The following is a 55565-nucleotide window of genomic DNA, read 5'->3' on the forward strand; positions in this document are numbered from 1 at the left end:
ACAACGAATGGATGCCGAAATGACCGGGAACCGCCAGCGTCACAACAGCTCCCACCCACAACAACGCAAACACGACCTGCGCGGCCGGCCAGGCCACCAACACCCAACGAGCATCGATACGGCCCTGCACCCGAACCATCCATCGAGGCCACAGCCAGCCCAGCACACCTGCGGCAACAACTAACACCACCGCTGCACTCATGGATGCTCACCCATCGTTCGCCTCGATCCTCGACGGCCGCCGTCGTGCTCGCTGAGACCCACGCTCAATACACCTTCCCGGCGGTCCGCCACCTGCACCACCAGCCAGTATGCCCCAGGGGCTCGTCCGTGACGCCGCAACTCCAGCACCCACCGCGCCGCCAATTACTAGGCCCTATAGTAGTTAGATGACGCGGGTTGACCCAGCCTGCGCGTACTAGTTCGAGGGATGCGCTGTGACCGAGAACCCGAGGGGGACGCACTCGCCCCCGGACGACCACCGTCGTCAGTATCTGCATGCCATGCGCGACGTCTACCGGGCACCCACGCCATACTCGGCCCACCAGTTCTTCCACCGCGCCCATCACTTCAGCGTCACCTCGAACCGACGCCGCCACCTCGCCGCACACATCGGTCTCGTCCGCCACCTCGCTGCGATCGGCGACCTCGCCGGGGCGCGTCACCACCTCGGTACCGTCCTTGCCTCCCTCGTCCTCCAAAGACATTGCGGCCAACAACCTTCGCAGGCTTCCATCCCCATCCAGAAGTCGTGACCACGACCACGACGCCCCAGAGGGCCAGGGTGGCTCTCTACCGACCCTCGATCCCGGTCTCGCCGCCACACCGAGCACACCATCCAGCGCCGCCACCACCGAACACGGCCCTATCCACACGAAAGTCCTAGCCGCTTGCCTGTCTCGAGCCTGTCCATCCGCACTGTTGCGGTCGTAGTCATCGCCACGCTGACTGTGCTGAGCGGTTGTGCCACCCAGGAACAACCCACATCCCCACCCCCGCCGGCAACCTCACCAGAGATAGTCGCAACACTGACCCCAGAACTCGACCACCTCCACGCCCTACACATCCGCGCCGACGGCACCATCCTCGCCGGAACTCACACCGGCGTAGTCGCCCTCACCGCAGACGGAACCACCAGCCGGGTCGGCGCCTCCGACGACGACTTCATGGGACTGACCGGGGTACCCGGCTCTGACCGGCTCTTCGCCTCCGGCCATCCCAGCCCGCGGAGCTCGGCACCCAACCCGCTGGGACTCGTCGCCAGCGAAGATGGCGGGCAGACATGGACACCGAGATCGGTGGCCGGCCAAATCGACTTCCACGCGCTCGCCACCAACGGACAACTACTCGTAGGCTTCGACGGAATCAACCGCCTGCTCGTATCGACCGACGACGGGACAAGCTGGAACACCGGCGCGTCCCTGGCCGCAGCAGCACTCACGATCACCGACCACGGCGTCTGGGCGACCACCCCCGCAGGGCTGCAACACAGCACCGACGACGCCCAGACCTTCACAATCGTCCCCGATGCGCCGGCCCTAGCCCTCCTGGCGGCCGCACCCGATGGCACGCTCTGGGGCATTGACACCGCCAACACCGTCTGGCGCAGCCCAGACGGCACACACTGGGAACAACGCAGCACCATCAGCAGTGTCACCGCGCTGGTCGCCAGAGACGCCGAAACTGCATACGCCGCAAACGGGCAATCGCTATACACGCTCAGCTAACGGACTCGTGGGGAGCAACGAAGGAAGGAGGCGACTGAGATCCGGAAGAGCGTTTAGATCTCGCCCACTCCTCGCGAGAACCGCCTAGGTCGCCCGGGCACCCCCCTCTGTCAGATCGCCTTGGGCGGGGACGGCCATCGAAGGCCCCGCCAATCGGCTGTCCTGGTAGCTGCAGTGATGACATAACGTAAAATCGGCGATGAACAAGGACGAGTGAAAACAGATGCGAGTCAGCACCTTTGGGTTCTGACCGTTCCCCCGATGCTAAGCAAAGATCACTACCCTGGGTTGGAGTGGCGCCACGTCAGTGGTTGCCGCCTGGCTCCCGAGTCCGTTGTCAGCTGGAACTCACACTGGGCGGGTTCTAGTCCGTAACGTACGGACTGAGCCTGTCTAGGCCCGCCCCCTGTTACTCGTCATACTTCAACACGTCTCGCTACCGGCTGAATGACGCAGGGGGAGAACACCTCTCACGGTGATGTGACATAAGTGTTGCCACTCACGTACCCCTAACCGTTGAAGGGTGGAAGGCCGAAATGTCGAAGCGCAATGAGGGTTGCGATGATCTCCACGATGGCGATGAGAAGCGCCGAGATCGCAATGCCAGCGCCGCGTTCGTACGGCCGTCTTTGGACTTCGGAGAACGCAATGAACGCGAACACAACAGTGACCGGGATCAGGCCCAGGAGCGCGGCGAACAGTGCGAGGCAGGCACAAAGGTTCGTCGTTTCTTCAGGTTTGGGCAAGTGGACTGGGTCCGCGGTGAGGGTGACGCGCGAGCCTTCGCGACGAGTTACGGGCACGCTACTGAGCCGTCCAATCGCCAAACGGCAGACCAACACTGAATAGCAACACGACCACAACCGCTATCTCAACGACAGCGATGACGATGGCAGCGACGGCTAAGCCGAAGCCTTGCTCGTGCGGTCGTCGTGCTGTCTCGCGGATCGCAATCCACGCGAGAACGATCGCGGCCGGCACAATTCCCGCGAGTGCCGCGAATAGTGCTGCGATGGCGCAACCGTTCGTCGTTTCATCAGGGTGATGGCCGTACGGGGTCACCTGCGTGCGTCCACGCGTCAGAGTGCTGCTCATGCGTATGCCGTCAGTGCAGCCGAAGTAGTTCGTCGTGGCGTTGTCATCGACACATAAAAGGGCACGTCTGAGTGTAGGTGCACCGCGCTGAGCCGCAGTACGTCGGATATACAACTCCTCGGCGTGCCGGTGCTTCTCGGCGTACATCGAACAGTTCTAGTTGGGACTGTGTCAGCTGGAGTGGTGGACGAATACCCTCCTGACTTCAGTGTGCCAAGGTCGTACCCCGTCCGACCATCCGCGCCTGGCTTGCCGGTGTCGGCATTCACCACCAGCGCTGCGAGGGAAGGCTCCCCCGCGTGATTGCACTCATCCGACAACGCGTCGAGGACGCGCGGCAACCTATTGCGTAGCTCGACTCCACTCATGCCGATCGCCGTTCCGAGCTCTTTATAAGTCAGCAACGTTCTACGCATTGCCGCGACAGTAAGCGCAGCTCGTGCTCGCGCGACCTCATCTTTCCAGTCTTTAGCCATTCCCCCAATGTAGGGCTGCGGCTAGCTGTGTGTACCGCGTCGGCGACGTCATCCAATGATCCGTGTCCCACCACGGCCCGGCCGGACCTTACACGACCGGTCGCGCGCGGGGCTAAGTTACTCGCCCTACATCAACACGTCCCGTTACCAATTAAGCAGCCAAGGTGCCGGACCTCCGCTGAACCTCGAAGCTGCGACGCGACCCATGTCGTCGTCCGACGAACGCATCGGCAACGACCTTGCCTCACGTTCCGATGAGTTCCTACTTTTACAGCGCAGCGGGCCGGCGTGATGAACATCCAGACGTCTCGTGCGCCGTCCAGTCGGCCGACAGGCGTGACGAACAATTTGGCGTCTTGTCCGCCGAACCCGACGCTAGCCGCTCTTAGGCCGATTCCTTGCCTATGTCGTCAACATGACCGCATGTTGTCTTTCGTCACGTGTGACGAAACGCATGTGTGGCCGCGCGTTGCGGCGAACCACCCGACAGGCTTTGTCGGAGTACAGCATCCGGAGTCTGTCGAGCGATGTGACAGTCGGCGACCAGGATGACCTACCATGCCTGTGGTCGGTCTGGTTCACCGTTCGCCCCGTCCGCCGGGCGTGTGCCCGCACACGAACCCGAATTCCGTTGAAATCAAACGACTGCTGCCGTCAGCAGTCGCCAACGCCACCGGTTCCGACGGTGAGTTTTCGCTGCCGAACCCACAGGGAGGGTAATTCCTATGCCGCACAATGAGTCACGGTCCGACCGGTCGTCGGTGGCGGACAGGGTCGCCCAGACCACCGGGGAAGCCATCCGCGCGGCGCGCGCCCACGACTCCGAGGCGTTCGGTGCCGCGACCGACCTTCTCGCGTTGCACCCCGAGTCACGGGAGGTGCATGCGCTCATGCTGCGCGAACTCCTCGAGACCGTGTTCCCCGATGGTCTGACCGGCGATGATGTGTCCGAGGTGATGACCAGCACCAGCCGTGCCGCCGCCTCATGGACTTCCGCCGTCAGTCCCACAGCGGTAGCCCTCGTGCTGACCGGCGCGTTGGGAGTGGGCGACACCGCCGACCCCGATGCGCTGCCGTCTGCCGGCCTACTGGACGCCGAGACCACCGCCGCTGCCCTGGTGGTCATCACCGACCTCACGGCACGTGCCGATGTCGACCCGATGGAGTACGTGACCCGCGCTGTGGACGAGATTCGTCGCGCCCAGACGATGGAGATGCCCTGATCGGTGGGTCACACGGTGACCGCGAGCCGCCCGTCGTATTGGACGACAACCTCTGCGCGGGACCGACTGCGAGCGCCCGGCGGGGACGAACGCACCTGCGTGCAGAGGCGAACCTCGACTAGATCTCCCCTGCGGTCATTCGCTTGCGACGCGTATGACGACCTTGCCGCGCACGTGACCGGACTGGCTCCGCTCATGCGCGTCGGAAGCATCAGCGAGATCGAACACCTCCGCGATCTCCGGCGTGAGATCGCCTGCGTCGGCGAGTCGGGCGAGTTCGGCAAGGTCCGCGGCGTCGGGACGCACCCAGACGTAGTGGCCGCCGAACTCCTCGCGCGCCCGCGCGTCGGTGATCGAGGCGACCGTGCCGCCGGCGCGCAACACGTCCTCGACCGAGTCGAGTGCGTCGCCGCCCACGTAGTCGAGGATGACGTCGACACCCTGCGGCTCGAGTGCCAGTACCCGGTCGGCGAGGCCCTCGCCATACGTCGTGGGCTCGGCGCCCAGACTGCGGAGATAGTCGTGGTTCGACTCCGAGGCCGTCCCGATCACGCGTGCGCCCAGGGACCGGGCGATCTGCACGGCGAACGATCCGACTCCGCCCGCGGCGGCGTGAACCAGCACGGTGTTTCCGGACTTAACTCCTGCCCGGCGGATGGTCTGCAGAGCGGTGAGACCGGCCAGCGGGAGCGCCGCAGCCTCTTCGAAGGACCAGTTCGACGGCTTGTGTGCCAGGGTGCGCACAGGGGCGGCGACGAACTCGGCGAACGTCCCGCCCGCCACTTCCCCACCGACGACGTCCTTACGGACGTAACCGAACACTTCGTCGCCGACCTGGAACTCAGGTGTGTCCAGGCCGACCTGCTCGACCACTCCCGCGACGTCCCAGCCCGGGACCACCGGGAAGACGGTGTCCATGATCTCGGCGAGATAGCCCTCGCGAACCTTCCAGTCCACGGGATTCACACTGGAGGCGCGGACGCGCACCAGCACGGAGTCGGGTCCGACTTTGGGCGTGGGCAGGTCGGTCAGTTCCAGGACGTCGGGACCGCCGAAGCGGTCATAAGTGATTGCTCGCATGGTGGCACCAACGGGACGCTCGTCGGAATGATTCCAACAGCTCGGCGATGTCTGCCGACGTCCCATCGTCGTGATGTGTACCGAATGCGCCCGTTATCCGGCAGGCCGGGACGTGGTCCATCGCGGGGACAACCAGCGCGATCCCGGCCCGAGCCTGCTGGACGAAGCCCGGTCGCAGCATGAAAAACATTGTGCCGTAGTGTTTTCACCCGTGAATTTCGCTGCTGCCGATGCCATCGTGACCGACTCCACTACCCACGCCTGCGTGTGGTGCTCATCCAGCGACGACATCGCAGAACTCCGCGGCGAACCGCGGTGCGGGCGCTGCCGCGAGGCAGAACAAACTATCGCGGCGGCCCGCGAGTTCGTCGGTTTCTATGGGCTACGACCTTTGGGCGCGTCGATGACGTCCGACGACGAAGAGGAACGCGAACACCGGGTGGCGGCCCGTGACGCCTGGGCAGTGCTGAATCGGACCCGCACACAGCCCCCACCGCGCGTCCGGTCCGGCCAGCGCGGTGTCACACGATCCGCGTCCACCACCACAAACAAGGACGGCAGCACAACGGCTCGCAAAGCCAAGAACGTCGGGGCCGGAAGCGCCCGCCCTGCGGACGTCTCCCGACCCGACCATGAGGAGCTCATGAGCCGCGCGCAGTCCTTGCTGGCGCAGCTCGCCGAGATCGAGCAACGGCTGGCAGTCGCGCAGGCGGACCCCGGCCTGAGCGGCAAGGCCAAGGCGAGCGACTTGACCGCCAAGCGCGATTCGGTGCTGCGTACGCTCGCCGCTCTGGAAAAGGCCAAGCGGGCCCTGGAGCCGGCCTGAGTTCTCACGTGCCAGGACGGTTGTGATCCGAAGGGCGATGAACCGTCACCCGATCCTCCTCACGGAGTAGCGAACGGGGATTGTGCGGTCCACAGCGATTCCACTGTCACCGCCACAGCGACACGATCAGGACGAGGATGAGCAGCTTCAGGGCCCAATCCCCGAGGTGTACAGCTGCCGCGGACAGGGCCGTTCCCTCGTGGAAGACCGCGCCCGCGAACAGTACCAACGGGATGAGGAACAGCCCCGCGGCGAGCAGAAGTGCACCGGTGGCATCCGGATCGAGTTGCGCGACCAGACCGGCGACGAGGAGTACGAGCATTGCGTTGCGGATGAGTTCGACAACCGGCGTCGCCCAGGCCGGTCGGTGTACTTCCGCCGCGGCGGGTGCACCCACGACGCCGTAGTACACACCGCTCACCAGGAACGCGGCGACCGCTGCGGCCACGCACGCCAGTACGTTCACGCTGCCCAATGTCTCATCCGATCGGTGGTAGGTGCAGGGTCTGACACCACCCCGATACAAAACTCATCGGTGGTAGAAGTGTTGATCCGACCCAAAGCACACGCGTGCGTCGGCTTCTCAGTCGGCACCGACTCCGGAGAAGAACGTCCGGACGGCGACATCGGCGGCGCGGCGACGCGACATCACCCCGCCGGCGATCGAGACCGCACCGACAAAACAGAGTGAATAGAACACCCCGGCCAGCCATCTCGTTTCGAGATCATCGGCGATGGCACCGTCTTTCTGCGCCCGAGAAAGGATCTCCGGAAGCATCTGGTCCTCTTCCTCAGCCCACTCCGGGTGGCCGTCGAACCGGTGTGGGTCGGCGAACAGGAACACGATGACGTCGTCGATGCCGATGATCACCCGCATCAGCGATTCGAGTGCTGTGCGAGCCGATTCGCACCCGTCGACCGCTTCGCTCGCCTGCCGCTCGAGAACGCCCCTCGCCTCGACGAGCGCCGCATCGACGAGAGACTGACGGTCGGGGAAGTGGCGGTGCAAGGTGCTCCGGCTGACGTCCGCCCGGTCGGCGATGTCGCCCAGGGACGTCGAGAAATCAGTTGCCCACGCCGCGATGGCGGCTGACACTATGGCCTGTCGGGTGCGCAGGCGCACGCCCGAGACGGCAGCCGGTTCCGGCGCATCGTTCACCTGGCCGAGACTATCCACCACACTCGGGTATCTGCAACACACTTGATTTAAAATGGGACACCAATGTGTCATTGTAGAGCTTGCATGTTCCGCTCGGGAGGGCTCACACCATGACGACTTCGACAACCGCGGCCGATCCCGGGCAGACCCCGGATATGCCCATGCGCGCCAAACTCGTGATCCTCTGGGACTACATACGCCCCTACCGGGGCGTCCTTGCCGTGGGCGTCGTCCTCGGGTTGCTCGGCACCGCTGCCGAACTCGCGACCCCGCTGGTCACGAAGTGGGTGCTCGACGGTCTTGCCGTGTCGGAATCTCTGGCGGCGCCGATCACCGTGTTGGCCGTGTTGCTCGTCGCCGGGTCGGTGATCGGTCTGATCCAGACGATCATGCTGGGGACCCTGGCCGAACGCATCATCCTCGCCACCCGCACCGGACTGATCGGTCACCTGCTCCGCGTCGAGGTCCCCGAGCTCGCCCGTAGGTCGAGCGGCGAGATGGTCGCGCGCGTCACGTCCGACACCCTGCTGATCCGCGAAGCGACGACGTCGAGCATCGTCAACGGTGTCAACGGTTTCGTCGGTATGGTCGGCGCGCTGGTACTCATGGCGTTTCTGGACCTCCCGCTGTTCGCGACCACGATGGTCGTCGTGGTCATGGTGGGGATCGCCGCCGCCGTACTGATGCCGGGGCTGGCGAAAGCGCAGCAGGACGCGCAGGCCGAGATCGGTTTCCTGGGTGGCCGGTTGGAGGGGATCCTTCGATCGATCCGCACCGTCAAGGCGAGTCGGGCCGAGGCGCGGGAAGCCGACCGGATCGGCGAGTTCGCGCACCGGTCGGCGAGCAAGGGAATCCGGGCCGTGCGTATCGAAGCATGGGCCTGGACGATCACCGGGTCCGGGATCAATCTGGCGGTGATGGTCGTCCTGGCGTTCGGGGCCTGGCGCGTCGCCGACGGTTCGATGGCCGTCAGTACTCTGATCGCTTTCCTGCTCTACGGATTCCAACTGATGATGCCTGTCTCGCTGCTCACCCAGAGTGTCACGGCCTTACAGTCGGGATTGGCCGCGGCTGCGCGGATCTCCGAGATCTCCGATCTGCGAACCGAATCCGACGACGAGGTGGTGGCGAATCGCACGTCGGCTCGTGTCGACCGGACCGCGTCCGCATTCGAACTGCGCGACGTGTTGTACCGGTACACACCAGACTCCCCCGCTGCGCTCAACGGCATCGACCTGACGATCCCGCGCCGCGGACACACTGCCATCGTCGGACCGTCGGGTGCCGGGAAGACGACCATCTTCTCCCTCTTCCTGAAGTTCCTACGACCGGATCGCGGCGAGATCGTGCTCGACGGCCGGCCGCTTGACCACTGGACACTCCACGACCTGCGAGCACGCATCGCCTACGTGGAGCAGGACACCCCTCTGGTCCCCGGAACGGTCCGCGACAACCTCGTCTACGCGGCGCCCGAGGCGACAGACGACGAGGTGTGGCGTGCCCTGTCGGCCGTACGGATGGATGAGCGTGTCCGTTCCATGCCCGACGGCCTACTCACCGACGTGACCACGTCAACGCTGTCGGGCGGGGAACGGCAACGCATCGCGCTCGCCCGCGCGCTGGTCGTCGACCCAGAACTCCTCCTGCTCGACGAGGTGACCGCGCAACTCGACGGGTTGACCGAGGCGGCTGTGGCCGAGGGCATCCGTCGACAGGCCACTCGCGGAGCCGTCGTCACCATCGCGCATCGGCTCTCGACGATCATGGACGCCGACCAGATCGTCGTCCTCGAAGCCGGTCGGGTGCGGGCGGTCGGCAACCATCGGAGCCTGCTAGCCACCGATGAGCTCTATCGAGAACTGGTGGCCGCCATGCGTATCGACACCGACGTGGATGCTGCCGAGCTGAATTGATCCGACACCCGCCCACCCGGCACAGGCCGGGTGGGCGGGTGTCGGGCCGGCGGGTCGGGTCAGAACCGCCCGACGACCACGTTGGTGGTCTGGACCCGTGCCCGGCAGTCGCCGTCGGTGAAACGGACCCGGGTGAACACCTCGTCGGCACCGTCCCGGTCCTCGTTGAGAACCGAGCTCGGAACGACGAACTCCCGGAGATACTCGAGCCCGCGGTCGGAAGCCCGGAGGAACCCTTCGGTCCCGACCGAGGTGCCCGGGAAGTTCCGGTCGTAGAGGTACTGCTCCCGGCCGTCGTCGCCCAGCACGATGTAGTGCATTCCACCGCAACCCCGATCGTTGAGGTGGGTGACGAATCCGACCGCGTCCGCTCGTGTCATCGGATACAGGCCCTGGATGATGATGCGGTTCTTGCCGGCACCGGTGATGTTCTGGTCGACGATCGTCAGCGTCGCGCCCGGTGTGCGCGCGGGTGCTGCCGAAGCCGTCGTCGCAAGCGGCGCGGCGACGCCGATGGCCGCGGCGATCGACAGGGTCGCGCCGAGACGAGCGATGGCCTTGCCACGACTCCGGGGCGCGCTCATGACCGCACCGCCTCGATGACGCGGTACTCCCAGTCGATGGAGATCCCGCCGGGGACCGGTTGCTGCCGAGACTCGGCGAGGGAGATCAGATCGGCACGCAGTGCGTGCTTGCCGCCCTCGTCGAGCTTCGACGCCGCGGAGAACGTCGGACCGTAGTAGCCGAGGAACAGGTCCGCGAAAGCGGCGGCGTCGACGAACCGAACGGTCAGTACGGCGGTGTGCGAATCGACCGAGTGCACACGATCGCCGAACAGCGATGCGACGTACTGCTGATCGCCCCACCGGGTGGCGGGACGCGCGCCCGGCGGCGGCGTCACGTGGCGGCCGACCGCGGCGAGCATTCCACCGACGAAACCGTCTGCGGTCCAACTCGTGACCACGATCCTTCCGCCTGGGCGGACGACTCGGGTCAATTCGCGCGCGGCCTGCTCGTGATCGGCGGCGAACATGATGCCGATCGACGAGATACCGGTGTCGAACGCGGCGTTGCCGAACGGCAGGACCTCGGCCGGGGCTTCCACGAAATCGACGTCGAGATGTTCTGCGGCTGCCCGACCCCGGGCGATGTCGAGTAGTGCCGGCACGTAGTCGATCGCGGTGACGTCGCCACCCTGGCGGGCAGCGGCGAGCGCGGAGTGGCCGGTGCCGGTCGCGACGTCGAGAACGCGTTCGCCGGGGATGACCGATGCCGCGACCACGGTCGCTTCGTTGACCGGCACGGTCAGCGCGGCGATACGGTTGTAATCGCCGCTGCTCCAAACCTTCTGCTGCTTCTCCCGCAGCGATACCAGGTCTGGTGAGAGAGATGTCGTCATCGGATTGTCCATTTCTGTGTGGTGGGACGACTGGCCGCCGGTGACCGTTTGTCGGTACCGGCGCACCACAACAGTCGGTCACCGGGCATACGGACGGCATCGGTGAGGACCTCCCATCTTTCGCCGAACGTCCTTCCCATGAATGGGTAGACCCACCTATTCGAGCGTCGGGCGGCCTACACTCGGACGGTGCGATTGTTGGAGAGAACCGAGCAGTTGTCGCAGATCAGCGCGGCATTTGACCGGTTGCCGGTGGGTTCGGCCTTCTCCGTCGCCGGCGAGAGCGGTGCAGGCAAGACGACGCTGATCGCGCAGGTGTGTGCGACCGCCCGGGACGTGCGTGTGCTGCGGGTGGCGTGCGATCCGCTCGACACACCACGTCCACTGGGTCCCGTCAAAGACCTGGGCATCGGTCTGCAACCGATGATGCTCGCCGACGTCTGCGAAGCCGCGTTCGCTCATCTGAGGGCTGCACCGACGCTTCTCGTGGTCGAGGATCTGCACTGGGTCGACGCCGCGTCGACCGATGTGCTGAGGTTCCTGTGTCGACGCATCGAGTCGATGCCGCTCGTCCTGCTCCTGACGCATCGAGAGCTCGAGCCCCAGGCGGCGGCGCGTGCCCTGCTCGCCGAGGGCGTGTTCCGGATCGAGCTGCCGCCGCTCAGTGTCGCGGCGATCGCGGAACTGGTCGAGGGTACGGGTCTCGATCCCGTGCGGGTCCATGCCGCGACCGGAGGTAACCCCTACTTCGCGACCGAGGTCTCCCGCGAACCCCACCTGCCGATCCCGTCGTCGGTGCGCGATGCGGTCCTGGCGCGGACGACCAAGGTCAGCGCGGCCGATTTCGAAGCCCTCCAACTGATTGCGGCGTCGCCGGAACGGGTGTCGGACACCGCGCTGCCGGTCCTGCGGATCGGTTACCCCACTCTGCAGCGTCTCGCCGACACGGGACTTCTGGAATGGGGGCCCGACGGCATCCTATTCCGACACGAATTGGCCCGTCGGGCAATCGAATCCACGATTCCGCCGGGTGGGGTGGCCCATCTGCACGCGCAGCTGCTGGACGCACTCGAGCAGCTGGGCACCGTGCACCCGTCGGTGTTGACCCACCACGCCGTCGCCGCCCGGGACTTCGACCGCGCCGTCCGTCATGCCTGCGCCGCAGCCGAGGACGCCATCCGCGGCGGAGCGCACACCGAGGCCGTCGCGTACTACGAGATCGCCAAGCAGCACCAAGTCAATGCTCCGGCTCGCGAGCGTGCCGAACTGTTGTTGGCTCTGGCCAACGAGCAGTACATGGTCAGCCGACTGCGCGATGCGATAGCCAGTGTGAACGAGACCTTCCCGTTGTGGACCGAACTGGGTGACGACACCGGGTTGGCCACGGCACATGTGGCCGTCGGGGTCTACGAGTACTACAGCGCGCACCGGCAGAGCGCGGAATCGCACCTGGGCCGTGCAGCGGAGATCGCCTACGGTACAGGGGCGTCGACGGTGTACAGCGAGGCCCAGATCCACCGCGCGTTTCTCGCGTTCATGCGGGGCGACGTGTCGGGAACGGCGTCCCTGCTGGCCGACACCGCGTCGGCATCCGACGAGGAACTGCGGCTGTGGAACAAGGTCGTCTCGGACTCGACTGCGCTGTCCACCGGCGAAGTCGACTCTCGCAGAAGACTTCTCGATCACATGGAAACCGCTCGCACCCTCGGCTTCGACGAACTCGCCTCAACCGTCTATTCACAGGTGGCCAGTCTCGATGTCGAACAGGGAAGGTACCGGGCCGCCGACCGGATCCTCGACGCGGGTCTTCCGTTCACGGTGGAGCGCGACATCCAGATCTGTCGCCACTGGCAGACCGCGGTGCGGAGTCGCCTGCATCTGACCCGCGGACACTGGAACGGAGCCCTCGAGGACGCCGGGGCGGTCATCGACGCCGACGGGATGCCGATCGCCACGCTGTGGCCGCTCCTGGTCACCGTGCTGGTGCCGCTCCGATGCGGCGCGTCGTTCGACATCGACGAGATCGAGAATGCCTGGATTCTCGCCAACCAGATCGATGAACCCCTCCGACGGCTCGCGGTCCTGACCGCCCTGGCGGAGATCAGTTGGATGACCGGGACCGAGGACGCCCGGGTCACCGCGGCGCACACCCTCGACGATGACGGAACAGAATGGGGCACAGGGAGCCTCGCCGTCTGGCGTGCGAGGCTCGGGTTGTCGACGCAGACCGGGCCGATCGCGGCGCCGTACCGATTGTCGCTCGACGGTCGGCACGCCGATGCCGCGCGCTGGTGGTCGGACGCGGGTGATCCGTTCGCATCGGCGATGTGCTGGTTGGATTCCGACGAACCAGCCCGTGGTGTGACGATGCTCGACGGACTCGGCGCCGCGGGTACCGCCGATCGTGCGCGTGCGTTGATGCGCGACCGGGGTTGCGCCACCGTCCCGCAGCGCCCTCGGCCCACGACACGCGTGAACCCCGGTGGCCTGACGAACAGGCAACTCGAGGTCGCCCGCCTGGTGGCGGAGGGACTGTCGAATTCGGAGATCGCCAAGCGGCTGTACATCTCGTCGAAAACCGCGGACCATCACGTGTCCGCGGTCCTGGCGAAGCTGGGTATGACCTCGCGTCGTGAGGTGCTCGCACAGGGCGTCGAGTTGGGGCTCCGGTAGCGCGAACTCGCGGAAGAAAAAGGAGTGGTGGGCATCGCCGGACGGTGTTAGCGTGAGCCGCGCTGTGCGGAGGGGGCAGCACGAGACCTGGAGGTGAGTCGATGGTTGCCGTCGAGATCGCTGGCATCGTCAGCATCCGAACCATCCCTGTTCCTCCAGCCCGTTACTGATCCTCGAACACCGTTCTCGCACAACCGACTGAGCTGCGAGTCGGATGACACCTGGGGTCGCGGGCATTCCTCGAAAGTCCCCAACAGTGAATTCTGCAAGTAATTCGTCCTTCCCCGTCGAGCTCGCCGCTCTCGGCTGGGACGAGCATTTCTCGACCCTGTACACCGACCGCGCGTCCGACGACGAGCTACCAGCTCGCATCGTGCGGGTGGATCGCGGCGGGTGCGACACCATCACCGCATCAGGTCCGGTCCGCGCCATCCGCGGTGTCGGGCGCACTGCGGAGCGCGAACAGTCCGTGTGCACCGGCGATTGGGTGGTGCTGCGCCGAGACGACGGGCAGGCCCGGATCGTGCACCTGTTGCCGCGCCGGACGGCGATCGCGCGCGCGAGTTCGGATCGGACATCGGAACGGCAGGTACTCGCCGCCAACGTCGACACGGTGATCATCGCGGTGTCGGTCGCGAACAGGGTGAATGTCGGTCGCATCGAGCGCCTGCTGACGTTGGCCTACGACGCCGGCACCCGGCCGATCATCGCGTTGACCAAGTCGGATCTGGTCGACGATCCTCTTCCGGGTGAGGCGATGATCGCCGCGGTCGCTCCGGGCGCCGACATCGTGACGACGAGCACGATCACCGGCGCAGGCGTCGATCTCCTCGAGTCCACCATGACCGGCACCGCCGTCCTGTTGGGCTCGTCCGGCGCCGGCAAGTCGAGCCTGGCCAACGCATTGCTCGGTCGTGAACAGATGGCGGCCAATGAGATTCGTGCGGTCGACGGAAAGGGGCGGCACACGACGGCGCACCGCGAGCTGCTGCTCCTGCCGGGAGGCAAGGTACTCATCGACACACCTGGTCTGCGTGGGATCGGGGTACAGGATGTCGCCGAGGCGGCCGGCCGTACGTTCGCCGACATCGAAGAGCTGGCTCGTGAGTGCGCGTTTCGCGATTGCGAACACCGCAGTGAGCCGAGATGTGCCGTACAGGAGGCGATCCGGGACGCCCGGCTCGACGCCGGCCGTCTGGAACGCTATCGCAAGCTGCTGAGGGAGAGTGAGTGGTCGGCCGCTCGGGGCGACGCCCGACAGGCGAGCAAGCGGAGCAAGCGGGACAAAGCGATCACGCGAGACATTCGCGCGATGTACCGGTTCCGGGACCGACAGGGCTGACGGGCCCCTTCGTGACGCGCCCTCCGCAAGCTCCGGGCGCTCCTCAGGGAGCAAGGGTGGGTCGCCCTCCGCAAGCTCCGGGTGCTCCTCAGCGAGCGAGGCCGCGTTGGTCGTCGACGGACCCGTCGAGGTTGGCCAGCGCGGCCCGCGCGGCTTCGAGTTCCTGACTGAGTTCGTCGATGCGGCGTTGCGCGGCCGTTCTGGCCGATTCGATGACGGCGTCGACCGCGGCGATCGCGGTCTCGTCATCGAGCTCCCGCATCGCCCGGGCCACCCGGTCGGCGGTGATCTCGACGGGTTTTGCCAGCTTTCTGGTTCCGACCGCAACCGACAGCGTCCACGTGCTCTCCCCTGCCGCGGTGATGGTGACCGTGGTCGGCGCGGTCGGCGCCTTGGCCTTTCGCGACGACCTGGTCGTCGTCGCAGGCGCCGGCGCCGACTCCGCCGCCCTCGGCGGGGCATCCGTCGTAGGACGCGCCTTTCGGGACGGGCGGGCGGAATTCGATTCCTCGACATCTGTTTTCGATGACGACGTCGGTTGTGGCTTCGGGGGCGCCGGTTCCGGTGTGCGTCGACGAACCGCAGCGGTCGCAGTGGTGGCGGCCGCCGGTCGGTTACGTCGCAGTTCGTCGGCTTCGAAGGGCAACTGGTCGTCGACGCCCCTCGGGCTCACCGTCACTGTCGTACCGTCGATCGACACGACTCGCGCCGAGGCGCCGGCCTCCAGGTTCAGCGATGGCATCGCATCGCGCAGATAGACCGTGGCTCGCTTACCGGCCGCGAGTGCCGCGGACAGCGACTCCAGGTCGTCGGGACTCAAGCCGGCCCTCGTCTGTGAACTCACCGCGCCATTGTCGCACATGCGTGCGAATCCGCGTTACCCATCACTGCGTCGCGCCGTCGGCGCTTCACCGTTCGTGCAGTTGAAACCTAGTACTTGCGACCGTTATCGTTTCGTGACCCACAGCATCGTTGTGGCCTCGAACGTCGCCGGCGGGTCTCGGGTGAACGTTCGCGGCCCTAATGTTCTCGGGGACGGTAACGGGTCTTCGGAGGGACAACTTGTGACAGAGGCCAGCACCCCGACACGCACATCGTCGGTCAAGGCACGCGAGACCCCGATCGCCGATCACGCGTATGCAGGCGTCACGATCGCGGCGCTGCTGTGCGCGACCTCGGCAGCGACATTCCTGACGCTCTTCCCCTGAACCTGCCGTCCCTCAGACTTCGAGTGGAAAGCATCACAAGTGCTCATTGCCGGTGTGTCACCTGCGTCGACTTCGGTCCGCAGGTGGCACACACCACTTGACGATCGCATATCGGCGCCAGGAGGCCCGTCTTCAGCCCGCTGTCACCCGGGTGAGCTGTTCAGACACCGCCCACAGACGCGATGCCGCTTCGTGATCACGGAACGGTTGCCAGGGTTGCCGTAATCCGGGTGGCCCGCCAGCGTCACCGGGCCACTGTGGTCCGAAGAACGCATCACCGGGCGTCTCCGGCTGCGTCGCCGCCATCAGGGCTGGGAGGGCAGCGGTTTCGACGGTGCCCACACCGACACCGTGCCGCGACATCCACTCGATCACGCGCCGGCCGCTCGTCGGGGCGGTCCTGCCGACCTCAGGACGAGCGGCGAGAAGGCTGGTCGGGGCGACTCCCGGATGTGAGATCACGCTCGTCACATCCCAACCGGCAGCGCGGCTTCGGCGTCCGAGTTCGAGTCCGAACAGCGCGCACGCGATCTTGGACTGGCGGTAGGCCTTCATTGCGTCGTAGTGGCGCTCCCAGTTCAGATCATCCCAATTGATCGAGCCTCGTTTTGCCGCGATGCTCGTCTGCGAGACCACCCGTGCCTTCCCGGACTGGAGCAGCGGAAGCACCGCGACGGTCAGGGCGAAGTGTCCTAGGTGGTTGGTGCCGAACTGGACCTCGAATCCATCGCCTGTGGTCAGGCGTTTCGGCGGAGTCATGATCCCGGCGTTGTTGATCAGGATGTCGATCGGTGTGCCGTCCGCCCGGAGCCTGCCGGCAAGCGCCTCGACCGATGCCATCGATGACAGGTCGACGTCCTCCATCGTGAGTGTGGCGGCGGGGTGACGATCACGAATGCGCTCGACCGCCCTCGCCCCCTTGTTCGGATCACGCACCGGCACGACCACTTCCGCACCGGCGCCGGCGAGCGCATTCGCGATCTCCCACCCGATGCCGTCACTCGCGCCGGTCACGACCGCTCGACGGCCCGTGAGATCGGGGATGGACAGGCTGTATCTGCTGTTTCGTGTCATGCGGAGCTCCTGACGGACTCGGAATGTTTCTCGCTTCCAGTCTTGTGTCGGTCCGCACCGTTATCCACGGCCTGTCGATCCGTGGCTCCGCGGTTCCGGGCGCGCAAGAATGGCCGAAGGATCGATCGACCCGGTCTCGCTGACTTCCTTCGGGTGAGGCGTGCCGCCCTTCAGCCCGAGGACGTCGGACTGCCTCGCGGGCAGCGCCGTCGCACAGGTGGACTCCGTCGCGAAGAGGTGGCTGCCCTGTGTCACATGTCCGCCGACTACTACTCACGACTCGAACGCGAGCGCGGCCCGCAGCCGTCGCCACAAATGGTGGCCGCCATCGCACAGGGCCTCCACCTCTCCGTCGAGGAGCGAGACCACCTGTTCCACCTCGCCGGCCACCGGCCGCCCATGCGCGGACCCGACCGCGAGCACATCTCCCCGGGCATGATGCGGATCTTCGACCGGCTCGCCGACACCCCGGCCGAGATCGTCACCGAACTCGGCGAGACGTTGCGCCAGAACCGACTCGGGGTGGCACTGGTCGGCGACCTCATGCGGTTCGACGGGCCGGCGCGGAGCATCGGCTATCGGTGGTTCACCGATCCGCGGGCTCGCCAATTGCATCCGTCCGACGACCACGACTTTTACTCACGTATGTACGTATCCGGACTACGAGGAGTGGCTGCGCTACGAGGCCCGCAGTCGTATGCGGCGTCGCTCGCGGAACGGCTTACAGGCGAGAGCGAGGAGTTCCGCGAGATCTGGGCACGGCACGAAGTGGGTGTAGCTCCTCGCGAGATCAAGAGGTACGTGCACCCCGACGTGGGATTGCTCGAACTGAGTTGCCAGATCTTGGTCGACCCGCGGTGTTCGCATTCGCTGCTCGTCTACACCGCGACCCCGGGCAGTGCGAGTGCCGAGAAGCTCCGGTTGCTGTCCGTCGTCGCGGCACCCACGGCGACCTGACACCCGGCAAGCGAAGCCGAGTCACTCGGAGGGCGGCCGCTCAGAACCCCCCGAAGTCGCCACCGCCGAAGTCGCCTCCCCCGCCGAAGTCGCCGCCACCGAAATCTCCCCCGCCGAAGTCGCCGGAGTCACCACCGCCGAAGTCGCCGGAGTCACCGTCTTCCAAGGCGCCACCGTCGGAACCGTCGCCGGCGCCACTCTCGAAGGACTGCGCGTCATAGGGGACGCCCGCCATGCCGGAGAACATCGCCGAGAACAGGAACATCGATCCGAGTCCCCAGGCGCCGGCGACCAGAGCCGGTTTCCACCACGGCTCGGAGTACCAGCCGGCGGGTACCGGCCTGCCGGCGACGCGGCCACCGGGATAGTAGTTGGGCGTCTGCTCCGACGGGTTGGGCGATGCCGCGACCTTTCGTCCCTCGAACTCCACGGTCCGGTCCTCGGTGACCGCACCGGCACTCTTCTGCCCGTCGAGCTCGGGGATCGCCGGACCGGGGTCGAGATCCATGGCGGCCCGAGCCGCACGGATGTAGTAGAGCCCCTCGATCGCAGTCTGTTTGGCCAGCCGCGCCTGCACCGGCGAATTGGCCTGCTCGATCTGAGACCCCGCCGCGGTGTATCGCTCCCCCGCGTCGGCCAGCGCCTGTTTCGATGCCGGGCCGTCGCCGACCAGCATGAACACCTGGCCGCCCAGACGTTCGATCACCTGTCGTGCGTCGGCTTTCGCGTCCTCAAGGGTGCGGGCCGTGTTGGCGCCGGAACGCTGTTGGGCGAACACCACCACCCCGACGACGATCACGACGATGACGGCGATCAGGATCAGTGCTTCCATGCTTCCCTCCGGTTTCGCGAGTCCGCAGCCCGGTGGCGGTGACGTCAGGCCGACAAAACGGACACCACTGAGCGTACCGATGCCCGCCGACCCGATGCGTGTCGACAGATGGCGAGCACCTCCGGCCTCGTCCATTCTCCGCGAGGCCGGCGGTGGTCGCGGAGTTTCTGCGGTGCCGCACGCGCAGCCGCCGACCGTCATCGGTCACCCTGGGTGGGTGACCGGTCGACACGCGGTACGAATTCAACCTTCGCAGAACTCCCACCTTGTGGCCGAGCTCCGCTGGGAGTGGGCGTACGAAGACGATCGCTCCGTCGGGCCGTGGCTTGGCGATACCGCCTTCGCCGCCGCGGTTGCGAGTTGGTTGGACGATGAGCGACGAACGCTCTGGACCGCGGGCACGGACGACATGACCGTGGGAATGGTGTGCTTGACCGAACACGCCCGGATGCCGAGTCCCCGGCAGGGCGCCGGCGGCCGATGGGGCTATCTCGGTCATCTGTACGTCCGCCCGGCATTCCGCGGTTCCGGGATCGGACGTGAACTGGTCCGGCATACCGTCGCGACCGCGGACGGCCGTGGATACGCGAAGGTGGTGCTCAACCCGACCGAAGCATCGACAGACCTGTACAAACAATGCGGTTTCACAGCCGAGAACGACCTCATGGTCCGCCGCCCGTGATCGACTACCGCGGCGCGTGACCGGCCGCCGCGAGCCGCGAACTCTACGATGGCGGCGTGTTCTTCTTGTTCGGATATGGCCGTAGGCAGAAGCATCTCGGTGCGGGTCAGACCCGCACCTGTCCCCGCTGCCACAACACCACCCAGTGGGCGCGGATGCGTGAATACAGCCAGTTCAGCGTGTTCTTCATCCCGATCGCCCGGTGGAACCGGCGCAACTTCGAGGCCTGCGGCATCTGCGGCGCGGCGCTGGCGGCCTGATCGCCGTCCGGGGCGAGTGGGGTGGACACTCCTCCCTCGCCCCTTCTGCGCAGCCGGTTTGCCGGTCCGGAAACTGGTTACCCTCGAGGGGTGTCCGTCTCTCCCGATACTCCCGCCCGCACGAGCGCCGCGATCACCGGCTTCGAGCGCACCTTCGTCGACGAGCTGACGCCTTTCACCGTGCCGTGGCAGGGTGCCGAGACGCCCGACCCCCGACTGCTCGTCGTCAACGAGTCACTCGCCGACGACCTGGGCCTCGACATCGCGGCACTGACATCCGACGACGGTGTCGCACTTCTGTCGGGTGCGGCCGCGCCCGCCGATGCCGTCCCTGTCGCCACCGCCTACTCCGGGCATCAATTCGGCGGGTACACACCGCTTCTCGGCGACGGCCGGGCGTTGCTGCTCGGGGAGCTGATCGACCGCGGCGGTCGACGAGTCGATCTACAGCTCAAGGGTTCCGGGCGTACTCCGTTCTCCCGAGGTGGCGACGGATTCGCGGTGGTCGGGCCGATGCTGCGCGAGTATGTGATCAGCGAGGCCATGCACGCCCTGGGGATCCCGACCACGCGTTCGCTGTCGGTCGTGGCCACGGGGCGAGACATTCAGCGCACCGGGGCCGAGCCCGGCGCGGTGTTGGCGCGGATCGCCGCCAGCCATCTCCGTGTCGGCACCTTCGAGTACGCAATCCGGAACACCGACCTGACGCAACAACTCGCCGACTACGCGATCAGCCGTCACTACCCGGAGCTCGCGAAAGCGTCGGAGGCCGGCGACGGCAACCGGTATCTCGCGTTCTTCGAAGCCGTACTCGAACGTCAGGCCGCCCTGGTGGCCCAGTGGATGCTGGTGGGGTTCGTGCACGGCGTGATGAACACCGACAACACGACGATCTCGGGTGAGACCATCGACTACGGGCCGTGCGCGTTCCTCGACGCCTTCGACCCGTCGGCGGTGTTCAGCTCGATCGATCACGCGGGCCGATACGCCTACGGGAATCAGCCCGCCGTCCTGAAGTGGAATCTGGCGCGGTTCGCCGAAACCCTGCTCAGGCTCATGGCCCCGACACCCGATGAGGCGATCGCTGCGGCGTCGGACTTGCTCGCCACCTACGAGGCGCGGTACGAACACCATTTCGCCACCGGCATGGCGTCGAAAATCGGTCTGACAGAAGCGCTTTCCGAACCCGAACTGGTCGCCGACCTGTTGACCCTGATGCGTGATCATCGCGCGGACTGGACAGGCACCTTCCGGGCGCTGGCCGACGAACTCCGCGGAGATCAGGTCCCGATCATCAGCCTCATGCCGCGCGAGCAGATCGGTCCGTGGCTGAAACGATGGCGCCGTGAACTCGCCCGTCTCGGTCGTGAGCCCGGTGCGGTCGCCGAGGCGATGGACACCGTGAACCCGGTGTACATCCCGCGCAACCATCAGGTCGACGCCGCTTTGCGCGCCGCGACCGACGGCGATCGGGAACCGTTCACGCGGCTGATGGATCCCGTCACGCATCCGTTCGAACGCCGCACCGAATGGGCTCACTTCGCGGCGCCGGCCCCGCAGGCGTTCAGCGACAGCTTCCAGACCTTCTGCGGCACCTGAGCGAGACGACGTCGGTGGGCTCACGGTGACCTCGAGGCAGGATGACGAGTCGCGGGATGTGCTGCTCGCAGAACGGGAACGGACCGCCGCGCTGATCGAATCGTTGTCGTCCCGGCTGGCCGCGGTGCTCGAGGCGACCAGCGACGCGGCGGCCGACGACGAGCACGACCCGGAAGGTTCGACTCTCGCGGTGGAACGCGGCCATCTGGTTGCGCAGCTGGAACGGTCGCGAGTCCGGCTCGACGAGATCGGTGCCGCCCTGGACCGGGTCGGCGCGGGTGCCTACGGCCGGTGCGAGGACTGTGGCGAACCCATCGGTGCCGAGCGCCTCGAAGTCCTGCCGGCCACCCGGCAGTGTGTGCGGTGCGCCGCTCGGAATCAGTCGCGACGATGGTGACCCGGAGTCGCAGCGTTGTCCGGTCCACCCGTACTCCAAAGTGCATCCGGTCCTCTTCCGCCTCCGGCCGTCGTCTCGGCTGATCGACTCTGCCACAGGATGTTTGACGCACCCGCCGACACGCCCGGCACGCCGCGACATCGAACTCCGTGGTCCGTCCCGGCTTCTGATCGGCATTGTCCACCTGTGCCGCGGTTCAGCAGGAATTCGCGTCTGGTTTCCCGCCGACGTATGCGCGTGTCGCCATACGCGGGTAGACCGGAAGGCGGGAGAGCACGCAACGACTCGAACCGAGAGGTGTCCGGCATGAAAGCCATCCAGATCGTCAAGCCAGGAAGTCCGCCCGAGCTCCGCGAGGTCGACAAGCCGACACCCGGCCCCGGCCAGGTGTTGTTGAAGGTGACTGCCGCCGGTGCGTGCCACTCCGACGATTTCGTGCTCAACATGCCCGCCGAGGGTTTTCCCTATCCGTTACCCATGACGCTCGGGCACGAGGGAGCCGGTGTGGTCGCCGAGATCGGCAGCGGTGTGACGTCGCTGACCGAGGGAACCGCGGTGGCGGTCTACGGCCCCTGGGGTTGCGGGACCTGTCACTTCTGCTCGCGTGGGTTCGAGAACTACTGCAGTCGTGCGGCCGAACTCGGCATCACTCCCCCCGGGCTCGGCAACGAAGGTGCGATGGCCGACTACATGATCGTCGACGACGCCCGGCACCTCGTTCCGCTCGGCGACCTCGACCCGATCGCAGCGGTACCGCTCACCGACGCGGGGCTCACGCCGTATCACGCGATCAAACCGTCGCTGCCGAAGCTCGTCGGCGGCACCACGGCCGTCGTCATCGGTGCGGGCGGATTGGGGCACATCGGGATTCAGCTGTTACGGCATCTGACCCCGGCGCGCATCATCGCCCTCGACCTCAGCGAGGACAAGCTCGCGTTCGCACGCGAGGTGGGTGCCCATGAGACCGTTCTCAGCGATGCCGACGCCGTGGCGAATGTCCGGAAGATCACCGAAAACGTCGGCGCCACCGCGGTATTCGACTTCGTCGGCTTGCAGCCGACCATCGACACCGCGATGGGAATCGTCGGCACATTGGGCGACGTCGTGATCGTCGGCATCGGTGACGGTGTCGCCGCGGCGAAGGTCGGCTTTTTCACCCAGCCCTATGAGGTGTCGGTTCGGGCGCCGTACTGGGGTGCGCGGCACGAACTGATCGAGGTCCTCGACCTCGCGCGCGACGGTGTCCTGGAGGTCGCCGTCGAGAAGTTCTCCCTCGACGACGGGCTCGAGGCCTACCGTCGGTTGGCCTCGAACGAACTGCGTGGCCGGGCGGTCGTCGTCCCCGACTGACCTCGGAGCTACCCGGGCTGTCATGCGGAGTCCCGTTGCGGCACCGCGGCGCCGCAACCTACGGTACCGTAACTTAGGTGAAGGTCGAGCTGTCCGAGGCACAGGCGGTATACGAGCACTACCGGACCCATCAGCAGGACCGCGCCCGGGCGCGAATGATGTACGCGGTGCTCGCCGCCCGAATCCGGCCGGTCGTGCGCTTTCGTTCGCGGGAGGCGATCGACCGCACCGTGTGCAGCGGGGCTCCGCTGCTCATCGCGGCGAATCATGTCTCCGAGCGCGACCCGTTGGTCCTCGCAGCTGCGGGCTTCCGGTCACCGCTGCGGCGCCGGATAGGCAGCCTGCGTGTCCTCGCGAAGGACGAGCTGTTCCAAGACGCGGATCAGCGGAAGAAGATCGACACTCTGGGCGGAATCCCGGTGTTTCGCAGCAAGGACCACGGAGTGCGAGCTGCGGCCGACGCCGGGCGTCAGATGATCGCCGTCTGCGTCGAACGAATGGCACGCGGGGACAGCATCGCGGTGTTTCCGGAGGGGACCTGCAACGAGGGCGACCCGACGGAGGTTCAGCGGCTCGGCACCGGGATCGGCCACATCGCCCATCGAGCCCTGCGAGACGGTGTCGGACTGTGGTTGGTCTCCGCCGGGATCGCCTACCCGGCCGGTGGTGGCCGGCCCGTTGTCGCTCTGGGTGAACCGGTGGACCTCGGCGCCCGTCGAGACGACACACCCGCCGCCGTGACCCGCTGGATCCAGCGAGATCTGCAGGGGGCGGTCGACGACGCCTGCGGCCACGTGCGCTGACCCCACAGGTGACGGGTGCGCCGACGTCGGCCGGGTTTGGCTTGCGTGTTCGCCGGTTAAGCGCAGGGGATGAAACGAGATGACGCCGCTGAACGAGCGGACAAGGATCCGGCCTCAGCTGAACCGGACGTTCGCGACGACCCCGAATCGGCCGACCCCGATGATCCGCGCAAGCCGGACTCCCCCACTGACCTGACCAAGCCGTCCCTCCTCTTCGTGCTGAAGAAGACCGCGCGGGAGTTCTCGCGCGATCAGTGCACCGATCTGGCAGCGGCGCTCACCTATTACTCCGTGCTCTCGCTGTTCCCGGCGCTGCTCGCGCTGGTCTCGCTGCTCGGTGTGTTCGGCCAGGGCGAGAAGACGACCGACGCCGTCCTGCAGATGGTCGACGACCTCGGACCGTCGTCGGCCGTGGACACGTTGCGGGGCCCCGTCGAACAACTCGTGGCCGCCCCCAGCGCCGGTTTCGCCCTCGTACTCGGTCTGCTCGGCGCGCTCTGGTCCGCGTCGGGTTACGTGGGGGCGTTCGGACGCGCGATGAACCGGATGTACGAGATCGACGAAGGCCGTCCCATCTGGAAGCTGCGGCCGATCATGCTGCTCGTGACCCTCGTAGCACTCGTGCTCGCCGCTGCCGTGGCACTGATGCTGGCCGTCAGCGGACCGATCGCGAAATCGATCGGAGACGCCATCGGTTTCGGCGAGACCGCGCTGACCGTCTGGAACATCGTTCGATGGCCCATCCTCCTGCTGTTCGTGATCCTGATCGTCGCCATCTTGTACTGGGCGACCCCGAACGTGCAGCAGCCGAAGTTCCGGTGGATCAGCGCCGGTGCGGTGCTGGCCATCGTCACCTGGATCGTCGCGTCGGCGGCATTTGCGCTGTACGTCTCGAACTTCGGCAGCTACAACAAGACCTACGGCGCACTCGCGGGAGTCATCGTCTTCCTGCTGTGGCTGTGGCTGACGAACCTCGCGCTGCTGTTCGGGGCCGAGTTCGACTCCGAACTCGAACGTGGCCGACAGCTACAGGCGGGGATGCCGGCCGAAGAGCACCTGCAACTGCCGCCTCGGGACACCACGGCGTCGGACAAGAACGACGAGAAGGACCAGAAGTACATCGAACAGGCTCGGGCCCTTCGTAACTCGCAGGGGAAGTGAGCGACCGGCCGGCACCCCGTAACGTCAGTGGAACCGGCGGGGCACCAGCTCGGTCGAACGGCGGAAGGAACGTGGCGCGATGAGCCGCAATCAAGTGACCGGCGCGGTCGACCGCGCCACCGACAGCCCTTGGTTCGAACGCTTGGCGCGTGCCGGCCACGCCGTCAGCGGCCTGCTCCATCTGCTGATCGCCTACATCATCCTGCGCCTCGCCTTCGGTGGGGGCGGGAACGCCGACCAGTCGGGTGCGTTGGGGATCTTCGCCGACTCGTCCGGCGGCCGCGTCGTCCTGTGGGCGGCCGCGGTCGCGTTCGCAGCACTGGCGCTGTGGCGACTCGCCGAGGCCGTCGTCGGACCCCACGCCACCGAACCGGGCGAGGACAGTGATGGCGCCGAGCAGTGGTTCGATCGCGGAAAAGCGTTGTCGCTCGCCGTGGTCTACGTCGGGTTCGCCTGGTCGGCAATACGTTTCGCGACCGGCCAAGGGAAGTCGAGTGGTCAGGAGAACGCCGGACTGACAGCGCGACTCCTGCAGTCCGGTGGCGGGAAGTTCGTCCTCGTCGCGGCCGGCCTGATCATCATCGGCGTCGGCGTCTACCACGTCTACAAGGGAGCCAGCCGGTCGTTCCTCGACGATCTCAAGATCTCCGACGACAAGGCGGCGACAATCGCGGGCGTGATCGGTTACTGCGGCAAGGGTGTCGTTCTGGCCGGCACCGGCATCCTGGTCATCGTGGCTGTTGCGACTGCCGATCCGTCGAAGGCCACGGGGATCGACGGCGCGGTCAAGACACTGGCCGGCCTGCCCGCCGGGCAGGTGCTGATGATCCTGGCCGCGGTGGGTATCGCGGCCTACGGCGTCTACTGCTACTGGCTGGTGCGGTTCGCGCGGATGTGACTCAGCCGCCGTCCGGCGAGTCGTCACCGCTACCCGACCGTCGACCGCACCCGCTCCCCCGCCCGCGCGAATCGGACGTTGTCGTCGGCGACGTCACCACGGAACAATTTGCGGTCGGCGTAGTAGCTCATCGACATCACCCAGGGCTCCTCAGCTCCCTGCTTGGGCAGGGTGTCGAGGGCTCGTTGGACGTAGCCGGCCCCGAAGTCGAGCAGTGGCCGAGTCGGCATATCGGGGTCCGCGACCGCCCACACACTGTCGTATCCGTGAGAATCCATGTGCGCCAGAAGTTTGCAGAAGTATTCGCACAACAGTCCGATCTTGAGGGTCCACGACGCATTGGTGTAACCGATCGCCAGCGCGAAGTTCGGCACACCGGACAGCATCATCCCGCGGTAGACGACGGTGTCGGGAAGGGACACCGGTTCACCGTCGACGCTCAGCTCGATGCCGCCGATGATCTTGATGTTGAGCCCGGTCGCGGTGACGACGATGTCGGCCTCGAGTTCCTCCCCGCCCACTGTCCGGATGCCGTTCTCGGTGAAGGTGTCGACCCGGTCGGTGACGATCGAGGCCTTCCCGGAGCGGATGGCCCGGAACAGGTCGGCGTCGGGCACCACACACAGCCGCTGGTCCCAGGGGTTGTACGGGGGATTGAAATGCGTGTCCACCGGATAGTCCTCGGGCAGCTGAGATTCGTTGATCTTGCGGATCAGCCGACGAGCGACCGATGGGAATCGCTGGCACAGTTCGAAGAGCAACCGCTGCTGCGCGACGTTCTTGTGTCGGGTCAATGCGTATCCGCGTTCGGTGCCGAACACTTTCTTGAGGGTGTTGGCGATGGCGTCCTCGCGGGGCAGCGGGAGGATGTAGGTCGGTGTGCGCTGGAGCATGGTCACGTGCGCGGCCTGTTCCGCCATCGCGGGAAGCAGTGTGACCGCCGTTGCGCCGCTGCCGATGACCACGACCCGCTTGCCCGTGTAATCGAGGTCCTCGGGCCAGTGCTGCGGATGCACGATCTCGCCACGGAAGGTCTTGGTGCCGGCGAACTCCGGCGCGAACCCCGCGTCGTAGTCGTAGTAGCCCGAGCCACAGAAGATCCATCGCGCACTGATCTGGCTTCGCGTTCCGGTGTCGGTGTGTTCGACGTCGACCGTCCACCGCGCGGTGTCCGACGACCACACGGCCGCCACCACACGATGCCCATACCGGACCAGCGGAGCGAGATCGTTCTCGTCGATCGTCTCGTGCAGGTAATCGAGGATTCGCGGGGCGTCGGCGATCGCCTGTCGATCGGTCCAGGGCTTGAAGTCGTACCCGAAGGTGTGCAGGTCCGAGTCGGACCGAATCCCCGGGTAGCGGAACAGGTCCCACGTACCGCCGGCGGTATTCCGGGCCTCGAGAATCGCGATCGACTTGCCAGGGTGTTCGGTTCGCACCCAGCGGGCCGCACCGATGCCGGAGATCCCGGCACCGACGATGAGGACATCGACTTCGTCTGGGATCGTTGTCACCCGGCACTCCTTCGGTCGGTCTGTCGGTGATCGGCATCCAGGATGACTCGCCGGTCGTTGTCGGCGCCAGACCGGGTGGCGACACTACCCGTCGACGCGTCGCGCGGTGCTTTCGGTTGTCGGTCGCGCAGCTGCTGCGTCGTTCGCGACCGCTGCACCGAGCAGTTGTCCACCGCTGGTCAGCAACGCTCGACGCCACGGCGCCACGCCCTCGATCTCGATCTGGATGGACATCGACAACACGGTACGGATGAGCACGATGAGCCCGAGGATGAGCGCATCCTCGATCGACGGTTTGGACGTGATGGTGCGGATGAGATCCGCCGCGACCAGGACTTCCAGCCCCAGGAGAATGGCTGCTCCGAGTGTGTTGCGCAGCACCGAGAAGGCAGTGTTGCCACCCTCTCCCCGACGGAGCGAACGTGCGCCCAGCACGCACGCGGTGATCGCTCCCACGATCATCGCGAAGGCTCCGACTGCCTCGAACCCGACCGCTACCGCTGTGAAGAGTTCCTCACCGCTCATGCGGTGGAGAGTACGGGACCGGGGCGCAGCCGGTGTCCCGTGTAGTCAGTCGTTGTCGGACTGCCGTCCGGGTAGGAACTGGCGGATTCCCTGTCTGGCTGCGTTCTTGGCGACGGCCCATGCATCGTCGTCACCCTTGACCAGCGCCTCGCCGAGGGCGAGGACCTGCTCGCGGGTCGCGTGCGGCGGGACGGGAGGCGCCGTCGGGTCGCAACGCACGTCGAGCAACGCCGGACGATCGGCGGCCAGGGCGGTGTCCCATGCGGTACCGAGACCATCCGGGTCGTCGACGTTGATCCCGACGAGTCCGATACCCCGCGCGAAGGCCGCGTAGTCGACGTCGGGGAGTTCCTGTGAGGCAGCGAATTTCGGCGATCCTGACATCGTGCGCTGTTCCCACGTGACCTGGTTCAGGTCGTTGTTGTGCAACACCACGACGACGAGCCGCGGATGATCCCGTGACCCACGGCAGCGTGTCGGGGAGGACATCCAGCCCGAGAAGGGCTTTCGCGCAACCGGCGCCGAGGATGTCGGCAACCGTAATGAGCTCGGGTGCGCATCCCCGTGCGCCCTGGCCGACCAGCTCGTGGCGCGACTGGACGAACTGCGGATCGTCCTCCGCGCGAACCCAGGCCGACAGCAGGCCGTTGATGCCGTCGCCGGGGTAGCCGAAAACCTGCCGGACCCCCCACTTCCGAAGGCGTTGCAGCACGATGTCGGCGACGGTCTCGGACATCGGTTCTCCTCGGGACGACGTCCCGGACGGTGACGGAGACCGCCGGGCTGTCGCTCGACTACCCGGGGAGCCCGCCGACACCCGACGGGCTGGGCCGACCGAGCACTAGCCCGTGGGTCACCTCGATCCGTGCCACACGGCGTCGAACGGTGCGTTCGAGGCGAGCCGGCCGACGATGCCGTCGTGGGTGAACTGCTTGGCGGTCCGGATCGCGTCGAGGACCCCTGCGCCCTTGGTGAGTTCGGCGGTGGTGGCGGCCGCGAACACGCAGCCGGCTCCGGAGACCCGCTCGTCGCCCACCTTCGGGGCACGCAGGACGGTGACCTCGGAGCCGTCGAAGACGACGTCGATCGCCTCCTCGCCGGGGAGTCCGACCCCGCCCTTCACGACGACGACCTTCGGCCCGAGATCATGGATTCGCCGCGCCGCCTCGGCGAGGTCGTCGGTGGACGTCAGTTCGTCCATGCCGGCCAAGGTCGCGGCCTCGAACAGATTGGGGGTCACCACGGTGGCCAGCGGCAAGATCTCGGAGCGGAGGGCGTTGTCGGTGTCGAGTGCGGCGCCGGGCTCCTGGCCCTTGCAGATCAGCACCGGGTCGACGACGACGTCTCGCCACTGTCGGGAGCCGAGCGCCTGCGCGACCGTGGAGATGGTGGCCGGGGTGCCCAGCATGCCGATCTTCACGACCTCGGGTTCGTGCGCGGCTGTGGCCACCTCGATCTGATCGGCGATCACCCCGGAGTCGATCGGTACGAACCGATGGGACCACTCGTTGTTCGGGTCGAAGGACACGATGCAGGTGATGGTCCCGACACCATAGGTACCCAGCTGTGCGAAGGTGCGCAGGTCGGCCTGGATGCCCGCTCCCCCGCTGGCCTCCGAACCGGCGATCACATAAGACACCATTGACATCGACGATCTCCTCCCGAGGACTGTCCTGGATTCGGGTTCCTTTTCTACACCCCCGCGCGTGACACCGGTCTGCGCGCACCGCGCCGCCGGCGCGGTTAGTACCGCATTTGTGGGGTACCCGAACGCGCATGAGTCCAGACACGATGTGCGCGATGGTCTACCGCGGCCCCGCGGCCAAGTTCCAGCTGCAGGCGGGTCACCGATCGCCCTCAACTGGGCCATCGATGCGGTCCGCAAAGGCGGCACCGTTTCGGTCATGGGTGCGTACGGGCCGATGTTCAGCGCGGTCAAGTTCGGCGACGCCATGAACAAGGGACTCACCCCGAACATGAACCAGTGCCCGGTCAAACGGCAGTGGCCGAGACTGTTCGACCACATCCGCAACGGCTATTTCACACATTGTCACGCATCGAATTCCGCTTCGAGCACATCGCTGAGGGCTACCGCATCTTCTCCGAGGAGCTCGACGACTGCATCAAGCCAATCATCGTTGCCGACGCCGGCTGAGGAGGACCCGTGCCCGCTATCCCGCAGACCGCCCCCACGACCCCGACACCGCCGCACTGGTCGACCGCATACCCGGATGGGGCGTCGACCTGGGCCCCGCAAACCGCCCCGCGGTTCCGCGCGAACTGCCCGTCGAACCGGCCCCGGGCGTCCACTGGACCGTCCCCGAAGACCAGCCCGAGCGTCAGCCCCGCGAGCGATCGAACGAACATGCCTTTCTGCCACCGGTTTTCGGCACGTCCACGCTGCCGCGCGGGCTGTCCGGGGTGATCCGACGCTCCGCGTCCCGCTACAGCGAGGGGCGCGCGGCGCATTGGCTGATCCTGCTGGGCGCCGATCGCGTGGCGTCCATCGAGGCGCACCTCGCGTCGTTCGCGACCGGTCGGCCCCGACAACCCGGTGACCGAGACGGGCATCCGGTCCGAACTCTCCCACCACGGATGGTCGTCCCGCCGTGGCCGGAAACGCGTCGACGGCAACCACTCCCGGTTCGACCCGTTGCTGGTGGGCGGGCCGCGGGTGATCACCGGGGCCGCGGCGGGTGTCGCGGTGGGGTGGGCGCGCCCGGTTCGACGATCATGTTCATCGGCGAACAGCCCGGTGACCAGAAGGATCGTGCCGACGAACCGTTCGTCGGTCCGGCCGGCCGCTGTCGTGTGTCTGGGTGCCACGGCCGCACAGGCCTTGCTGGGCACCAACTTCCGGCTCACCCCACACCGTGGCGAGCGCTTCGATCTCGGCGCCGACGGAGACCTCGGCCCCGACCATTCCGAGTCCGTGGTGGCGACCGTGCACCCGTCGTCGATTCTCCGCGGACCCACGGATCAGCGCGAGCGGGCCTTCGACGCCTTCGTCGCCGACCTCCGCGTCGTCCGCGACCTCGCAGCATCGACCTGACTTGCGGCACCCGCTCCGGTGCGGTTTCGCTGACAAGCGTCTGGACTGGTGTCTATAGTCGGCGGCGACGGCCGGTCTCGGCGCTGCCACGACGGGCTGCCCGTACCGATACCGGTGGACGGGAGAACGATGGACCTGCAGGAGATCAGCGACCGGTTCGGCATCGCGGACACGTTGTACCGGTACTCACGAGCGGTCGACACCAAGGACTGGGAACTCTGGCGCTCGGTGTTCACCCCGGAGGCGGTGGTCGACTACTCGTCGACGCCCTACGGTCAGGCGGGCACTCGGGACGAGATCGCCGCGTGGCTGGAGGAGAGTTTCGCGTTCGTGTCGGTGAGTCAGCACTTCATCACCAACATCGAGTACACGTTCGACGGAGAACGGGCCGACGTGCGCGCCATGTTCTACAACCCGATGCGTTTCGTCGGCATGCCCGAACTCAGCACCTGCGGCGGCAACTACCACCATTCGATGGTCCGGACCGCGGATGGCTGGAAGAGCGCGGGCCTCCTGGAGGAGTGCCTGTGGTTCGAGAATTCGCCGGCGGGCGCGAACGACAGCTGACGGGCAGACCTGAACTCGACCGCCAGACTTCGATCAAGGTCTGGCTGTCGGATTCAGGTCTGGTGGTCTGGGTTCGGTCTCGGCCAAACGTGCCGTTATCGAATCGTGGCCACGGAGAACGATCCGGCACCGACCGCGCCGAGGCGACGGCGCCGAGCGGCTTCGCTCCATAGCCTGGGAGGAACACCCCAGAGCGGAGGAGTCAGGTGGACGAGTCGCGAACCTGTCTGGTCACCGGAGCGACCGGTTACGTCGGCGGCCGATTGGCGCCCCGGCTGTTGGCACGCGGGCACCGTGTGCGCGCACTGGCGCGGACACCGGAGAAGCTCGCCGACGCACCGTGGTTGTCTGATCCGACGGCCGAGGTGATTCGGGGTGATCTGTCGGATCGCGATTCGCTGGTCAAGGCCTTCGCGGGTGTGGATGTCGTCTACCACCTGGTCCACTCGATGAGCACCGACGCGGACTTCGCGGCCGAAGAGCGGCGTGCCGCGGAGAATGTGGTGGCCGCGGCTCAGCAGAACGGCGTGTCGCGCATCGTCTACCTCGGCGGTCTCCATCCGTCGGGCACCGACCTGTCCGAACATCTGGCCTCACGCGCCGAGGTCGGCGACATCCTCATCGACTCACCGATCGAGACCATCGCGTTGCAGGCCGGGACGCTGATCGGCTCGGGGTCGGCCTCGTTCGAACTCATCCGGCACCTCACTGAGCGACTGCCCGCGATGACGACGCCGCGGTGGGTGCACAACAAGATCCAACCGATCGCGGTCGACGACGCCCTGCACTACCTTGTGGAAGCCGCCACCGCCGCCGTCCCGTCGTCGAGGACCTGGGACATCGGCGGTCCCGACGTCCTCGAGTACGGCGACATGATGCAGGTGTATGCCGAGGTCGCGGGTCTTCGCCCCCGAGTCATGGTGGTGCTGCCGTATCTCACGCCGGCGCTGGCGAGCCGCTGGGTCCGGTTCGTCACGCCGATTCGCGGCAAGATCGCTCGACCGCTGATCGAGTCCCTCGAATGCGACGCCGTCTGTCGCGACCGGGCCGTCGACGCGATCATCGATCGTCCGGAAGGGGGGTTGACCTCCTACTCGGAGGCGGTTGCCCACACGCTCGAACGCTCGGCGCGCGGCGATGGCCGTGCCTCGTGGGCCAACGCGTCCGTAGACGTGTCGCCGGCCGAACCTCTTCCGACCGATCCACAGTGGGCCGGTGAGGAGATGTTCGAATCGGAGACCCGGGTCAGTGAGCGCGCGAGTAGTGCGACGGTCTGGGAGCGGCTCGAGCGGGATGCGCGGCACCGCGGTGAGATCGTGCTCGCGCAACGACCGGATCGAGTTCGTATTCGTCTGCGCGACAACCGGTTCGGCAGATCGTATCGCGAGTACCGCCTCCAGGATGCGGACGACGCGGACGGGTCGGTGACGGTCACGACCACCGACCGCTACTTCCCGCGCGGGCTGGCGGGGCTGGCCTATTGGCGTCTGGGAACACCCTTCCGCGCCCTCGGCATCCCGGGTTTCGATCCGTTCCGGTGAACATCCGATCCGATGACGTGTCCCGAATCGTCTCGTGCTCGGGTTAAAGTCGGCACGACCGTGGTACCCCCGGTGAACGACTCGTTCAACGGAACGGGGAACAGGCACGGTCCGGCGAGGAGAAGGATGATCGGGTGTCGTTGACTGAGCGGGTCGACCGTTTTCAGCGGCGTCATCCGGCGACCGGCTTTCCGCTTGCCGTCATCTACAAGTTCGTCGACGATCAGGGCGCCTATCTGGCCGCGCTCTGTGCCTACTACGCGTTCATCTCGTTGTTCCCACTGTTGCTGCTGTTCGCGACCGTGCTGGGGATCGTCCTGGCCGACAACCCCGACCTCCAAGACCGCATCCTGGACTCGGCGATGAGTCAGATCCCGGTGATCGGTGGGCAGTTGGGCGAACCCGAGAAGCTCAGCGGCGGGGCCACCGCCATCATCATCGGGGTTGTCGTGTCGCTGTATGGCGGCCTCGGAGTGGCCGTCGCCGCCCAGAACGCGATGAACACGATCTGGGCAGTGCCGCGCAACGAGCGTCCCGACCCGATCTTCGCCCGTTTGCGTGGCCTTCTGTTGTTGTCCACGATCGGTGTTGCGGTCATCGGCCTGACCGTCGTCAACGGCGTCTCGGCCGCCTTCGAACTCGGCATCGTCGGACGCTGGCTGGCGATCCTCGGATCGGTGGCGTTGAGCACGCTGGTCTTCACCGTGGCTTTTCGGATCGGCACGGCCCGCGACGTGTCGATCCGGGACGTACTGCCGGGCGCCTTCGGGGCGGCGGTCTGCTGGCAGATCATCCAGACCTTCGGCGCGGTCTATGTGCAGCACGTCATCGGTAACGCCAGCTCCACCAACGGCGTCTTCGCAATCGTGCTGGGCCTGCTCGCCTTCCTCTACGTGTCGTCGATCGTGATCGTCATCTGTCTCGAGACCAACGCGGTTCGCGTCGACCGGCTCTATCCACGTTCGCTGCTCACCCCGTTCACCGACAACGTCAGTCTGACGAAGGGCGACGAGGCGGCGTACTCGGCGCAGGTTCTCGCGCAGCGCAACAAGGGTTTTCAGGAGATCGACGTCTCCTTCGACAATCCGCGTGACGTCGAGTCCGGCGCTGAGGCGGGCCCGCGCTCCCCCGGTCCAGAACGCGGCTGACCGTCGGCGCTCGCGGCGCGACATCAGCGAAGCCGGAACTCAGTGCATCGCGCCCAGTTCGACGAGCAGCACACCGACGATGATCACCCCGATGCCGGCGACCATGCGTCGGTTGAGGCGTTCGCGGAACAGGAAGTGCGCGGCAACGGCCGTGGCTGCGACCCCGGCCGCCGCCCAGATGCCGTACGCCACACCGAGGGGTACGCCGTGCCGCAGCCCGAGGGTCAACGCGACGAATGCCGTCAAATACCCGAGGACGACGACTCCGTAGAAGGCCGGTCGACCGGTCGCGGCGGCACGCAGCGCGAGGGTCCCGGTGACCTCGGCGACGATGGCAGCGACGATGAAGACATATCCCACGGTCAGACCCCCGAAGCGGCGGAGTCGGTGCCCTCGTCGACGGGTGGCCGGTGGCCGGTCTCGACGAGGAGAACCCCGATCATGATGCACACGATGCCGATTCCCATCAGGAATCCGAAGGGCTCGTCGAAGATCCAGGTCGCCAGTACCGCGGTGAGTGCGACGCCCGACGCCGACCAGATGCCGTAGGCCACGCCGATGCCCATGCCGCGCTTCAGGACTGCGGCCAGGAGTATGAACGCGAACGTGTAACCGACGGCGACCACCGCGTACAGCATCGGTTCGGTCTGTGAACCCTTGAGTGACAACGTCGCCGCGACCTCCGAGGCGATCGCCGCGATCAGCATCAGCCAGGTCATATCTCTCATTCCACTCGACGCCCTGCTGGGACTGTAGGCGAGGACCGCGGACGGCGAACGCCCCGGTCCGCAGGGTGGGCGGACCGGGGCGCATGAACCGGGCTCCGGGAGCGGAGCGAATGGGTCAGCGCGAGGTGCCGACCAAGTCGCGCGACCGGGTGTCGTCGGCGGCGAGCCAGCGCAGCTTCGACCCCAGCACGGCGTCCACGCTGAAACGTCCGGCGCCGATCACGGCCAGCAGCAGTGCGCCGGCACCGAGGGCGAGCACGAACTCGTAACCACCGTCGGAGACCCAGATGCCGTTGTCGACGTGGGCGATGAACAGCGCGCCGATCATGTCCAGCGTGAACAGGGCGGCGACGATCGGGGTCAACAGCCCGACGATCAGGGCGATGCCACCGAGGATTTCGAGCCACGTGACGACGAACGCCGAGAAGGACGCGGCCGGAACACCCATCATGTCGAACCCGGTCTGCGGTCCGGTCCAGCCGTTCTGCTGGAACTTCTGCAGGCCGTGAGCCAAGAAGATGACGCCGAGTGCGACGCGTCCGATGAGGATGCCCGCGTTGCGGACGATGGGGTTGGTCATGACTGAGCCGCCTCACTAGATGATTGTGACTTGAAGTATCAAGTGAAGGCTAGGTGCTGACACTTGATGCGTCAACCTGATCACGGACGTGTTCACTTCGTATACACTGCGCAGATGTCCACTGCCCCAGAGCCGAACTGGCTCGACGACGAGGAAATGGACGCCTGGATCCAGGTGGCAACCGCGCTCGCCCGTCTCCCCCACGCCCTCGACGCCCAGCTTCTCCGTGACGCCCAGATCACCCACTTCGAGTACGAGGTGATGGCAGCGCTGTCCGAGGCCCCTGACCGCACCCTGCGTATGAGCCAGCTCGCCGAACTGTCCTACGGTTCGCTGTCCCGGCTCTCGCATGTGGTCGGCAGACTCGAGAAGCGGGGATGGGTTCGGCGCCATCCGTGCCCCGAGAACGGGCGATTCACGAATGCCGTTCTCACCGAGTCGGGTTGGGAGAAAGTGGTGGCCACCGCTCCCGGGTATGTGACCAACGTGCGTGAGCTCGTCATCGACCGCCTCACGCGTGCGCAGCTTCGCCAGGTATCCGCGATCGGGAGGCGGATCAACACTCGTGGCACCGGTTCGACATAGTCCCCCGGAGCCAGACGGTCAGCGCGGATCGAGTCCGAGTTCTTGTGTGCCGAGCACGTTGAGCAATTCGATCTTTCCCGCTGCGTCCGTTCGCGGCGCTGCCGTCAGCACGAGCAACACCTGGGTTTCGTCCTCGGTGAAGAGCGCCTGACAGTCGACCTCGATCGCGCCGACCTCGGGATGGATCAGGATCTTGTGGTCCTCGAAGCGTCGGCTCACGATGTGGGTGTCCCAGAGTGTGGCGAACTCGCTGCTGCGGCGTCGAAGCTCTGTGACCATTGCTCCGGCACGGGAATCGGCGCCCATGACGCCGTAAGCGGCACGGAGCGAGGCGACCTGCGCACGGCTCTGCCGCTCGTGATCGTCCGCCGGGTAGCGGCCGCGTTCCTCGTCGGGGTACACGAACCACCGGTAGATGGCACTGCGGTCCATTCCGACGAGATGGTCGATGTCACCGAACAGCGCTCGCGCGCAATGATTCTGCACCAAGGTCTCCCCCAGTGCCGAGAGGATGAGGGCGGGGGTGTCGGTGAGTCGGTCGAGTACCCGCAGGAGTCCGGGCGCGATGTGGTCCGAGGCCGCCATCCGGTCCGGCGCGCTGTGTCCGGCGACCCGGAACAGGTAGTCCCGCTCATCGGCCGTGAGGCGGAGTGCGCGAGCGAGCGCCGCCAGCATCTGGGTGCTCGGTTGTGGGCCGCGTCGTTGTTCGAGTCGAGTGTAGTAGTCGGTCGACATCGTGGCGAGCTGCGCCACCTCTTCGCGTCGAAGACCCGTCGTGCGTCGCCGGGCGCCGCCCGGCAGACCGACATCCGATGGTTGCAGACTGTTGCGTCGGCTCACGAGGAACCCGGCCAGCGCATCACGATCCATCAGGCCAGTATCACGGCGTCGGTACCGCGTTGCCAGGGATCGGCGATCCCCCGATGGTTGCGCTCTGGATGACTCGCCCGCCGGATCCGAGACTCGATGACATGAACCTCACCGGAAACACCATCTTCATCCCCGGAGCGACCAGCGGGATCGGCTTGGCACTTGCGACCCGTCTGCACGACACGGGCAACACCGTCATCGTCGGCGGGCGGCGCACCGAACTCCTCGACCGTATCCGTTCGCAACACCCCGGGTTGCACACCGTCGCGATCGATGTCGCCGACCCGGCCAGTGTCGAGTCCGCCGCACGGAAGGTCATCGCCGAACACCCGAACCTCGACGTGCTCGTCGCGATGGCCGGCATCATGCGGGCGGAGGATTGGTCGTCCCCGGCAGGTTTCCTCGATGCCGCGGAGGCAATGGTCACCACCAATCTCCTCGGTCCGATCCGGCTGATCGGCGCGTTCATCGACCACCTGCGGTCTCGACCGTCCGCCACGATCATGACCGTGTCCTCGGGCCTGGCATTCGCCCCGCTCCGGGTGACGCCGACCTACAACGCCACGAAAGCGGCGATCCACATGCTGAGCGAATCGTTGCGCCTACAGTTCGCCGATACCGGGGTCGACGTCGTCGAACTCGTGCCGCCGGCGGTTCGCACCGACCTGCTGCCGGGTCAACGGGACAGCGACTTCGCCATGCCCCTCGACGAATTCGTCGATGAGGTCGTCCATCTCATCGGCACACAGCCCGCCGCCACCGAACTGCTCGTCGAGCGGGTGAAGTTCCTGCGGTGGGGTGAGGCGCGCGGCGACTACGTCGACGTCGTGGCGACGCTGAACGAGCAGGACCCGCACTGAGGTGGGAGGAGCGCGACCCCTTCGCTCCCGATCACCCGAGCCGGGCGATGGTATCGACGGCCGACTCCTCGACGGCGTCGCGGTATCCGCTCCCGGCCCAGAGGTTGATCCCGTCGGGGTCGTTGCTGGCGGCGCGTCGGATGCCACCGGTCAACGTGTTGACGGCCGGGTACTCGGCCACCGCGGCGTCGGAGAACCTGTCGGTGAACAGGTTTCGCAGGGCGCGTGCCGGTCGGCCGCTGAACGCCCAGGTGACCACGGTGTCGGTTCGGTCCGGATCGGCGAGAGCCGCCCCGTGCGCGGGTTTGGTGCCGGCCTCGGTGGTCCGCAACAAAACCGTACCCACCTGCACCGCAACGGGTCCCGCGGATCGGACCTCGTCGGCCCGGGCCGACGTGGAGATCCCACCCGCCGCCACGATCGGCAGCGGCACCCGGTCGGCGACCGCGCGGATCAAGTCGTCGAGCGGCTCTGTGGGAGGAGGGGTCCGGCGGTCGAAGACCGATCGATGGCCACCGGCGTCGGGACCCTGCACGCACAGCCAGTCAGCACCGGCTCGACCGGCGATCTCGGCGTCCGTGGCCGTGGTGACCGTGACCCCGACACTGCACCCGTGCCGGTGCAATTCGGCGACGACCTCGGGTGCGGGACACCCGAACGCGAAAGACACGAGCGGGATCCGCTCGTCGCACACCAGCCGGATCTTGTCGTCGAAGTGGTCATCGTCCTCGCCCAGGTCCTCGACCTCGGGAAGCGTCACGCCCAGACTTCGCGCATACGGGACGAGTTCGGCGCGGTAGCGGGCGAGGTCGTCGCGGTTCACCGGCTCCGCCTCGGGAACGAAGATGTTGACACCGAAGACCTCGGTGCCGGCCGTCCGCACGGCCGCGATGTCGGCGCGCACCTTGTCGGGAGTCTGGTACCCCGCGGCGAGCTGGCCGACACCGCCGGCCGATGCCGCGGCCACCACCAGTTCCGGGGTGCTCGGACCACCGGCCATGGGGGCGGCGACGACGCGGCTGGAGAGCTCACGCAGATCGAACATTCAGGCTTTGTCTTTCGCCGCACGGACCGCAGTGAACTGCGACAGTCGCGCCTCTGCCACCGAATCCATCTGCTCGAGCTCCATCCCCTTGGTCTCCTCGACCTTCCGGAGGACGTAGAAGAACGAGGCCGCGGCGCAGAAGGCGAAGAAGCCGTAGATGATTCCGAGTCCGACGGCTTCGGTCATCGGCGGGAACAGCATCGAGATGGTGAAGTTCGCGACCCAGTTCACGGCCGTGCAGACGCCCAGGGCGACACCGCGGATGCGGTTGGGGAACATCTCCCCCAGCATCACCCACATCACCGGGCCCCACGTCGCGGCGAAGGCGACCACGAACAGGTTGGCGCCGATCAGTGCGACCACACCCCACGGGTCGGGCAGCGTGATGTTCTCGCCCTCGCCGATCTGCTGGGTGAACGCGATACACGCCATGAGCAGGCCGATGAACATGCCCACCGAACCGCCGAGCAGCAGTTTCCGCCGCCCGATGCGGTCGACGAACAGGATCGCCACGAAGGTCATGACGACGTTGATGACGGCGGTGATCACCGATGTCTTGAACGAGTCGGCCTCGGAGAAGCCGACGGACTGCCACAGCGTCGTCGAGTAGTAGAAGATCGCGTTGATACCGACGAACTGCTGGAAGACTGCCAGCCAGATGCCGACCCAGACGAGCGGGTGCAGCCCGAATGACGGTCCGGCGATGTCCCTGATCGACGACTTCGCCTCGCGCTTGACCGTCAGCTTGATCTCTTTGACCCGCTCGAGGGGGTTCTCCTCGCCCGTCACCTCCTGCAGGATCCGGGCCGCCTCGGCATCACGGTTGCGGCCCACCAGGTATCGCGGCGACTCCGGGATCAGCAGCGCCAGCACACCGTAGACGACGGCGGGCACGACACCGACGAGGAACATCCACCGCCACGCCTCGAGGCCCCACCAGAAGTCGTTCGACGCGCTGCCGGCGCTGTCGGCGAGCAGGGCGTCGGAGAGGAGTGCCGCGAAGATGCCCATCGTGATCGCCAACTGCTGCAGAGACCCCAGGGCGCCGCGGAAGCGGGCCGGAGCGATCTCGGCGATGTATGCGGGAGCGATCACCGATGCGATACCGATGCCGATACCGCCGAGCACACGCCACAAGAGCAGGTCCGGGATGGTCTGTGTGAAACCGGTGCCGATCGAGTTGATGATGAAAAGCGCGGAGCCGAGCAGCATCACGCGCTTGCGGCCCCACACGTCGGCCAATCGGCCCGCGAACCATGCGCCGAGCGCACAGCCGAGCAACGCGATCGCGACGGCGAAGCCGGTCATCAGCTTGCCGAGGGCGAAGTCCGCTTCGATCGAGTCGACGGCGCCGTTGACGACCGAGCTGTCGAAACCGAACAGGAAGCCACCGACCGCCGCGGCGACCGTGACACCGATGACCTTCGCCGTGTGTTGCTCGGCGACTTGCCGCTCCGCGTCGGTCATGACGCCGTCCAGAGCGTTGCAGGAGTCCACCGCAGAATGTGTGTCATGTCCGTGACCTCGCTGTCCGGTTGCATGGACGCCGGGTAATCGACGTGGCGATCAATCTACTCGCGTGCATCGCCGAGTCTGACGGTAACGGACACAGTCGCATGCATAGCGCAGATACGCCCCACGGTATGGCGTGGGACGCCTCGGTGACAGTGTTGGTCTGGCGCGGACAGGTCAGCCGGTCTCCCAGACACCGGGATTCGCCCGGATCCGGACTCCGGACCCGATCACGTCGGCCAGCGGGGCGGGACGCCCGAAGTGATAGCCCTGCGCGAGGTCGCAACCGACCTCGGCGACCGTGGCGGCCTGCGACTCCGTCTCCACTCCCTCGGCGACCACCCGCATCCCGGCCGCGTGCGCCATGGTGACGATGCCGGCGAGGATCGATGTGGCGCTCGGGTGCTCGTCGAGAGCGTCGACGAAGGACTTCGCGGTCTTCAGGACACTGACCGGCAGGCGGTAGAACTCGCTCAACGACGACGCACCGGTCCCGAAATCGTCGAGCGACACGTGTGTTCCGAGTTCGCGCACGTTGCGCAACAGGGTGAGCAGGTCTCCGTCGAGCGGGTCCAGTGCACTCTCGGTGATCTCCAGGCAGAACGCGGCGGGGTCCATGCCCGAGCGGGTGATCGTGTCCCGGAGCCGGTCGGGGAACTGGCCATTGGTGAGCTCCCGTCGGGAGACGTTGACGCACAGCATCACCCGACGGAGTTCGGCGACAGCGGCCACCTCGGCGGCCGCTGTCTCCAGCACATAGTTGCCCACCCGGTCGATGAGATTGGATCCTTCTGCGAGCGGGATGAACTCGGTGGGCGAGATCGACCCCAGTTCCGGGTGACGCCAGCGTAGAAGGCTTTCCAGGCCCACCAGGGCGCCGTCGACGGTCGACACGATCGGCTGATAGTGGATCTCGAGTTGATCGGTGTCGGTGTCGAGAACGCGCCGCAGTTCCTCTTCGATGCGCTGCCGGCGCTGCAGTTCCTCCCGATGCTGCGTCTGGAAGCGGACGTAGCGCGCACGAGAAGCCTTGCGTGCTTGATACAGCGCGATGTCGGCATCGCGCAGCAGGTCGGTGGCGGTGTAGTCGTCACCGGCCTTGACCGTCGCCACGCCGATGCTCGCCTCCACCTTGAGCGGTTCGGTGCGGGTGCTCACCGCGATCGGCTCGTACACCGTCCCCCGGATCTTGTCGATCTGCTGCTCGATCTCGTCGGCCGAACAGGCGATCCCCAGGGTGGCGACGAGAACGAATTCGTCCCCACCAATCCGGCCGACCGAGGCCTCGTCGGGCGTTGCCGCCGCCAATCGCTGTGCGACGGTGTGCAGCACCTCGTCACCCACGGCATGGCCGAGCGAATCGTTGACCAGCTTGAAATTGTCGAGATCGATGTAGAAGATCGCGACGCAGAAGGCGTTGTTTCCGTCGTCGAGTCCGGCCATGTGCGACTCGAGTTCGCGGATGATCCCCGAGCGGTTGTACAGACCGGTCAGCGGATCGTGTACGGCTTCCCACGCCAGCTGGGTGCGTTCGCGGTAACGGTCGGTGATGTCGGCGAACGACACCAGGACGACCACCTCGGCGCCGTCGTCGTCGATCGGCCGGCAACTGCACGAGAGCCAACGCTCGCCGGCGGGCGTGGTGATCGTCGCGGTCGCGTCGGTGACCGCCTCACGGGTGCGCAGGCAACGTGCGATCGGTGATTCGTCGCCGTCGAAGTCCAGCGGCAGTTCGTGGACCCGGGCACCCGGGACCGCCTCGGAACCGAGCATTGTCCCCGCGGCCGGGTTGGCGAGTTCGATGTCGCCGTCCTCGCGAACGACGATGACCGCCTGGTGCAGCGCGGCGAGGATCGTCCCCAGCCGCTCGATGAGGGGACGACGGGTGGGTTCGGCGACGATGAGGAAACCGTCATCCATCGTCGTCACCGAGGTGTGGGCGAGAAACGATCGCCCGGTGTCGGAACGGCGGTGCAACTGATCGACGGTGCCGCCCAACGACACCGCCGCGTGCGGGTCCACGTGCGCTCCGACGACGTCGTCGATATTTTGTCCGATCGCCTCGGACGCCCGCAGGCCGTACATCTGCTCAGCGGCCGGGTTCCAGGAAGTGACCGTCATGTGGTCGTCGACGGCGATCACCGCGTTGCTGACGTGATCGAGGAGCGCCGCCTGTCGTCGCAGGGCCGATTCGATCGCTTTCTGAGCTGTGATGTCCCGCAAGATCACCTGATACGCAGGCTTGTCCTGCCAGACGGTGCGCACCGACGTCACCTCCATGGGGCGGGTGACCCCGTGCGCGTCGACCATCACCACTTCTTCGGGCACGGTCGACGCGCCGGCCTCCTCCCCCATGCCGATGATCCGATCGAGCATATGTGGCAGTTCGTCGGGATGGACGAAGTCGGCGATGGACCGTCCGAGCATGGCGTCGCGTTCGTCGACGCGAGCGAACGCCAGCGCTGCCGAGTTCACGTAGACGATCAGGCCGTCTTGATGGACCGCGATGGCGTCCGGGCTCAACTCGAGGAGTAGGCGATACCGCTCGGCGACGGCGGCGTCACTGGGACGGGCCATGGGTTCGGCATCCGGCGCGACGAGTCCGGGCCGGTCATCGCCGTCAGCCCTCGGTCGTCCCACCGCGCCGCCCCCTCCGATCGTCATCCCCCCGATGCCCATCCTCCCCCACGCGGCTTCGAAATATGGGCGCTGCGTGATGCAAGTGTGCGCCAACTGGGTATTCGAGCGTCGAATACCTGCGTGAACTGGTCAAATGTCGGGTTTGCGCGGGATCCTGAGGGCGGGTCGCCCACGAGGGCTGCCGCGATGGATCTCACTCCATCGCATATCGCACAGAAAGTTCACGATCATGACGATTCAGCGCTCGACCATTTCAGGCCTGGGAGCCGTGAGTGGCTACGGATGGGGCCGCGATGCACTGTGGAACGGTCTCACGTCCGGGAAGTCGGCAGCCGCGTTGCACCACGGTTTCGGCTTCGTCGGCGGGCAGCCTTCCGAGACGCGCGAGGGCGTCGGCGAATCCGGTCGGGATGAGCCCGGGTGGATCGTGCGGGTACCCGACGGCGGCGACCCGTTCGACGGACGCACGCGCTTCTCACGCGCGATGCGTGCTGCCGCACGAGAGGCCATCGAGGACGCCATGGCTCGGGGCTGGAAGCCGGGTGTGCGGGTGGGACTCGTACACGCCTGCGTGCTCGGCGATCTCGACATGTATCCGATGGTGACCTCGGGCGTCGGCCGGTACACCGGACGGCAGTACCTCTCGGTGACCCCGTCGACGCCGGTCTCCCTGCTCATGCAGGAGTACGGATTTCGCGGACCCGCGATCAACGTGTCGGCGATGTGCACCTCGGGCTCGGCAGCGATCGTCACCGCGAAGTCGTGGCTGGACTCCGATCTCGTCGACGACGTCGTCGTGGTGGCCACCGATTTGTCGGCCAAGCCCGAGGTGGTCGCGATGTTCGTGCAACTCGGCGTGGCGATCACCGACACCGATGCGCTCAGCGCCTGCCGCCCGTTCCAGGAGGGCAGCCGCGGATTCACCTTCGGTGAGGCCGCCATCGCGTTCACGATGACGAACCGGTCCGGTGACGGATACGCCGACGTGCTGGGCGGCGCGATGTCCCATGACGCTTTCCACGTCACATCCATCGACCCGGAGCTGACCAACGTGCGGTCGTGCGTGGAGCAGGCGCTGTCGATGTCCGGTGTCGACGGCGCGAGCATCCGCTACCTCAACGCGCACGGCCCGGGGACCCGCCAGTGCGATCACGCCGAGGCCACCATCGCCGAGACCATGCTGCCCAACGCCGAGGTGTTCTCGGTGAAGCCGCTGGCCGGGCACTGTCAAGGCGCTGCCGGGGCCGTCGAACTCGCTGCTTCGCTGCTCGGATACGAGCGGGGTGAGGTACCGGCGACCCCGCGCACCGCCGACGCGATCATCCCGCAATTGCTCGACGGACGAACCGATCTGGTCAGCGGGTTGACCCTCAAGACCTCCCTCGGAATGGGCGGACACAACGCGGCGGTCGTCCTCGCGCCCAATGCGTGAATGGTGTGACGAACCGCCGACCTCGATGCGGCCCGGGCTCGCCGCTCGGGCCGCATCGAACCGGAAATGCTGCGGAATACCGCGTCGCGTCCCACAATTCAGCAATGAGCAACGAACCCGATCCTCCGGTGGGCGATTCGACGCGGACTGATCCGCCGCCGACGTCGGGCGCTCGTCGGGCACTGACCCTGTTCCTCAACTCGCCGTTCGCGGGTATGTCCCCGTGGATCCTGATGGCGCTGCTCGCCGGACCCGGTAGGTTCGAGGAAGCCGCGGCGACGGCATTCGCGCTGTCGCTGTTGCTGGTGATCGGCGGCCACAAACGGGGTTCGAGCGTCAAACTGCTCGAGGTCTTCGACGTCACGTACTTCGGTTCGATGGCGCTCATCGCGTTGTTCGCCTCCGACGGCGTCATCAACTGGCTGGAGCGGTGGGGCGGGGAGATGACGAACATCGCCCTCGTCGCGTTCGCGTTCGGCTCGATCGTGATCCGTCAGCCCTTCACGCTGCAGTACGCGCGGGAGAGCACCGAGAAGGAGTTCTGGGACAGCCCGCTGTTCATCCACATCAACTACGTCATCACCTGGGCGTGGGTCGGCGGCTTCGGCGTCGCCGCGATCTCGGGCGCATTCGGCGATCTGGTGCTCGACGACCCGAACAACTTCTGGACCGGATGGATCATCCAGATCGGCGGCACGATCTTCGCGATCGCCTTCACCGAGTTCTATCCCGACTACGCGACCTACCGGGCTGCGGTTCGTGAGGGTTGGGCCACCGACGAGAAGCCCGAGAGCATCATGCATCTGTTCGGTTGGGTGCCGATCTACGTTCTCGCGATCGGCATCTCCGGACTGGTCACCGACTCCCTCGGGACAGTTGCCGGCGTCGTCCTCATCGTCGCGGGCGTCGTCGCGATCAACGTGTTCAAGCGGATGACGGCCGCCATGGACGCACGACTGGAGGCGACGGCGGGACGACCGACACAGAGCTGACTCGGGTCGGACGCTTCGGCGCGGCCCGATCGCTCGATCGGTAGTGTCGACGGCATGAAACTCGACGGCGTAGGAATCTGGAGTTCACCGCTACGGTACGGAGACACCGGGGAGGCCGCCGAAGCGGCTGCCGAGCTCGACGACCTGGGATTCACGGCCCTCTGGATCCCCGATGTGGGGGGTCCGGTGCTCGACTCGGTCGAGAACCTGCTCGGCGCGACGCGGAAGGCCGTCGTCGCCACCGGCATCCTCAACATGTGGATGCACGAGCCGCACGATGTCGCGGCCGCGCATGTGCGCCTCACCGAGCAGTTCGGTCCTCGCTTCCTCCTGGGCCTCGGGATCAGCCACGCGCCGTTGATCGACGCCCAGGAAGCCGGTCGCTACCAGAAGCCGCTCGCGACCACCAAGGCGTTCCTCGACGGTCTGGACGACGCACCGCAGCCGGTGCCGGCCGATGCACGAGTACTGGCCGCCCTCGGGCCGAAGATGTTGCAACTCTCGGCCGACCGGACCGCCGGTGCCCACCCCTACCTGGTGACCCCGGACCACACCAAAGTCGCCCGGGAGACCCTCGGCGACGGTCCGCTGCTCGCACCGGAACAGACGGCGATCTTCGCCACCGACCGCGACGAGGCGCGCGCCGTCGGCACCAAGTGGCTGAAGGGCTACCTCGCGATGCCTAACTACGCGAACAACCTTCGACGCCTCGGGTTCTCCGAGGACGACCTGAGCTCGGTGAGCGACCGCCTGTTCGACGCTCTGATCGTCTGGGGCGACGACGCGGCGATCCTCAAGCGGATCGACGAGCATCGGTCCGCCGGCGCCGACCACGTGTGCGTCCAGGTGCTCCAAGCCGACCACCGGGGCTTCCCGCGCGAGCAGTGGCGTCGCCTCGCGGCGGCGCTGGGCTGATGCGTACGGTCCTTGCGGTGCGAGCCACCCTCTGCTCCCTCATCCGAAGGAACGACATGACCATTGCTCCCTGAGGTGCGAGGAGCGCCAGCGACGAGCCACGAAGGGCCTGGTGAGACAGGTTGCGGAGCCCTTCGTGGCTCGCTTCGCTCGCACCTCAGGGACCAGTTATTGGGCTCGCACTTCAGGGAGCAGCTGTCGGGCTCGCACATGAGTAAGGTGCGGCGTCTTCACGGGATGTCCCGCCGGCGGAAGCCGGCGAACCCCAGCGCGACGAGCAGCACCACGACGACCCCCACCCAGACCAGTCCCCACCAATCCGGCTGGGCAGCAGACACATCCGGTACGTGATGAAACGGGCTGAAGCCCAGCGCCCAGTCCGGGAGTTTAAAGCTCGGGCCCAGGATCGTGAGCACGAAAGACGCCAGGACGCCCAGCCAGATCGCGGGCCGCACGCGGGGTCGGGCGCCGATGACGGCGACGGCGATGCCGACGACCGCCCACACGGCGGGGATCGTGGCGATGGACTGGAGGAACACGTCGCCGAAGCCGAGGCCGAGATCGGCCGTGGCGGCGAAGACGCCGACGACCAGCCCGGCAATGGTCACGAGCGCGGCGGGGACAACGAGGGCGACACCGGTGACGGCGCCGAAGTACCTCGGACGGCTGACGCCGGTCGCGAGCACCGCTTCCGCGCGGTCGTCGAGCTCCTCGGTCCGGATGCGATTGACGATCTGGACCCCGGCCACGGATGCGATGATCCCGACCAGGCCGAGAATCGTTGTGACGAAGGCCGATACCAGGTCCGCGGGCGACGCCGCGCCGGAGGCGAAGATCTGGGCCATGGCGGGATTCGCGGTCAGCAGGCCGCGGACCGACCGGGTGAAGTAGCCGAAGATGACGCCGAGTCCGACGAACGCGACCGTCCACGCGACGATCGGCGCCCGGTTGAGGCGGATCGCCAGCGCCAGTGGCGAGCCGATGCGGCCCCGTGCCGGGCCCGGCCGGGCCGGTATGAGTCCCTGACCGAAATCCCGTGCACGCTGCAATGCGAAAGCCGCTGCGCCGACGACGACCGCGAACGCGACGCCGATCAGCAACGGCCACCAGTGATCGCCGGTCGCGGGTCTGGTCTCCTGAATCCATCCCAGCGGATTGACCCATGTGGTCCACGTCGGTGCGTCCACCGAGAACAGAAACCCGCGCAGCACGAACAGGACGCCGAGCAGCGACACGGCGATCGTGGTGGCGGCCCTGGCGTCGGAACCCACCTGGGCGCTGACCGCCGCGATCGCGCCGAACATCCAACCGGTGACCGTGAATCCGGCGCCGAGCAGGAACGACGACCCCCACGCCCCACCGCACAGCGACGTCGCGAGACCCGCCAGGATGCCGATGGCGATCGAGCACACGCCGGCCATGATCAACGCGGTCGACAGTCGGGCGGCACGTCCGAGCACCCCCGCGGCGAGAAGTTCGGCCTGGCCGGAGTCCTCCTGTCCCCGTGCGGCTTTCACCACGATCAAGATCGCGCCGAGCGCGGCGATGAACCCGCCGAGTGCGAGGCTGCGCCACGCGACGAATCCGTCGACCGTGGCCAGGTCGTAAGCGGGTCCGAAGATCAGCCCGAGTGCGGGATTCGAGCCGATCGTCGTGGCGAATGCGGCGCGTTCTGCGGCGTCGGGAAACAGTAACGGGTAGGCGATGACCGACGACACGGCCAGTGCGGTGGGCAAGACGATCCACGGCGCGAAGCTGCGACCTTCATGGTGCAGGGAGGCCCGTAACAGCGGCGGCGTACCGATCGTCGATGCAGTCATCGCCTCACCGTTCTCCGGCGGACACGTCGTTCTTCTCATACAGCGACAGGAACAGGCTTTCCAGTGAAGGCGGTTCGACCGTCAGCGATCGCAGGCCGCAGGCGGTCAGCGCTGACATCACCGGACCGATCTGATCCGAGTCCACGGTCGCACTCAGTCGGAGCCCGCCGGAGTCGTGGTCGTGCGAATCGATATCGTGCACCTCGGCGTTGTGCAGTTGCGCCACGAGGTCCGGGCTCGGCGCCGAATCCAGCTCGGCACGAACGGAAGTGCGGGTGTGACCCCGCAGCTCTGCCAAGGAGCCGGTCGCCACGACGGCCCCGTCGCGGATGATGCTGAGCCGGTCCGCCAGGGTCTCCGCCTCGGCGAGGATGTGACTCGACAGCAGCACGGTGGTACCGCGGGCGGTGGCCTCCCCCACGACCTCCTGGAAGACGTTCTCCATCAACGGGTCCAGGCCCGACGTCGGCTCGTCGAGGATGAGCAGCTCGACATCGGATGCCAGCGCCGCCACGATCGCGACCTTCTGCCGGTTTCCCTTGGAGTACTGCCGTCCACGTTTGGAGGTGTCGAGCTCGAACCTGGAAACCAGGTCGGCCCGGCGCCCCTCGTCGAGTCCGCCGCGCATCGAGCCGAGCAGATCGATCATCTCCCCGCCGGTCATCGTCGGCCACAACGCGACGTCGCCGGGTACGTACGCCAGCCGGCGGTGCAGCTCGACGACGTCACGCCAGGGGTCGCCGCCGAGGAGTCGGACCTCTCCCCCGTCCGCGCGCAACAGACCCAGCAGGACCCGGATCGTCGTCGACTTGCCCGCGCCATTGGGCCCGAGGAAGCCGTGGACCTCCCCTCGCGCGACCTCGAGGTCGAGTCCGCGAAGCGCCTCGAACCTACCGAACGACTTACGCAGACCCCGGACGTCGATGGCGGGCTCGGTTCTCTGCGGGTTCTCGGAACGTTCGACGCTCATGCGTACCTCCGGCTCGACACGACGTGATGATCGTTCCACAGCGACTGTTGCAGCGGAGAAGGTTTGACCGTCGATGTCGGCGGGGCACACTGCCGCCATGGCGATCAAGAAGAACGACACCGTCCGCTGGAACACCTCTCAGGGCGAGACCGAGGGCACTGCGGAAGAGAAGCACACCAAGGAATTCACCTTCGAGGGGCAGAAGTTCAAGGCCAGCGAGGACGAGCCGTACTGGATCGTCAAGTCGTCGAAGACGGGCTCGAAGGCAGCCCACAAGGAGTCGTCTCTGTCGAAGAAGTAGTCGGCCCACGTCGGTCCGAGGACTCCTATACCTAGAACTGCTATGCTCATAGCAGTTCTAGGTATAGGAGTGCTATGTATATCGAGAAGGACCTGGTGGCCGCGTCCGCGACCCCGCTGGTGCTGGGAATTCTCGCCGAGGGCGAGTCCTACGGGTACGCCATCCTCAAGCGGGTCAGAGTGATGTCCGGTGGTCGGATGGAGTGGACCGACGGCATGCTCTATCCCCTCCTGCACCGTTTGGAGCGCGCCGGCCACGTCGAGGCGAGCTGGGGCAAGGCCGAGACCGGGCGGCGTCGCAAGCACTACTCGATCACGGCATCGGGGTTGGCCGCGCTCGCCGAGCGGAGGTCGCAGTGGGAGGTCGTGGCCGACGCGCTCGACCAGGTGTGGCGGACGGTCGCCCTGCCGCCGACCGCGGAGGGCCTGGCATGACCGCGGAGACCGAGCTCGAGAGCCAGATCGACCGATGGCGCGGATACGTTCTCCGACACCAAGCCATCGCCACCACCGACGCCGACGAGATGGAAGACCACCTCCGCGGGCAGATCGCCGACCTCGCCGCCGGTGGCCTCGACGACGACGAAGCGTTCCTGGTCGCCGTCAAGCGCATGGGCCGCGTCGATGCGCTGTCGCGTGAGTTCGCCCGCGAGCACTCCGACCGGTTGTGGAAGCAGCTGGTGCTGACCGCGGAACCATCCGGCGATCTGGGCCGACGACGTCATGAACTCGGAGTCGTGATCGGCCTCGTCGTCGCGGCCGCCACGACCGTCCGCGTCGCCGTCGAGGTCATGCCGGAATGGGTACTCGTCCGCAATGCCGCGTTGCTCGTACTTCCTTTCATGGCACTGTATTTCGGTTGGAAGCGCCGCGTCTCGACGCGAACCGCGCTCACGGTGATCGGTGCATTCGTCGTGACCGGAATCGTCGTCAACGTCTACCCGTTCGTCGACGACGGCACCACCCAGGCCATCGTCGCGATCCACGCGCCGATCGTCCTGTGGTTCCTCATGGGGGTGACCTACGTCGGCGGCCGCTGGACGTCCGGACCGCGTCGGATGGACTTCATCCGGTTCACCGGCGAATGGGTCGTGTATGCAACGCTTCTCGGCCTCGGTGCGGGAGTCCTCACCGGCCTGACCGCGGGGGCATTCGGTGCGCTCGACATCGACGTCGACACCGTGATCTCCCAGTGGCTGGCGCCCATCGCCGCGCCCGGCATCGTGCTGCTGGCGGCATGGCTGGTGGAGGCGAAGCAGAGCGTGGTCGAGAACATCGCACCGGTGTTGACGAAGGTCTTCACGCCCGTCACCGCGGTGATGCTCGTCGTGCTGCTGATCGCGATGGTGACCAGTGGCGACGTCGTGGACGTCGACCGTGAACTGTTGATCCTCGTGGACCTGATCCTCGTCGTCGTGCTCGGCTTGCTGCTGTACGCGATCTCGGCGCGCGATCCGCATCTGCGCCCGGAACTCTTCGACCGCTTGCAGCTGATTCTGGTCGTGACCGCACTCGCGGTCGACGCGGTGATGCTGACGATCATGGCGTCGCGGATCGCGGAGTTCGGGTTCACGGCCAACAAGACGGTGGCGCTCGGTCTCAATCTCGTCCTGCTGGTGAACTTGTCGTGGGCGGCGTACCTGCTCTTCGGTTTCGTCCGCCGCCGCCGCGGGTTCGATGCGACAGAGCGGTGGCAGACCGACTACCTGCCGGTGTTCGCACTCTGGGCGGCCGCGGTCGTCGTCGTGGTACCGATGCTGTTCGATTTCGCCTGACCGCACCAAAATGCCGCGCCGACTAGGCGGCGCCGGGAGCGAAGCGGGCGGGCCGAACAAACCGCCGGCGCCGGGAGCGAAGCGAGCGGGCCGAATACATAGGAGCCGCGTAGACTCCGCGACCATGGCGATCGTCAACCGAGGGTTCGTGGGGCGCCGCGACCGCGACGCGCGGCGTCTCCCTCCCGGCCAGTACACGACACTCGATTTCCCGGTCCTGTCCGCGGAGCCGACACCCGCGATCGTTCCGAATGACTGGATGCTGGCCGTGCAATCCGCGGACCACCGGGCCGCCACGTTCACATGGGACCAGTTCCAGGAACTGCCGCACGACGACATCACCACCGACATCCACTGCGTCACACGGTGGTCGAAATTCGACACCCGGTGGCGCGGGGTCTCGTTCGACACCTTGCTGCAGGCGCTGCCGTGGGAACCGGCCCCGTTCGTGATGGCGCACTGCCACGGCGGATACACCACCAACGTGCCGCTCGCCGATCTCGTCGACGGCCGCGGCTGGATCGCCGACACCTACGACGGCGAACCCCTGTCCGCCGAGCACGGCGGCCCGGCTCGCCTCCTCGTGCCACACCTGTACTTCTGGAAGAGCGCCAAATGGGTTCGGCGACTTCGTTTCATGGCCGAAGACGCGCCTGGATTCTGGGAGGAACGCGGGTACCACATGTACGGCGACCCCTGGCGCGAACAGCGCTACTCGTGACGACCTGGCATCTCACGACGGTCACCGCGGTCGTCGACCTCACCCCCACCGCGCGAGCGCTGCGCCTCGCTCTCCCCGAGGCCGTCCACGCATTGCCCGGCCAGCACGTCGACATCCGGTTGACCGCCGAGGACGGCTACTCCACCGCACGCGCCTACTCGTTGTCCGACGTCCGCGAGACCCGGTCGATCGAGGTGACCGTCGAACGACTCGAAGACGGTGAGGTGTCGCCCTACCTCGTCGACATGGTGGAGGTCGGCGACCCGTTGGAGATCAGCGATCCGCACGGATACTGGTTCACCTGGCCGTCCGGCGACGACCGTCCCGTCCAATTGATCGGCGGTGGCTCCGGGATCGCGCCACTCATGTCGATGATCCGCAGCCGCGAGGTCGAGGCGCCGCAGACCCCCTTCTCCCTCGTGTACTCGGTCCGCAGTCCCGAACGCGTCTACTACCGCGATGAGATCCGGCAGTTGATCGCGCACCGCCGCATGGATGTTCACCTGATCCACACCCGGGTGGCACCCGACGACGCGACGCGGCCCGCGGGACGTGTCACCGCCGACGAACTCGCCGCGCTGACCATGGATCCGGCCACTTCGCCGACCGTGTTCATCTGCGGTCCGAACCGGTTCGTCGAGAACTGCGCACAGTGGATGGTCGAGGCCGGACACGACCGCACCCGCATCCGGACCGAGCGATTCGGTGAGTGACCCCGCGACGCTTCGACGATTTTCCCAAGCAAGTGCTTGATCGGCACGTAGCGTAGCGGCATGACCTCTGTGTACGACTTCACCGCCACCGGCATCGACGGCGATCCCGTTGAACTCTCGCAGTTCCAGGGCTCTCCCCTGCTCATCGTGAACACCGCCTCGCAGTGCGGGTTCACCCCGCAGTACCGCGGTCTGGAGGCACTGCACCGGGATTACGCCGATAAGGGTCTGCGAGTGCTCGGCTTCCCGTGCGATCAGTTCGGGCACCAGGAGCCGGGCGATGAGGAGGAGATCAAGAACTTCTGCTCGCTGACCTACGACGTGACCTTCCCGATGTTCGCGAAGGTCGATGTGAACGGACCCGACGCCCACCCGCTGTTCGCGTGGTTGCGGGACCAGAAATCCGGCGTGCTCGGCGGCCGGATCAAATGGAACTTCACCAAGTTCCTCATCGGACGAGACGGGTCCGTCGTCGCGCGATACTCGCCGACGACCAAGCCGGAGAAACTCGCCGGATCCATCGAAGAACAGCTGTGATGGAGACGCCCGTGAGCACCGACAGCACCATCAGCCGAAGCGGTTCGTTCGTCCGCGTGACGATCGCCTACGTGCTGGCCTTCGCGGTCGCCGCCGCCTGGCTAGTCTGGGGTCCGGCCACCGCCTACCTCTGGCTCGACACCTTGATCGCCGATCTGCTCGCCACCCTCGTGATCTTCGCGTTCAGCCGGTTCTACGGGAATTCGAGCTTCTACGACGCCTATTGGAGCGTCGTGCCGCCCGCGCTGTTCATCTACTGGTGGGCCGCCGGTGACGTCGGGATCGACGCGGTGCACTGCTGGGTCATCGCGATCGTCATCGGCGCCTGGGCGATCCGTCTGACCGCGAACTGGGCGATCGGCTGGCCGGGTCTCCACCACGAGGACTGGCGCTACCCGATGCTGAAGGCCGGTGCCGGCCGGGCGGAACTGCCCGTGGACCTGATGGCGATCCACGTCTTCCCCACGATCCAGGTGTTCCTCGGAATGATCCCGATCTACGTCGCGGTCACCCACAGCGGCGGCGTGCTGGCCTGGCTGACCGCGGTTGCGGCCGTCGTCGGACTCGCCGCGACGGCGCTCGAGTACGTCGCCGACGGGCAGCTGCGACGGTTCGCCGCTCACCGAACACCGGGCGCCGTCCTCGACACCGGAGTGTGGGCCTGGTCGAGACACCCGAACTACTTCGGCGAGGTCCTGTTCTGGGTGTCGATGGCACTGTTCGGGCTCGCCGCCTCGCCCGGCGACTGGTGGTGGCTGTTCGTGGGCGCGGTCCTGATGCTGGCGATGTTCCTCGGCGCCAGCATCCCCATGATGGAAAAGCGCAGTCTGGAGCGACGTCCCGGATACCAGGACGTCATCGACCGGGTGCCGCGCTTCGTCCCCCGACCCCCGCGCTCGGCCGCACATCCGCCGGATCAGGTCACTGCGTGAGCCGACCACGCGTCGTCGTCGCCGGTCTCGGTGATTCCGGCCTACTGACCGCGATCCATCTCGCCCCGCATGCCGACGTCGTGGGCATCTCGTCGAAGCCGGGCCTGGTCAGCGGCCAGGAACTCGGGCTGCGGATCAGCCGACCCGATGCGTGGGCGCGCGATTACCGGATTCCGTTCGGGCGCTTTCGGAAACTCGACGGCATCCAGACCGTCCACGGCACACTGACGGGTGCCGACCTCGGTGACCGCACCGTCACCGTCGTCGACGCCAACGGCTCCGAGAGGGTCGAGCGTTTCGACGCGCTGGTCATCTCCACCGGCGTGCGGAATGGGTTCTGGAGACATCCGGAACTGCAGTCGGAAGCCGACGTCGACGCCGAGTTGCGCTCGGCTCATGCGCGGTTCGCTGATGCCGAGACCATCGCGGTGATCGGTGGCGGTGCGGCGGCGGTGAGTGCCGCCGCCAACCTGGCGCAGACCTGGCCGGGCAAGCGAATCGACCTGTATCACCCGGGCGAACGTGCTCTGCCGCAGCATCATCCGCGGACATGGGCCATCGTCCTTGCGCGGTTGCGCCGGCTCGGCGTCGGCGTGCACGGCGGCCATCGTGCGGTCGTGCCCGACGGATTCGCCTGCGACGAGATCACTCCGGGGCCGGTGAGGTTCTCGACGGGGCAGCCGCCGGTGGAGGCCGATGCAGTGCTCTGGGCCATCGGCCGGGTGAGACCGAACACGGAGTGGCTTCCGCGAGAGGTGCTCGATCCGTCGGGCTTCGTGCGCGTGACGGCCGAACTGCGCGTGCCCGGTGCGGATCTCGTCTACGCGATCGGCGACGTCGCGGCGACCGACGACCTCCGCAGTTCCGCTCGGAATCGTGCCGATCGTCTGCTCGCACACAACATCCGGTCCGACCTCACCGGGCGGCCGGGCCGTGCGCGGCGCTACGCTCCCCCACGGCGGCGCTGGGGTTCGGTGCTCGGTGTCCAGGCCGACGGTCTCCAGGTGTTCGCGCCCAACGGGCGCCCGTTCCGATTCCCGGCGTGGTCGGTCGACACGATCCTGCAACCGTGGATCGTCCGTCGCGGAATCTACGGCGGCATCCGGAAGCCGTGAGTGCACGGGGTGTTTTCCGGGCGGACGGGCAGCGGTCCGCGC

The 55565-nt window shown here is 66.7% G+C and carries 56 protein-coding genes and 5 pseudogenes; 36 read left to right on the forward strand and 25 right to left on the reverse strand.

All coding sequences use genetic code 11. The features are described from left to right. Positions 1 to 202: pseudogene (locus tag Q9R39_RS18530) on the reverse strand (M56 family peptidase); the annotation flags it as partial. A gap of 235 nt (positions 203 to 437) precedes the next feature. Between Q9R39_RS18530 and Q9R39_RS18535 the strand changes: the two are divergent. Continuing rightward, complete coding sequence (locus tag Q9R39_RS18535; protein ID WP_058252957.1) at positions 438 to 755, forward strand: hypothetical protein; 318 nt, start codon at positions 438 to 440, stop codon at positions 753 to 755. A 135-nt stretch (positions 756 to 890) separates the two neighbouring features. Then, entirely contained in the window at positions 891 to 1727 is an 837-nt protein-coding gene (locus Q9R39_RS18540) for a F510_1955 family glycosylhydrolase (protein WP_074848798.1), read from the forward strand. 509 nt (positions 1728 to 2236) lie between these two features. Here Q9R39_RS18540 and Q9R39_RS18545 read toward each other — a convergent pair. Beyond that, the gene (locus Q9R39_RS18545; protein ID WP_074852728.1) at positions 2237 to 2473 is read right to left on the reverse strand and encodes a hypothetical protein; all 237 of its coding nucleotides are present in this window, start codon (positions 2471 to 2473) and stop codon (positions 2237 to 2239) included. A 58-nt stretch (positions 2474 to 2531) separates the two neighbouring features. Next, on the reverse strand, positions 2532 to 2969 hold the full coding sequence (locus Q9R39_RS18550; RefSeq protein ID WP_084811750.1) for a hypothetical protein: 438 nt from the start codon (positions 2967 to 2969) through the stop codon (positions 2532 to 2534). 1054 nt (positions 2970 to 4023) lie between these two features. Here Q9R39_RS18550 and Q9R39_RS18555 point away from each other — a divergent pair. Next, positions 4024 to 4521, forward strand: a complete 498-nt coding sequence (locus tag Q9R39_RS18555; RefSeq protein ID WP_311277946.1) for a hypothetical protein — start codon at positions 4024 to 4026, stop codon at positions 4519 to 4521. 135 nt (positions 4522 to 4656) lie between these two features. Here the strand turns inward: Q9R39_RS18555 and Q9R39_RS18560 are convergent, their stop codons facing one another. Then, positions 4657 to 5601 (reverse strand): NADP-dependent oxidoreductase, encoded by a 945-nt coding sequence (locus Q9R39_RS18560; protein WP_311277947.1) that lies wholly within the window; start codon positions 5599 to 5601, stop codon positions 4657 to 4659. Positions 5602 to 5839: 238 nt separating this feature from the next. Between Q9R39_RS18560 and Q9R39_RS18565 the strand changes: the two genes are divergently transcribed. After that, positions 5840 to 6427: a hypothetical protein gene (locus tag Q9R39_RS18565; RefSeq protein WP_247452105.1), complete on the forward strand. Its 588-nt coding sequence runs from the start codon at positions 5840 to 5842 to the stop codon at positions 6425 to 6427. Positions 6428 to 6533: 106 nt separating this feature from the next. Here the strand turns inward: Q9R39_RS18565 and Q9R39_RS18570 are convergent, their stop codons facing one another. After that, entirely contained in the window at positions 6534 to 6893 is a 360-nt protein-coding gene (locus Q9R39_RS18570) for a hypothetical protein (protein ID WP_226513381.1), read from the reverse strand. A 117-nt stretch (positions 6894 to 7010) separates the two neighbouring features. Further along, positions 7011 to 7586, reverse strand: coding sequence for a TetR/AcrR family transcriptional regulator (locus Q9R39_RS18575; RefSeq protein ID WP_226513380.1), 576 nt, complete (start codon positions 7584 to 7586; stop codon positions 7011 to 7013). Positions 7587 to 7696: 110 nt separating this feature from the next. Between Q9R39_RS18575 and Q9R39_RS18580 the strand changes: the two genes are divergently transcribed. Beyond that, on the forward strand, positions 7697 to 9499 hold the full coding sequence (locus Q9R39_RS18580) for an ABC transporter ATP-binding protein (protein ID WP_311277948.1): 1803 nt from the start codon (positions 7697 to 7699) through the stop codon (positions 9497 to 9499). 59 nt (positions 9500 to 9558) lie between these two features. On the opposite strand, the gene Q9R39_RS18585 is transcribed toward Q9R39_RS18580, so the two are convergent. Both Q9R39_RS18585 and Q9R39_RS18590 read right to left on the reverse strand, forming a co-directional pair. After that, positions 9559 to 10083: a hypothetical protein gene (locus Q9R39_RS18585; protein WP_265969028.1), complete on the reverse strand. Its 525-nt coding sequence runs from the start codon at positions 10081 to 10083 to the stop codon at positions 9559 to 9561. Continuing rightward, positions 10080 to 10898, reverse strand: a complete 819-nt coding sequence (locus Q9R39_RS18590) for a methyltransferase domain-containing protein (RefSeq protein ID WP_311277949.1) — start codon at positions 10896 to 10898, stop codon at positions 10080 to 10082. The genes Q9R39_RS18585 and Q9R39_RS18590 overlap by 4 nt, the downstream gene beginning before the upstream one ends. Before the next feature lie 189 nt (positions 10899 to 11087). On the opposite strand from Q9R39_RS18590, the gene Q9R39_RS18595 reads away from it, so the two are divergent. Together Q9R39_RS18595 and rsgA are read left to right on the forward strand one after the other, a co-directional pair. Continuing rightward, the gene (locus Q9R39_RS18595) at positions 11088 to 13571 is read left to right on the forward strand and encodes an AAA family ATPase (RefSeq protein WP_311277950.1); all 2484 of its coding nucleotides are present in this window, start codon (positions 11088 to 11090) and stop codon (positions 13569 to 13571) included. A 256-nt stretch (positions 13572 to 13827) separates the two neighbouring features. Beyond that, on the forward strand, positions 13828 to 14913 hold the full coding sequence (rsgA, locus tag Q9R39_RS18600; RefSeq protein WP_311277951.1) for a ribosome small subunit-dependent GTPase A: 1086 nt from the start codon (positions 13828 to 13830) through the stop codon (positions 14911 to 14913). 88 nt (positions 14914 to 15001) lie between these two features. Here rsgA and Q9R39_RS18605 read toward each other — a convergent pair whose 3' ends face one another. After that, complete coding sequence (locus Q9R39_RS18605; protein WP_137809401.1) at positions 15002 to 15775, reverse strand: DUF6319 family protein; 774 nt, start codon at positions 15773 to 15775, stop codon at positions 15002 to 15004. A 202-nt stretch (positions 15776 to 15977) separates the two neighbouring features. On the opposite strand from Q9R39_RS18605, the gene Q9R39_RS18610 reads away from it, so the two are divergent. Then, positions 15978 to 16121, forward strand: coding sequence for a hypothetical protein (locus Q9R39_RS18610; protein WP_156422431.1), 144 nt, complete (start codon positions 15978 to 15980; stop codon positions 16119 to 16121). 132 nt (positions 16122 to 16253) lie between these two features. On the opposite strand, the gene Q9R39_RS18615 is transcribed toward Q9R39_RS18610, so the two are convergent. Continuing rightward, on the reverse strand, positions 16254 to 17195 hold the full coding sequence (locus tag Q9R39_RS18615) for an SDR family oxidoreductase (RefSeq protein ID WP_311277952.1): 942 nt from the start codon (positions 17193 to 17195) through the stop codon (positions 16254 to 16256). An 81-nt stretch (positions 17196 to 17276) separates the two neighbouring features. On the opposite strand from Q9R39_RS18615, the gene Q9R39_RS18620 reads away from it, so the two are divergent. Then, positions 17277 to 18152, forward strand: a complete 876-nt coding sequence (locus Q9R39_RS18620; protein ID WP_137809403.1) for a helix-turn-helix transcriptional regulator — start codon at positions 17277 to 17279, stop codon at positions 18150 to 18152. Positions 18153 to 18192: 40 nt separating this feature from the next. On the opposite strand, the gene Q9R39_RS18625 is transcribed toward Q9R39_RS18620, so the two are convergent. Then, positions 18193 to 18984 (reverse strand): DUF1542 domain-containing protein, encoded by a 792-nt coding sequence (locus Q9R39_RS18625; protein ID WP_137809404.1) that lies wholly within the window; start codon positions 18982 to 18984, stop codon positions 18193 to 18195. A gap of 94 nt (positions 18985 to 19078) precedes the next feature. Here Q9R39_RS18625 and Q9R39_RS18630 point away from each other — a divergent pair, with 94 nt between their 5' ends. The 8 genes from Q9R39_RS18630 to Q9R39_RS18665 all read left to right on the forward strand — a co-directional run bounded on the left by Q9R39_RS18630 (position 19079) and on the right by Q9R39_RS18665 (position 26134). Further along, positions 19079 to 19666 (forward strand): GNAT family N-acetyltransferase, encoded by a 588-nt coding sequence (locus Q9R39_RS18630; protein ID WP_137809405.1) that lies wholly within the window; start codon positions 19079 to 19081, stop codon positions 19664 to 19666. Between the two features lie 56 nt (positions 19667 to 19722). After that, positions 19723 to 19926 carry a zinc-ribbon domain-containing protein gene (locus Q9R39_RS18635; protein ID WP_068972513.1) on the forward strand — a complete coding sequence of 68 codons (204 nt, stop codon included), beginning with the start codon at positions 19723 to 19725 and terminating at the stop codon, positions 19924 to 19926. Positions 19927 to 20016: 90 nt separating this feature from the next. After that, complete coding sequence (locus Q9R39_RS18640; RefSeq protein ID WP_311277953.1) at positions 20017 to 21525, forward strand: protein adenylyltransferase SelO family protein; 1509 nt, start codon at positions 20017 to 20019, stop codon at positions 21523 to 21525. 25 nt (positions 21526 to 21550) lie between these two features. Beyond that, on the forward strand, positions 21551 to 21922 hold the full coding sequence (locus Q9R39_RS18645) for a TraR/DksA C4-type zinc finger protein (RefSeq protein WP_137809407.1): 372 nt from the start codon (positions 21551 to 21553) through the stop codon (positions 21920 to 21922). A 306-nt stretch (positions 21923 to 22228) separates the two neighbouring features. After that, positions 22229 to 23272 (forward strand): NAD(P)-dependent alcohol dehydrogenase, encoded by a 1044-nt coding sequence (locus Q9R39_RS18650; protein WP_277244536.1) that lies wholly within the window; start codon positions 22229 to 22231, stop codon positions 23270 to 23272. A 77-nt stretch (positions 23273 to 23349) separates the two neighbouring features. Then, positions 23350 to 24075, forward strand: coding sequence for a 1-acyl-sn-glycerol-3-phosphate acyltransferase (locus tag Q9R39_RS18655; protein ID WP_311277954.1), 726 nt, complete (start codon positions 23350 to 23352; stop codon positions 24073 to 24075). 69 nt (positions 24076 to 24144) lie between these two features. After that, positions 24145 to 25236, forward strand: a complete 1092-nt coding sequence (locus Q9R39_RS18660) for a YihY/virulence factor BrkB family protein (protein WP_137809410.1) — start codon at positions 24145 to 24147, stop codon at positions 25234 to 25236. Positions 25237 to 25315: 79 nt separating this feature from the next. Next, a complete protein-coding gene (locus tag Q9R39_RS18665) occupies positions 25316 to 26134 on the forward strand; it encodes a DUF1206 domain-containing protein (RefSeq protein ID WP_311277955.1) in 819 nt (272 codons plus the stop codon). A 29-nt stretch (positions 26135 to 26163) separates the two neighbouring features. Here the strand turns inward: Q9R39_RS18665 and Q9R39_RS18670 are convergent, their stop codons facing one another. The 5 genes and pseudogenes from Q9R39_RS18670 to Q9R39_RS18685 all read right to left on the reverse strand — a co-directional run bounded on the left by Q9R39_RS18670 (position 26164) and on the right by Q9R39_RS18685 (position 29821). Then, on the reverse strand, positions 26164 to 27648 hold the full coding sequence (locus Q9R39_RS18670) for an NAD(P)/FAD-dependent oxidoreductase (RefSeq protein ID WP_311277956.1): 1485 nt from the start codon (positions 27646 to 27648) through the stop codon (positions 26164 to 26166). An 84-nt stretch (positions 27649 to 27732) separates the two neighbouring features. Continuing rightward, positions 27733 to 28173, reverse strand: a complete 441-nt coding sequence (locus Q9R39_RS18675) for a DUF1622 domain-containing protein (RefSeq protein WP_311277957.1) — start codon at positions 28171 to 28173, stop codon at positions 27733 to 27735. Between the two features lie 45 nt (positions 28174 to 28218). Then, complete coding sequence (locus Q9R39_RS24755; protein WP_396275687.1) at positions 28219 to 28662, reverse strand: thiamine pyrophosphate-dependent enzyme; 444 nt, start codon at positions 28660 to 28662, stop codon at positions 28219 to 28221. Positions 28663 to 28807: 145 nt separating this feature from the next. Then, a pseudogene (locus tag Q9R39_RS24760) lies at positions 28808 to 28909 on the reverse strand (hypothetical protein); the annotation flags it as partial. A gap of 117 nt (positions 28910 to 29026) precedes the next feature. Then, the gene (locus tag Q9R39_RS18685) at positions 29027 to 29821 is read right to left on the reverse strand and encodes a PfkB family carbohydrate kinase (RefSeq protein ID WP_078113858.1); all 795 of its coding nucleotides are present in this window, start codon (positions 29819 to 29821) and stop codon (positions 29027 to 29029) included. A gap of 190 nt (positions 29822 to 30011) precedes the next feature. Between Q9R39_RS18685 and Q9R39_RS18690 the strand changes: the two are divergent. From Q9R39_RS18690 to Q9R39_RS18715, 6 genes and pseudogenes are all read left to right on the forward strand, one after another. Continuing rightward, positions 30012 to 30328 (forward strand): annotated as a pseudogene (locus Q9R39_RS18690) (glutathione-dependent formaldehyde dehydrogenase); the annotation flags it as partial. Further along, positions 30325 to 30880, forward strand: a pseudogene (locus Q9R39_RS18695) (hypothetical protein); the annotation flags it as partial. The pseudogenes Q9R39_RS18690 and Q9R39_RS18695, both read left to right, overlap by 4 nt. Before the next feature lie 2 nt (positions 30881 to 30882). Next, a pseudogene (locus Q9R39_RS18700) lies at positions 30883 to 31225 on the forward strand (uracil-DNA glycosylase family protein). Between the two features lie 129 nt (positions 31226 to 31354). Next, positions 31355 to 31792, forward strand: coding sequence for a nuclear transport factor 2 family protein (locus Q9R39_RS18705; protein WP_078113857.1), 438 nt, complete (start codon positions 31355 to 31357; stop codon positions 31790 to 31792). A gap of 206 nt (positions 31793 to 31998) precedes the next feature. Continuing rightward, entirely contained in the window at positions 31999 to 33333 is a 1335-nt protein-coding gene (locus tag Q9R39_RS18710; protein WP_078113856.1) for an NAD(P)H-binding protein, read from the forward strand. Positions 33334 to 33467: 134 nt separating this feature from the next. Continuing rightward, complete coding sequence (locus tag Q9R39_RS18715) at positions 33468 to 34481, forward strand: YihY/virulence factor BrkB family protein (protein ID WP_078113855.1); 1014 nt, start codon at positions 33468 to 33470, stop codon at positions 34479 to 34481. A gap of 39 nt (positions 34482 to 34520) precedes the next feature. Here Q9R39_RS18715 and Q9R39_RS18720 read toward each other — a convergent pair whose 3' ends face one another. From Q9R39_RS18720 to Q9R39_RS18730, 3 genes are all read right to left on the reverse strand, one after another. Continuing rightward, complete coding sequence (locus Q9R39_RS18720; RefSeq protein WP_078113854.1) at positions 34521 to 34841, reverse strand: multidrug efflux SMR transporter; 321 nt, start codon at positions 34839 to 34841, stop codon at positions 34521 to 34523. Positions 34842 to 34843: 2 nt separating this feature from the next. Further along, complete coding sequence (locus Q9R39_RS18725) at positions 34844 to 35200, reverse strand: multidrug efflux SMR transporter (protein ID WP_078113853.1); 357 nt, start codon at positions 35198 to 35200, stop codon at positions 34844 to 34846. Positions 35201 to 35324: 124 nt separating this feature from the next. After that, on the reverse strand, positions 35325 to 35789 hold the full coding sequence (locus tag Q9R39_RS18730) for a DoxX family protein (protein ID WP_078113852.1): 465 nt from the start codon (positions 35787 to 35789) through the stop codon (positions 35325 to 35327). A 114-nt stretch (positions 35790 to 35903) separates the two neighbouring features. Here Q9R39_RS18730 and Q9R39_RS18735 point away from each other — a divergent pair, with 114 nt between their 5' ends. Further along, positions 35904 to 36374, forward strand: a complete 471-nt coding sequence (locus Q9R39_RS18735) for a MarR family winged helix-turn-helix transcriptional regulator (RefSeq protein ID WP_068972501.1) — start codon at positions 35904 to 35906, stop codon at positions 36372 to 36374. Between the two features lie 18 nt (positions 36375 to 36392). On the opposite strand, the gene Q9R39_RS18740 is transcribed toward Q9R39_RS18735, so the two are convergent. Next, the gene (locus Q9R39_RS18740; protein WP_068972500.1) at positions 36393 to 37244 is read right to left on the reverse strand and encodes a helix-turn-helix transcriptional regulator; all 852 of its coding nucleotides are present in this window, start codon (positions 37242 to 37244) and stop codon (positions 36393 to 36395) included. A 101-nt stretch (positions 37245 to 37345) separates the two neighbouring features. On the opposite strand from Q9R39_RS18740, the gene Q9R39_RS18745 reads away from it, so the two are divergent. After that, positions 37346 to 38104 carry an SDR family oxidoreductase gene (locus Q9R39_RS18745; RefSeq protein WP_058250524.1) on the forward strand — a complete coding sequence of 253 codons (759 nt, stop codon included), beginning with the start codon at positions 37346 to 37348 and terminating at the stop codon, positions 38102 to 38104. Between the two features lie 31 nt (positions 38105 to 38135). Here Q9R39_RS18745 and Q9R39_RS18750 read toward each other — a convergent pair whose 3' ends face one another. The 3 genes from Q9R39_RS18750 to Q9R39_RS18760 form a co-directional block, all read right to left on the reverse strand. Next, complete coding sequence (locus tag Q9R39_RS18750) at positions 38136 to 39149, reverse strand: nitronate monooxygenase family protein (RefSeq protein ID WP_058250523.1); 1014 nt, start codon at positions 39147 to 39149, stop codon at positions 38136 to 38138. Beyond that, on the reverse strand, positions 39150 to 40616 hold the full coding sequence (locus Q9R39_RS18755) for a sugar porter family MFS transporter (RefSeq protein WP_058250601.1): 1467 nt from the start codon (positions 40614 to 40616) through the stop codon (positions 39150 to 39152). Positions 40617 to 40838: 222 nt separating this feature from the next. Continuing rightward, complete coding sequence (locus tag Q9R39_RS18760; protein WP_231742292.1) at positions 40839 to 43238, reverse strand: EAL domain-containing protein; 2400 nt, start codon at positions 43236 to 43238, stop codon at positions 40839 to 40841. 292 nt (positions 43239 to 43530) lie between these two features. On the opposite strand from Q9R39_RS18760, the gene Q9R39_RS18765 reads away from it, so the two are divergent. The 3 genes from Q9R39_RS18765 (at position 43531) to Q9R39_RS18775 (ending at position 46640) form a co-directional block, all read left to right on the forward strand. After that, positions 43531 to 44733, forward strand: a complete 1203-nt coding sequence (locus Q9R39_RS18765) for a beta-ketoacyl synthase N-terminal-like domain-containing protein (protein ID WP_058250522.1) — start codon at positions 43531 to 43533, stop codon at positions 44731 to 44733. 104 nt (positions 44734 to 44837) lie between these two features. Further along, the gene (locus tag Q9R39_RS18770; protein ID WP_231742282.1) at positions 44838 to 45725 is read left to right on the forward strand and encodes a hypothetical protein; all 888 of its coding nucleotides are present in this window, start codon (positions 44838 to 44840) and stop codon (positions 45723 to 45725) included. A gap of 54 nt (positions 45726 to 45779) precedes the next feature. After that, positions 45780 to 46640 (forward strand): LLM class F420-dependent oxidoreductase, encoded by an 861-nt coding sequence (locus tag Q9R39_RS18775; protein WP_058250520.1) that lies wholly within the window; start codon positions 45780 to 45782, stop codon positions 46638 to 46640. Positions 46641 to 46870: 230 nt separating this feature from the next. Here Q9R39_RS18775 and Q9R39_RS18780 read toward each other — a convergent pair whose 3' ends face one another. Together Q9R39_RS18780 and Q9R39_RS18785 are read right to left on the reverse strand one after the other, a co-directional pair. Then, the gene (locus Q9R39_RS18780; RefSeq protein ID WP_058250519.1) at positions 46871 to 48460 is read right to left on the reverse strand and encodes an ABC transporter permease; all 1590 of its coding nucleotides are present in this window, start codon (positions 48458 to 48460) and stop codon (positions 46871 to 46873) included. Between the two features lie 4 nt (positions 48461 to 48464). Beyond that, the gene (locus Q9R39_RS18785) at positions 48465 to 49430 is read right to left on the reverse strand and encodes an ABC transporter ATP-binding protein (protein WP_058250599.1); all 966 of its coding nucleotides are present in this window, start codon (positions 49428 to 49430) and stop codon (positions 48465 to 48467) included. Positions 49431 to 49527: 97 nt separating this feature from the next. Here Q9R39_RS18785 and Q9R39_RS18790 point away from each other — a divergent pair, with 97 nt between their 5' ends. From Q9R39_RS18790 to Q9R39_RS18825, 8 genes are all read left to right on the forward strand, one after another. Next, positions 49528 to 49731, forward strand: coding sequence for a DUF2945 domain-containing protein (locus Q9R39_RS18790; RefSeq protein ID WP_058250518.1), 204 nt, complete (start codon positions 49528 to 49530; stop codon positions 49729 to 49731). 74 nt (positions 49732 to 49805) lie between these two features. Then, positions 49806 to 50165 (forward strand): PadR family transcriptional regulator, encoded by a 360-nt coding sequence (locus Q9R39_RS18795; RefSeq protein ID WP_058250517.1) that lies wholly within the window; start codon positions 49806 to 49808, stop codon positions 50163 to 50165. Then, the gene (locus Q9R39_RS18800) at positions 50162 to 51505 is read left to right on the forward strand and encodes a permease prefix domain 1-containing protein (protein ID WP_058250516.1); all 1344 of its coding nucleotides are present in this window, start codon (positions 50162 to 50164) and stop codon (positions 51503 to 51505) included. The genes Q9R39_RS18795 and Q9R39_RS18800 overlap by 4 nt, the downstream gene beginning before the upstream one ends. Positions 51506 to 51629: 124 nt before the next feature. Further along, the gene (locus tag Q9R39_RS18805) at positions 51630 to 52226 is read left to right on the forward strand and encodes a sulfite oxidase-like oxidoreductase (protein WP_058250515.1); all 597 of its coding nucleotides are present in this window, start codon (positions 51630 to 51632) and stop codon (positions 52224 to 52226) included. Next, positions 52223 to 52939: a ferredoxin reductase gene (locus Q9R39_RS18810; RefSeq protein WP_211540239.1), complete on the forward strand. Its 717-nt coding sequence runs from the start codon at positions 52223 to 52225 to the stop codon at positions 52937 to 52939. The genes Q9R39_RS18805 and Q9R39_RS18810 overlap by 4 nt, the downstream gene beginning before the upstream one ends. A 60-nt stretch (positions 52940 to 52999) precedes the next feature. Further along, positions 53000 to 53476, forward strand: a complete 477-nt coding sequence (locus tag Q9R39_RS18815) for a glutathione peroxidase (RefSeq protein ID WP_058250513.1) — start codon at positions 53000 to 53002, stop codon at positions 53474 to 53476. Next, positions 53476 to 54408 (forward strand): DUF1295 domain-containing protein, encoded by a 933-nt coding sequence (locus tag Q9R39_RS18820; protein ID WP_311277958.1) that lies wholly within the window; start codon positions 53476 to 53478, stop codon positions 54406 to 54408. The genes Q9R39_RS18815 and Q9R39_RS18820 overlap by 1 nt, the downstream gene beginning before the upstream one ends. Further along, positions 54405 to 55523 carry an FAD-dependent oxidoreductase gene (locus Q9R39_RS18825; protein ID WP_311277959.1) on the forward strand — a complete coding sequence of 373 codons (1119 nt, stop codon included), beginning with the start codon at positions 54405 to 54407 and terminating at the stop codon, positions 55521 to 55523. The genes Q9R39_RS18820 and Q9R39_RS18825 overlap by 4 nt, the downstream gene beginning before the upstream one ends. Positions 55524 to 55565: the final 42 nt, after the last annotated feature.

It is taken from the genome of Gordonia sp. AC31 (genome assembly GCF_031844505.1).
In the GTDB taxonomy this organism is placed as follows: Bacteria; Actinomycetota; Actinomycetes; order Mycobacteriales; family Mycobacteriaceae; genus Gordonia; species Gordonia hongkongensis.

Bases quoted from the DNA above. Each gene is read 5' to 3' on its own strand.
- Q9R39_RS18550 (WP_084811750.1), bottom strand. From the start codon at position 2,969: ATGTACGCCGAGAAGCACCGGCACGCCGAGGAGTTGTATATCCGACGT.
- Q9R39_RS18555 (WP_311277946.1), top strand. From the start codon at position 4,024: ATGCCGCACAATGAGTCACGGTCCGACCGGTCGTCGGTGGCGGACAGG.
- Q9R39_RS18560 (WP_311277947.1), bottom strand. From the start codon at position 5,601: ATGCGAGCAATCACTTATGACCGCTTCGGCGGTCCCGACGTCCTGGAA.
- Q9R39_RS18580 (WP_311277948.1), top strand. From the start codon at position 7,697: ATGACGACTTCGACAACCGCGGCCGATCCCGGGCAGACCCCGGATATG.
- Q9R39_RS18585 (WP_265969028.1), bottom strand. From the start codon at position 10,083: ATGAGCGCGCCCCGGAGTCGTGGCAAGGCCATCGCTCGTCTCGGCGCG.
- Q9R39_RS18590 (WP_311277949.1), bottom strand. From the start codon at position 10,898: ATGACGACATCTCTCTCACCAGACCTGGTATCGCTGCGGGAGAAGCAG.
- Q9R39_RS18605 (WP_137809401.1), bottom strand. From the start codon at position 15,775: ATGTGCGACAATGGCGCGGTGAGTTCACAGACGAGGGCCGGCTTGAGT.
- Q9R39_RS18615 (WP_311277952.1), bottom strand. From the start codon at position 17,195: ATGACACGAAACAGCAGATACAGCCTGTCCATCCCCGATCTCACGGGC.
- Q9R39_RS18625 (WP_137809404.1), bottom strand. From the start codon at position 18,984: ATGGAAGCACTGATCCTGATCGCCGTCATCGTCGTGATCGTCGTCGGG.
- Q9R39_RS18630 (WP_137809405.1), top strand. From the start codon at position 19,079: ATGCGTGTCGACAGATGGCGAGCACCTCCGGCCTCGTCCATTCTCCGC.
- Q9R39_RS18650 (WP_277244536.1), top strand. From the start codon at position 22,229: ATGAAAGCCATCCAGATCGTCAAGCCAGGAAGTCCGCCCGAGCTCCGC.
- Q9R39_RS18660 (WP_137809410.1), top strand. From the start codon at position 24,145: ATGAAACGAGATGACGCCGCTGAACGAGCGGACAAGGATCCGGCCTCA.
- Q9R39_RS18665 (WP_311277955.1), top strand. From the start codon at position 25,316: ATGAGCCGCAATCAAGTGACCGGCGCGGTCGACCGCGCCACCGACAGC.
- Q9R39_RS18675 (WP_311277957.1), bottom strand. From the start codon at position 28,173: ATGAGCGGTGAGGAACTCTTCACAGCGGTAGCGGTCGGGTTCGAGGCA.
- Q9R39_RS24755 (WP_396275687.1), bottom strand. From the start codon at position 28,662: ATGTCCTCCCCGACACGCTGCCGTGGGTCACGGGATCATCCGCGGCTC.
- Q9R39_RS18685 (WP_078113858.1), bottom strand. From the start codon at position 29,821: ATGTCAATGGTGTCTTATGTGATCGCCGGTTCGGAGGCCAGCGGGGGA.
- Q9R39_RS18705 (WP_078113857.1), top strand. From the start codon at position 31,355: ATGGACCTGCAGGAGATCAGCGACCGGTTCGGCATCGCGGACACGTTG.
- Q9R39_RS18725 (WP_078113853.1), bottom strand. From the start codon at position 35,200: ATGACCTGGCTGATGCTGATCGCGGCGATCGCCTCGGAGGTCGCGGCG.
- Q9R39_RS18730 (WP_078113852.1), bottom strand. From the start codon at position 35,789: ATGACCAACCCCATCGTCCGCAACGCGGGCATCCTCATCGGACGCGTC.
- Q9R39_RS18735 (WP_068972501.1), top strand. From the start codon at position 35,904: ATGTCCACTGCCCCAGAGCCGAACTGGCTCGACGACGAGGAAATGGAC.
- Q9R39_RS18740 (WP_068972500.1), bottom strand. From the start codon at position 37,244: ATGGATCGTGATGCGCTGGCCGGGTTCCTCGTGAGCCGACGCAACAGT.
- Q9R39_RS18745 (WP_058250524.1), top strand. From the start codon at position 37,346: ATGAACCTCACCGGAAACACCATCTTCATCCCCGGAGCGACCAGCGGG.
- Q9R39_RS18750 (WP_058250523.1), bottom strand. From the start codon at position 39,149: ATGTTCGATCTGCGTGAGCTCTCCAGCCGCGTCGTCGCCGCCCCCATG.
- Q9R39_RS18755 (WP_058250601.1), bottom strand. From the start codon at position 40,616: ATGACCGACGCGGAGCGGCAAGTCGCCGAGCAACACACGGCGAAGGTC.
- Q9R39_RS18760 (WP_231742292.1), bottom strand. From the start codon at position 43,238: ATGGCCCGTCCCAGTGACGCCGCCGTCGCCGAGCGGTATCGCCTACTC.
- Q9R39_RS18765 (WP_058250522.1), top strand. From the start codon at position 43,531: ATGACGATTCAGCGCTCGACCATTTCAGGCCTGGGAGCCGTGAGTGGC.
- Q9R39_RS18770 (WP_231742282.1), top strand. From the start codon at position 44,838: ATGAGCAACGAACCCGATCCTCCGGTGGGCGATTCGACGCGGACTGAT.
- Q9R39_RS18775 (WP_058250520.1), top strand. From the start codon at position 45,780: ATGAAACTCGACGGCGTAGGAATCTGGAGTTCACCGCTACGGTACGGA.
- Q9R39_RS18780 (WP_058250519.1), bottom strand. From the start codon at position 48,460: ATGACTGCATCGACGATCGGTACGCCGCCGCTGTTACGGGCCTCCCTG.
- Q9R39_RS18785 (WP_058250599.1), bottom strand. From the start codon at position 49,430: ATGAGCGTCGAACGTTCCGAGAACCCGCAGAGAACCGAGCCCGCCATC.
- Q9R39_RS18790 (WP_058250518.1), top strand. From the start codon at position 49,528: ATGGCGATCAAGAAGAACGACACCGTCCGCTGGAACACCTCTCAGGGC.
- Q9R39_RS18795 (WP_058250517.1), top strand. From the start codon at position 49,806: ATGTATATCGAGAAGGACCTGGTGGCCGCGTCCGCGACCCCGCTGGTG.
- Q9R39_RS18800 (WP_058250516.1), top strand. From the start codon at position 50,162: ATGACCGCGGAGACCGAGCTCGAGAGCCAGATCGACCGATGGCGCGGA.
- Q9R39_RS18805 (WP_058250515.1), top strand. From the start codon at position 51,630: ATGGCGATCGTCAACCGAGGGTTCGTGGGGCGCCGCGACCGCGACGCG.
- Q9R39_RS18815 (WP_058250513.1), top strand. From the start codon at position 53,000: ATGACCTCTGTGTACGACTTCACCGCCACCGGCATCGACGGCGATCCC.
- Q9R39_RS18820 (WP_311277958.1), top strand. From the start codon at position 53,476: ATGGAGACGCCCGTGAGCACCGACAGCACCATCAGCCGAAGCGGTTCG.